Here is a 57,671-nt window from a genome sequence, read left to right as displayed (position 1 = left end):
TCTGAAGCAACACGTGACCGGGACCTTTGATCTGGTGCTTTGCCATGCGGTGCTGGAGTGGCTCGCCGAGCCGCGCCAGACCTTGCTGGGTCTGTTCCCTTTCGTCAATGCCGGGGGCATACTGTCGCTGCTTTTCTACAACCGTCATGGCCTGCTGTTCCAGAGCCTGGTGGTGGGCAATTTTGACTATGTGCGCCTTGGTCTTCGCAAGAAGCGTCAGACTGCGCTTACGCCCACCAATCCCCAGCTGCCGGAGCAGGTCTATGACTGGATTGGTCGCGGGGGGCTGCGCATCATCGGCAAGACCGGGGTGCGGGTCATCCACGACTATATGCGTCACAAGCAGGATCAGGTGGAGAAGTTCGACGATCTGCTGGCCATGGAGCAGCAATATTGCCGTCAGGAGCCTTTTGTCTCCCTCGGTCGCTATATCCATGTGATGGCCCAGAAGCCGGCCAGCTGATTGCTCGCGGTTCACGTCGATGTGAACCATGTTTTCGATGCTACCGGATGTAGCCGCGCGCACGATTTTGCGCCCAATACAACAACGAGATGACAACATCATGATGAGTACATCCCGTACCCTGCCAGAGCGTTCTTTGCCGGAGCTAGTAGGGTGGGTCAGGCAGGAGGGGTTGGCGTTGAGCCTGCCGACCGACCGGCTGGCCTTTCTGATTGCAATCAAGACCCTGTCCGAAGATGAGTCGGACCTGTCGGAAGCGGCGCTGCACGATGCCTTTGGCTATGTCAGCAGCGCCTTCGGCCAGATGGACGAGACCCTCACCGGTCGCGCCAACAACGCCATCAACGATCTCATTCGCCAGCAGCTGCTGTCGCGCTTCAACACCGACATGGTGGCGGGGGAGAGCCTCTACCGCCTGTCGCGCCTGGGCGTGAGCATCGTCGACTTCTTTATGGATCAGCGTCAGGTTGACTCCATCAAGCTCTCCATCCTGCTCGAACACCTTGCTGCCGAGCTCGACACCGCCCGCAAGGCGGCGCTCGAGACCAACACCCGTGAACAGTGGGATGCCGAGGTGCTGCCGCGCCTCACCTTCTCGCTGGAAGAGACGCTGGGGCGGATCGATCTCACCCAGCGCGCCATGGATGAGCAGCAGAATCAGGTCAAGAGCGAAATCGCGGCCCTGCTGACCCAGAACTGGGTCGATGCCATTCACAGCTGCGAAAAGCTGCTGCACGAGACCGGCCAGACCCTGCGCGAGCTGCAGGATACCCTGGACGCTGCCGGCCACCGCCTGCAAGCGGGGCTGCTCAACATTCAGGAAGCGGCGCAGGGGCGCGACGATCTGTTCCACGTCGAGGAGCTGACTCACGCCTTGCAAGGTCGTCTTGACGTCATCACCAGCTGGGGTCAGCAGTGCATCGAGCTCTGGTCCCGCTACGACAGACATGTCCACAAATTTATCCGCAACGCCATCGACATGGACAAGAACCGTGCCTTCAGCCAGCGGCTGCGCGAGTCCATCCGCAACTTCGAGCAGCACAACTGGCAGCTGCGGGTGGCCGAAGAACCCCGTCTGCTGGAGCTGCGCGACGAAACCATCGCCATCCACGACGAGGAGGTGACCGGTGAGGTGCCCCTCGAGATGGAGTACGTCGAGATGGTGGATATCAACCAGGAGCTGGCCGAGCGCATCGAGCGCTATCTGGCCCGCTACCCCGAGCAGGGCCAGCAGCTGGACTTGGCCGATGTGCTGCGGGAATACCTGCTGGACTACCCGGCTCATGCCCACTTTGATGTGGCGCGTCTTCTGATCGACCAGGCCGTGCGCCTGGGCCATGCCAGCGGCGAGCGCGAACTGCATCGCCAACCCGCATGGAAACCCATTAACCAAGCTGGATCCAAGGTTCAGGCCTATGTCATTGATCAATACTGAGTTTCCCTTGCCGCTGCGGCTCGCAGAGGCGATTGCCAACCCCTTGTTTCCGCGCATCGACACCGCCTTGCGCTCCGGTCGCCACATCAGTGCCGACGAGTTCGAGCAGCACTCGGCGCTGCTCGAATATCACAGCGAGCTGGAGATCTTCTACGGCCGCTATCAGGTGGAGCTGATCAAGGCGCCGGAAGGCTTCTTCTACCTGCGTCCGCGCCCGAGCTCCGACATCGGCACCACTGTGCTCTCCGAGCTCGATATGCTGGTGGGCAAGGTGCTCTGCTACCTCTACCTGAGCCCTGATCGTCTCGCCTCGGAAGGGGTGTTCGCCATGGCCGAGCTGCAAGAAGAGGTGCTGAGCCTCGCCGACGAGAAGCAGCTGCTGCGGATGGTCAACAGCCGCTCCGGCGGTACCGATCTCGACAAGAAGAAGTTGCTCGAAAAGATCCGTACCTCCATGCGCCGTCTGCGCCGCCTTGGCATGATCACCGCTCTTGGTAACGGGGATAAATTCCGGGTCAACGAATCGGTGTTCCGTTTCGCCGCCGACGTGCGCTCCGATGAAGATCCGCGCGCCGTTCAGCTGCGGATGATCCAGGAGGGTGAAGCCATCTTCCACGACGACGAAATGCCGAGCAGCGACTCGCTCTTTGATGACATCGAGGCGGATCTCGATGAAGAACAACTGGATCTGGAGGTATAACCGGTGCGAGGCAAGTTCAAATCCCTGACCATGGTCAACTGGAACGGCTTCTTTGCCCGGACCTTCGATCTCGACCAGCTGGTCACTACCCTTTCCGGCGGCAACGGCGCGGGCAAGTCCACCACCATGGCGGCCTTTATCGCAGCGCTCATCCCTGACCAGTCACTGCTTCACTTCCGCAATACCACGGAAGCAGGATCGAGCAGCGCCTCCCGTGACAAGGGGCTCTATGGCAAGCTGCAGCGCGGGCACTGCTACTCCCTGCTGGAAGTGATGAACAGCCGCGAACAGCGGATCTGGGTCGGCGTTCACCTCGAGCAGGTGGCCAACCGTGACAACAAGGTCAACATCACCCCGTTTGCGCTGGTGGATGTGCCGGAGAATCTGGCGCCGACCGATCTGCTGCTGGAGAAGCTTGATGGCGGCAAGGGGCGGGTACGTGCCTTTACCGACCTGAAAGGAGCGGCCGCCGAGCTGGGGGCGCTGAAAGTCGCCAAATTCAATACGGTGACCGACTATCACAACTTCATGTTCGAGTTCGGCATCACCCCGAAGAAGCTGCGTGATCAAAAAGATCGCGGCAAGTTCTATCGCCTGATCGAAGCCTCCCTCTACGGCGGCATTTCCTCGTCCATCAGCCGTTCCCTGCGCGAATACCTGCTGCCGGAGAACTCCGGGGTGCGCAAGGCGTTTGCAGACATGGAGGCGGCCATCTATGAAAACCGCCGCACGCTGGAGGCGATCAAGGAGACCCAGGGTCAGCGGGATCTGTTCAAGAACCTGATCACCGAGACCACCCACTATGTGGCCGCCGACTATGTGCGCAACGCCGCCGAGAAGAGCCGCCTCTCCGAGCTGGCCCTCAAGGCACGCCAGGAGCTGGCCGACAAGCGCCGCATTCTGGCCGAAGAGAAACAGCGCGCCATCTATCTGGCCGATGAGGTGGAGCAGCTCACCAACCGCGAAAAATTGCTGACCGACGAGCTGGAGTCTGCCTCCGAGCATCTGGCCAAGGTGATGGCGGCTGTCAGCTTGCAGAAGAAGATCGAGATGTATCGCGCCGATCTGGCGGATCTCTCTGACAAACTCGAGCAGCAGCAAGCGGTGGTGGAGGAGATCCACGGCCAGCTGCTGGAAGTGGAAGAGCGCAAGGAGCTGGCGCAGGCAGAAGTCGACAGCCTCAAGACCCAGCTAGCCGACTACCAGCAGGCGCTCGATATTCAGCAGACCCGCGCCATCCAATACCGTCAGGCGGTGCAGGCGCTGGAGGCTGCCCGCGAGCAGTGCGAGCTGCCGGGGCTGACCGCCGAACAGGCGAGCGACACCCTGCACCAGTTCCGCGCAGCCGAGCAGAGCCTTACCAGCCGGGTGCTGGGGGCCGAACAGCAATTGGCGCTGGCCAAGGCGGCGGTGGCCGAGCACGAAGCGGCGTTGGCGCTGCTTTTGAGCATCGCTCCGGAGACAGTGCGCGAGGCCGCCTGGCCCACAGCCCAGGCGCTGCTCAAGCGTCACATCGAAGACAAGGCCCGCATTGCCCAGGGGCAGGGGCTGCGCGCCGCGCTGGCTCGCCTCGAGAAAGAGAGCGAAAGCCAGAAGAGTCTCTTCAAGCTGCGCGACGAGCTGCAGCAGGCCTCTGGCCAGCTGATTGCCAGCAGCGATGAGCTGGAGATCTTCCTCGAAGCCCAGCGCACCCGTCAGGAGGAGCTCTCCGAACAGCAGGCGGAGGTGAACCAGCGCCGCGCCAGCCTCGAGCATCAGGGCACCCAGCTCGGCCGCGATATTGCGGAGCTCACCAAGCTGGCGCCGCGCTGGCTGAAATCCTTTGAAAAACTCGAGCAGCTGCGCGAGCAGAGCGGTCTGCCGCTCGCCACCGCCGAAGAGCTTTCGGCCGGTATGCAGACGGTGCTCGACAAGGAGCGCGAGTTCGAGCAGGAGAGCAACCGCATCGCGGCGCAGAAACAGGCGCTGGAGCTGCAAATTCGCAACCTGCAGTTGGGAGCAGGCGAGGCGGATCCCCGCCTTGCCCGCATCGCCGAGCAGGTGGGGGGCGTGCTGCTCTCCGATGTCTATGACGACATCTCCATCGACGATGCCCCTTACTACTCGGCGCTCTACGGCCCGGCTCGCAGCGCTCTGGTGGTGCTCGACCTTGAGGGCGCCATCGAGCGGCTGAAAAAGCTGGAAGATTGCCCGGAGGATATCTACCTGATTCAGGGCAACCCCGACTCCTTTGACGAGGATCTGGTGGAAGCGGACGAGCTGGGAGACGCCGTGCTGGTGCGCACCAGCAAGCGTCAGGTGCGCTTCTCCCGCTACCCCGAGCTGCCGCTGTTTGGCCGCGCTGCGCGGGAAAAACGGATCGAGCAGCTCGACCTTGAGCGCGAAGGGCTCATCGAGGGTTACGCCAAGGCGGCTTTCGAGCAGCAGAAGTACCACCGTCTCTACGGTCACTTCCGCGACTTTATCGGTCAGCATCTGGATATCGCCTTCCGCCCCGACCCCGAAGCCGAAGTGCAAGCCAAACAGGCCGAACTGCGCACGCTGCAAGCAGCCATCGGTGAGTGTGACAAGCAGCTGGCCGAGGCCAAAGCGGCCGCTGCCCAGCTGACCCGCCATATCCAGCTGGTGCAGGGCATGCTGCCCTTTGCCCACCTGTTTGCCGAGACAGACCTGGCGGCCCGCCTCGAGGCGGCTCATGCCGACGTTGAGGCCCTGAAACAGGCCGAAGCCTTTATCGCCAAGCACGGCAAGTCGCTGGAAAAACTGGAAACCATGGTGCAGGTGCTGCGTCAGGATCCGCAAGATCTGGCTGCGCTGCAGGCAGCTTACGATGAGGTGAGCGACCTGCTGGCCGAGCAGAAGCGCCGTTGCTACGCCCTCGATCAGCTGGTGGCCCGTCTGCCGCACTTTGCCTATCAGGATGCGCAAGACCTGCTGGGCAAGGCCTCCGAGATGAGCGAGCGACTCAAAGAGAAGCTCAAGGCGGCCGAGCTGTCCGCCCGCACCGCTGGCGAGCAGCACAAGCAGATTGCCCAGCGCCACACCGAGGCGCTGCAACTGCGCACCGCCCTCAACTCCAGCGTCGAAGCCAAGCGCCAGACCCTGACCGAGTTTGAGCAGGAGCTGGCGGCCATGGGCCTGACCCTCTCTGATGACATGGAAGAGAAGGCGCGCGCCCACAAGAAAGAGATTGAAGAGCTGCTGATCCGCACCCGTTCCCGTCGCACCAGCGCCGAGGCCCAGTTGCAGGTCACCAAGCGCGAGATTGAATCCCTTGGCGGCCGTCTCAAGCTGGAAGGCAAGGATTACTACAGTGCCCGTAAATCTCTGGTGGGCCACAAGGCGAGCTGGTCGCGGGTGGTGCGGCTGGCGCGGGAGACCGACGTCGAGAAGCGCCTCAACAAGCGTGAACTGGCGTACCTCGACAGCGACGAGCTGCGCTCCATGTCGGACAAGGCCCTCGGCGCCCTGCGGGTGGCTGTGGCGCACGACGAAGCCCTGCGCGATGCGCTGCGTCTTTCTGAGGGCAACCGCAGCACCGAGCAGAAAGTGGCCTTCTACGTGCAGGTCTACCGCTACCTCAAGGATCGCATCCGCAACGACATCATCCGCTCCGATGATCCGGTGGAAGCGATCGAGGAGATGGAGATCGAGCTGGCGCGTCTCGCTGACGAGCTCAAGCAGCGGGAAACCCACCTGTCGCTCTCCTCTCACGAGGTGGCGGCCAAGATCACCAACATCATCCGCCGCGAGCAGAACCGCATCCGGGTGCTCAACCAGGGCTTGCAGAACATCGCCTTTGGTCTGGTGCGCGGAGTGCGCCTCAACGTCAATATCCGCGAGGCCCATACCCGTCTGCTGACGGCGCTGGCCGATCAAACTGCCATGCACAACGATCTGTTCGCCGACAAGGAGCTCAGCTTCTCCGAGGCGATGGCCAAGCTGTTCCAGCGCCTGAACCCGCAGATCGAGCAGGGGGATCGCAGCTATCAGGTGATGGGTGACGTGCTGCTCGACTATCGCAACTATCTGGAGCTGGAGATCGAGGTGCAGCGTGGCGCCGATGGCTGGCTGCGTGCCGAGAGCGGCGCGCTCTCTACCGGCGAGGCGATCGGTACCGGCCAGGCCATCCTCTTGATGGTACTGATCAGCTGGGAGGAGGAGTCCCGCCGTCTGCGCGGCAAGGATATCGCCCCCTGCCGTCTGTTGTTCCTCGACGAAGCGGCCCGTCTGGATGGCAAATCCATCGCCACCCTGTTCGAGCTGTGCGAGCGGCAGGATATGCAGCTGCTTATCGCGGCGCCCGAGAACATCAGCCCCGAGAAGGGCACCACCTACAAGCTCATCCGTAAAGTGCAGGGCAAGCACGAGCATGTGCATGTGGTGGGTCTGCGCGGCTTCGGCTTTGCCGATGACAAGCTGATCGCCTGAGAAGTCTCTGGCTCATCTCGGCACGGGATGACCGGTAACTAGTTGAAAGGGAGGCATTTGCCTCCCTTTTTGTATGGAAGATATGGCAAAGTAGCCGCACGGTCGCTGCTGCCTGACAACAAGGCGAGTAACATGGTGAGTGCCTTGGATCTATGGCAAGGTGAGAGCTCCCGCCTGCAAGTGTGTCGCCAGCGTCACCGGTCGCATCGAAGAAGAAAAATTGCGCATAGCGAAAAGAAGAGAGGAGAGGGGAAAGGTGCAATATATCCAGAAAGGGCTGCAGTTATCTCTTTGCCTGCTGCTGGCGGCCTGTAGCAGCCGTTATGACGAGAACCACGGCGGCAGCTGGCGCGGCTATAGCGAAACCGGTTACGCCAGCTATTATGCCGACCGTTATCATGGCAAAAAGACCGCCAGCGGCGAGCTCTATCGCAACAACCTCAATAGCGCCGCCCATATGGAATTGCCCTTTGGCACCATGGTGCGGGTCACCAACCTCGCCAACGGCAAGAGCGTAGTGGTCAAGGTCAATGACCGCGGCGCCTTTAAAAACGGGCGTATTATCGATCTCTCCAAATCTGCCTTTAGCACCATCGGCAATATTAGCGACGGGATTATCAAAGTAAAAATAGAGGTGCTCTAGCAGTCCACTTGTTCAGTGGCGTGAACAGAGTGTCCGTTCTGTATGGCTATATCCTGCAAGTCTGCCCTCTTACACTGCTCCGTATCCAAGAGGTACACCCAATCGAAATACTTGAATGGTTGATCTGATAACGGAGCAGATGAAGATGAATGAAGAGAAACTGGTGTCCATCGCAGTGCTTAAAGCTAGAGCCGGTATGAGGGAGCAGCTGCGCCGGGAGTTGATCAAGCTTATTGAGCCTACTCGGCACGAACCGGGTAACTTGGACTATGTGCTGTTTGAATTGCGGGATGAGCCAGGCACCTTTTACATGCGTGAGGCATTCGTCAGCCAAGCCGCGTTGGATAGCCATTGTCAGACTGACTATTTTCAGGCCTTTGCCGCGCAGGCTGAGTCTCTGCTTGCAGAGCCACTGCAGCTTATTTTCCTGGATGAGGTCAGCTACTCTTAATCCATTCGGGCCAGGGGGTCCGATTTTTTATTCATATCTCAAGTGCGAGATAAGATGCGTTTCAAGCAAGTTATCACGCCAGTCTTTTGCCAGCCTGCATCTACTAATCCTCTGATTTTTAATTACTCTCTCCTCTTTATATCCAAGATGTTTTCATCTTCCTGTTAACGGATAAGATATCCAAATGAGAATTTAATTTGGGCTCAAGTTCAGTGGTAGTGGTATAACCTGCTATCGCAGGAAGGCATACCAAACGATGGTGCTGACCATCAGCGCGTCGATATGAGGTGGGCAGGGAGGACGAGAATGGGTATTGAGCTTGTAGATGTACCGCAGAGTGAATTTGAGCAGGTCTTTACTGCCGTGAAACAGGGGATTTTTCCCTATGTTGAGTCGCTCTTTGGCTGGGATGACCTATTTCAACGCGACCGACTAACCAGCTCATATCGGCCGCAATGGTTTTCGTGGATCCTGCATGGGGGAGAGCGCATTGGTCTGTTATGTAGCAAGCCATATGAGGATGCCCAGCATGTTCATCTGCTGATCATTTTCCCTCAGTATCAGGGGCGGCAGCTTGGCGCTGCCGTGATGGAACGGTTGCATCAGGAGGCTGAGCGTGAGGGGAAATGCCGGGTCACCTTGTCCAGCTTCACAGAGAACCATGGGGCGATACGGTTTTATGAGCGCCTTGGTTACAACGTGGTCGAAGAGGATCAAGCGTTTGTCTCCATGTCCCGGCCGTTGGGATGTGACCTCGGATCGAAACACAGTGGTTAATGGAGAGTTGTGATGGCGATTTTGAATATTTTGACGGCTCCCGATCCCAGGTTGAGGATAAAGGCCGAGCGAGTTGAGGATATCGCTGCCGTACAGGGGCTGATCGATGACATGTTGGAGACCCTGTATGCGACGGAAAACGGGATTGGTTTAGCCGCGACTCAAGTCGGGCGCAAAGAGGCAGTCGTTATTATCGATTTGTCCGAGAGCAGGGATCAGCCGCCGGTTTTGATTAATCCACAAGTGATAAGCGGTACTGAAAAGATGCTTGGGCAAGAGGGCTGTCTCTCCGTGCCGGATTATTATGCGGATGTCGAGCGTTACAGCTCGGTGGTGGTATCTGCACTGGATCGAAAAGGCAATCCGATCACCATCGAGAGCAGCGATTTTTTGGCCATTGTCATGCAGCATGAAATTGATCATCTGGATGGCAACCTGTTCATTGATTACCTGTCACCGCTCAAGCGGCAGATGGCACTCAAACGCGTTAAAAAATCTCTCAAGTCCGCCAGCTAATGTTTGCAGATAGTGGCTGGCCGTTTTAGTTATGTGAAGAGCAGGCAGAATGAAAGTAGCAAGATGGAATGTCAGGGCACTGTTTGGCCGCAATAGCAATGAGGTGCGGGGACGTTATGGGCTGAAGGCCCTGCTGTTGCTGGGAACATTGTGGGTCGCACTCCCCGTATCAGCCGATGAAGAGCAGCTGCCGGCCGAATATCGCCCCTTTGTACAGCAGTTGGTCGATGCGGCAGAAGCCCGGGATCATCAGGCCCTTGCCAACCAGATGAAGTACCCCTTCAAGCAGGAGTATCCCATTCCCGCCATCAAAACCCCGGCGGAGATGCTGACCCGTTTTGACGAGGTATTTGATGACGCCATTTTAAAAAGCATTGCTACCTCCCGGGTCGGGCAGGATTGGCAGACCATGGGCTGGCGCGGCATTATGCTGGGCAGTGGCGAGGTCTGGATGGATTTTGATGGCAAGGTGATCGGTATCAATCATCAGACTGCGCAGGCCGCCAAATTGAAAGCCGAGCTTATCGTCAGGCAGAAGAGCGGTCTGCATCCCAGTGTGCGGGAGTACAAGAGCCCCGAGCTGATGTGGCAGACCGAGAAATTTACCATCCGCATCGACGAGTTGGACGATGGCCACTATCGCTACGCCTCCTGGGCCAGGGGCAAGACGCTCGCTGACAAGCCGGATCTGGTGCTGAAAAATGGCACCGTCAGGGTGGAGGGGACGGGGGGCAATCATACATACCTCTTCACAAGCGGCCCCTATCGCTACGAGTGCGTCGTCACCGTATTGGGTGAGCGAGGCGTGCCACCGGGTGAGCTGGTGGTCTATAAAGATGACGTCGAGATAGTGCACCAACCGGTGATCAAGGTGCTGTGACAGCAAATCCACATAAAGAGAGATCAAAGAGCGGCCAGGTGCCGCTCTTTTGCTTTCGAAAATAGAAAGATGAGCTGCGCTAGCTTTGCGGCACCCTGACCCCTTTATCGAGATAGAGGCTGCTGTAGTGGGCGCGGTGGGTGACAAACATCACCTGATGGCGGCTGCCGTCGGAGAGGATAATAAAATCCCCCGCCTGAGCGGGGCTCTGCAAGGTGATCTCCTGCTCGGGGGCGGTCAGGCGATCGACATCTTCCTTGAAGGTGAGGGTGTAAGAGTACATATGGCGCTCCACTGCTGGCTCATATCAAACACTCCGTTGAAGGTAGTTGCTGGCAAGGGGGCGCGCGGCGCCCGATTGGCGCTGTTAGACCAAATAGCGGTGATGAGAACGTGCGTGGCTTCAGTCGGGTTGTTCTGCCGAGGTGCGCTTGAGGCGTTTACATCAAGGCCATTGGTATCAAAACGATGGTAAAGGGGCGAAAGGGGGATGAAAAAACCGCCTATTGGCGGTTTTTCTTATGCGATGGGCCCTACTTCAGGGCCTTCTTCAGCTTCTTGATCTTGCCTTCATGCTTGGCAATTTTCTCAAGACGAGCGGCGATCTTCTTCTTGATCTCTTTCTTGCTTGCTTTGGCCATCGGTGGCGCTCCTTTGCAGTGGGGACACATGAGGTGTCAGTGTGGGTCTTCCCTTTGATGTCCCAGAGTGCCACAGGGCTCCTTTGTGAACCAGCACTCTGTTGCTTTAATAGCCAGCTCGCTATAACTGCAAGGGGCTGAGCCAGCGCAGCAGTTGCTGGCCCACTTGCGGGCTGGCGAGCAGGGACATATGGCTGGTGCGATAGACAATCAGGGTATGGGCAGGAAGAAAAGCCAGCTGATGGCGCGCTTCGTTGTGCTGACCGAGGGCGCTGCGTAGCGGCACCAGTCCATCGCCAATCAGCCGGTCGGCCAGCAGGCTGCGCTTGGCGGCAGTGGTCGCGGCAATGGCATAGCAGTTGACACGGCAGGGCAAGGGGAGTGGGACGCGGGGATCGCGCAAGGGCGCGGCGGGATCGGGTGGGGCGAGCGTCTCGATCACCTTGCCGTGGCGCAGATCCTTGATGCCTGCACTGCGCAGCCGCGCCAGCCTGACGAAGGGTTCGCTGTAGGCGGTGGCGGGCAGCAACTGCTCCAGCCAGTGTCCGGCGTGTTCGAGCGGCGCGCCGTGGTGTGGCGTGCCAATAAAGATCATATTGGCAAGGTGCACAGGCCAGGTGAGCCCGGCCTGGCTGGCATGGTGGCAGGCACTGCGGGCAACCAGTCCCCCCATGCTGTAGCCCATTATCGTTATCTCTTTGAGCTCTCCCGGCCAGTGGGCGAACAGTTGCTCCAGCAACAGGGCAAGTTGCTGCCCGTTTTGTGCGATGGGCAGGCCCGAGTTGTAGCGCAGGTAAAGAGGCTGATAGCCAAGCGTGTTGGCAAGTTGCTCTCCGTGATTGACCGGCTTGCCTTGATGCTCGGTCTGCCACTGCAGATCGTTCATGCACAGGCCATGGACCATCAGCAGCACCCGTCCCTCGCGGGGTAGATCCTCCGGCATTGCTTGCCAATCGAGGGGCTTGCCCTGATAGCGCAGGGTCATGGGGGTGGCGAGGGCATTGTGGTGCTCGACCAGCTTGTCCCCCAACACGCCGTTGAGCGTGGCGATCAGGGCTGCACGTTTCGGGGTTTCGGGGATCTGGTGGGGCGGCGGTGTGGCTGGCAGGCGGCTGAGCAGTTGGTTGATGCCGCTGCTTAGGTTGTTGGCGGCGCCATGTACCCCCTTGTAGACCAGCCCGGTGATCCCGGCTGTTTTTCCCTCATCCCGTCCCTTGAGCCCCATACCGCTCAGTACCGCCTGATGTACCGCTTCGGTGATCTCTACCGCGGCGGGCAGCGCCAAAGTCAGCAGGTGCGCCAGCTCGCGGATATCCGAAAGATGCCAGGAAGAGGATGGCGATGGGTCTGTGGCGTCGGTCATGGCAAGCCCTTGTGAAAGCGGGTGTCGCGTTGTCGTGCCGCGAAGAGCGCAGCGTATCTCAATATCAAACCAGCTTGCGCCCTTTGTAGCGGGTTTACCAGTACGGGCCATGCATGGCGGGGCTGATAAGAACCGCTTGCGAAGCCGGTCACGGTAATGACAGGGAAAATCACCTCTACTTCGTCATATGAAGCCACATGGAGAGGTGAGGATGTCGCTGTTTGATGAGATGCGGGTACAGGATTTGTGTGCACGGTTGCTCGATAGCCAGAACGGAAAGGGCTGCTCCCTTGAGAGTCGGCATGGTAGGGAGCTGAAGGAGCTGTTGCAGGCAGTGGCCGGGATCAAGCCGGTTGGTCGGGGTGCTCATTATGCGTTGACCGACGCGGGACGGACTTATTTGCTCGGGCAGCTGGCGTTGGTGGCGCCCCCCGAACAGGACAAGGGTGAGCAGCTGCAACGAATGGGAGTGAGTTTGCCTGCACGGCTCAATCAGGCCTGCTTTTATGCCCTCTGGCATGGGGATAGCAAGCATCCGCGATCAGCATCCCTTGCAGCGCCACAGCTTGCGAACTTGTCGCTCACGCAAGATGAGGTGATCCGCATCCGTACCCTCGAACCGCTCTCACTGGTCGATCGGCAAGGTCAGCAGCACGCTATGACGGCAATGATGGCGCTGCTGGGGGAGTTGGCGTTGCCGGAGCGGACTCTGGGCACGCTGGCGGCCATCGGCTGGCAAGGGGATCGGGTCATTACGGTGGAGAACAAGGGGGCCTTTGTCGATTACCCGCTGCAACCCGGGCAACTGCTGCTCTTTGCCCCCGGTCGCAATACCACCCTGGCCAAACAGCTAATCCCGCTGCTGCCTGCGGGCGTGCAGTGGGCCCATTTTGGCGACCTCGATCAACGGGGTATCGATATCGCCGTCGAGTTGGCACGTGAGCTAACTCGACCGGTCATGCTCTGGCTTCCCTGTGAGCTGCAGCCTTATCTGGATCACTACGCCCGTTCGGTACGCACCTTTGCAACGGGCAGTGGCAAGGTGCCCTGGCGTGTGACGAAGCAGGCTGATCAGGTTGATGGTCATGGCGCGCCGGCAGGCGTTCCCTGGCTCGATAAACTGATCACAGACGGGACTTGGCTGGAACAGGAGGTATTAATTCTGGCCCCTCACTGGCGGAGCTGGTCATTGGAAGCGATGAGTAATCAGGAGTGAAACGGGGAGCCCGCGCTCCCCGTCATTTCGTGGTCAGCTGTTTACTTGGCCTTGATGGGCCCCTTGGTGCCGGCATCATTATCGATCCAGCCATCTTCACCCTTGATGCGGCGATCCCCCTGAATGGTGTAGATGACCATGCCATCCTTGAACACCAGCGCGCCATCAGATTTCTTGGCATTGACCTTCTTGTCGTTGACCCACACCTGATCCTTGCCATCGATGCGGATATTGGCCACGGTGGCGCCGGTTTGGGGGAAGGTGGCGATCCAGTTGCCCGCATAGGGGCTGGCGCTGGTTGCCGCGGCCGGAGCATTGCCAACACCGGTAGCCGCGTTCTCAGCCTTGGTTTTGTTGATATCGCAGCCATTAAGCTCGCTCACCTGAGTGCAGCCCGAGCGCTCCAGCTTCTGCTCATAGCTCAGATTCAGACCGCCCTCCGCGGCCGGGGCGGCCGTGCCAAATCCCGCCTTGGCATTTTCTGCTTTGGTTTTGTGAATGTCACAGCCCTGCGCCTCGGTGACCTGGGTGCAGCCGGATCGTTCCAGTTGCTCGGCATATTTGGCGCTGATGGCGTGGGCAGGGGCGATCCCGAGCAGGGTCAGGGTGATGAGCAGAGCAGCATTCCTGGACATAGATAATCCCTCAAAGATGTAAGTCATGCAGGTTCATCCGCGCAGTTGCGGCAGTGAACGTTGGCCTATCCTGAGCATCCGAGACAGATGCGCAGCTGGCGTATTCACGTTAGCACCTTGGGCCAACCGCGCCCAGCAATGTGGCCGGAAGATAAGGCGAGAGGTGATACGGGCGGGGAGCGAAGGGGAGACGAGATAGCAGCAGTGTCAACGCTGGAGAGATCCTTCCAAGAGAAAAGGTGTTGCGGGCATTATCATAATGATAACGACAGCCCCGCTGATATCATTTCAGCCCCTGAAACTGACCTTTGTTGATAATTCTCACCGACAAAGGGATATTGCCTCTGATTATTATCACCTTGCTATTTTATCGCTTGGTCACCCTATCCATCCTTTTATGGAATAAACCGCTGAAATAGCCGCTGATTTTGTGGGTGGCATCACACACTTTCGTCATTTATTAATATCTTCCTGCATTTTATTGGTTTGGCATGGTTATTGATTACCTCATATCGACGCTAACCGACGCGCTCACCCACAACCGGGATGCTGGTGACATCGTGAGTGAAAGGGGAGCTATCCATATCTCATCCAATGATTGGGGCGAACGATGAAAGCAGTTAACGAATTAATCAAAGAGATCAGAGCACTCAAGTCCAACCTGCATGAAAAAGATTTTCTGCTGACCTGGGAGCAAACACCTCAGGAGCTGGAGCTGGTATTGAAACTGGCCGAATCCCTCAAGACACTGCGTGCCGAAAATATTGCTACCAAACTGTTTAACAGCGGGCTCGGTATCTCGGTTTTCCGCGATAACTCCACCCGAACCCGCTTCTCTTATGCCTCTGCGCTGAACCTGCTCGGTCTGGCCCAACAGGATCTGGATGAGGGCAAATCCCAGATCGCCCACGGTGAAACCGTCCGTGAAACCGCCAACATGATCTCCTTCTGCGCCGATGCCATCGGTATCCGCGATGACATGTATCTGGGGGCCGGTAACGCCTATATGCGCGAGGTGGGCGCCGCGCTGGATGAAGGGTTCGAGAAGGGGGTGCTGCCCCAGCGTCCGGCGCTGGTCAACCTGCAGTGCGACATTGATCACCCGACTCAGTCCATGGCTGATCTGGCTTGGTTGCAGGAGCACTTCGGCAGCCTGGAAAACCTCAAGGGCAAGAAGATTGCGATGACCTGGGCTTACTCCCCGAGCTACGGCAAGCCGCTCTCCGTGCCGCAGGGCATCATCGGCCTGATGACCCGCTTTGGTATGGATGTGACCTTGGCCCACCCGGAAGGGTATGACCTGATCCCGGACGTGATCGAAGTGGCCAAGGAGAATGCCAAGGCATCCGGCGGCAGCTTCCGTCAGGTCACTTCCATGGAAGAGGCGTTCAAGGATGCGGATATCGTCTATCCCAAGTCTTGGGCCCCCTACAAGGTGATGGAGCAGCGTACCGAACTGTTGCGTGCCAATGACCACGCCGGCCTCAAAGAGCTGGAGAAACACTGCCTTGAGCAGAACGCCAAGCACAAGGATTGGCACTGCACCGAAGAGATGATGAAACTCACCAAGGGTGGCGAAGCGCTCTATATGCACTGCCTCCCGGCCGATATTTCCGGTGTCTCCTGTAAAGAGGGCGAAGTTACCGAAGGGGTATTCGAGAAATATCGTATCGCCACTTATAAAGAGGCGAGCTGGAAGCCCTATATTATCGCCGCCATGATCATGGCTCGTACATTCTCCGCCCCGGGAGAGACCCTCGAAACGCTGCTGAAAGAGGCCCAGAAGCGGGTTAAATAAGTAGCGTTGGCTGAAATAAATAAAAGAAATGGCAGGGGTAATCATTCCCCTGCCTGCTACAACAGCGGAATTGTCGTGAGTTTTCTCCCCGTGGTATCTGAATATCGGATTTCCCGGTGAGATGGCTCCCGACCCCATAATCTGGATGAGGTACGCATGTCCCAATTTTCTCTGAAGATGGATATTGCCGATAACCGTTTTTTTACCGGTGAACCATCTCCCCTGTTTTCTCGCGCCGAAGCACAAAAGGCCCGTGCCTTTCATAAAAAACTGGCCGGTTATGAACCGACTCCTTTGTGTGACCTGAAAGATCTGGCCGCCTATATCGGGGTAAAAAATATTCTGGTCAAGGATGAGTCAAAACGCTTTGGCCTTAATGCCTTCAAGATGCTCGGTGGCGTTTACGCCATTGCCAACCTGCTCTGTGAAAAATACGGGGTGGCCGTCGAAGATTTCTCCTTCGATCTCATCAAACGCACCATCAAGGAGCCGATGACCTTCGCCACCACCACAGATGGCAACCACGGTCGCGGCGTTGCCTGGGCCGCCAAGCAGGTGGGCCAGCATGCGGTGGTCTACATGCCCAAGGGCTCTGCCCAGGAGCGGGTTGACCACATTCTCAATCTCGGTGCCGAGTGCATCGTCACCGATATGAACTATGACGACACCGTGCGCCTGACCATGAAGATGGCCGAAGAGCGCGGCTGGCACATAGTGCAGGACACCGCCTGGGAGGGCTACACCAAGATCCCGACCTGGATCATGCAGGGTTACTCCACCCTGGCCGACGAAGCGGTCGAGCAGATGCAGGATATGGGCATCAAGCAGCCGACCCACGTGCTGCTGCAGGCCGGGGTAGGGGCGCTGGCGGGCGGCGTGCTTGGTTATCTGGTGGACTGCTTCGGCGCGAAAAACCTGCACAGTATCGTGGTCGAGCCGGATCAGGCCGACTGCATCTACCGCTCCGGCGTGGCGGGGGAGATGGTCAACGTGGGGGGCGACATGCGCACCATCATGGCCGGTCTCGCCTGCGGTGAACCCAACCCGCTTGGCTGGCCGCTGCTCAGGGGCTGCACCACCCAGTTCATCTCCTGCCACGACAAGGTGTCGGCACTGGGCATGAGAGTGCTCGGCAACCCTCTTGGCAATGACCCCCGCATCATCTCCGGTGAGTCCGGCTCGGTCGGTACCGGCGTACTGGCGGCAGTGCGTCACCACCCGGATCGCGCGGCGCTGATGGCTCGCCTCGGGCTGGATAGCAACTCGGTGGTACTCATCATCAACACCGAAGGGGACACCGATGTGAAGCACTACCGGGAAGTGGTGTGGGAAGGTAAACACCCTGCCAGCGATTAACCCCGGCTGTGAGTAATCCCTGCGAGAGCAGAGACACGAATTGAAGAACTGATCGCGCCTCGCCAACGGGGCGCGGTAACGGGCACAGGGCGCTGCCGACGAACAGGCCGCGCACTCTCAGTTGTTATGGAGAATCACAATGAGCAAGCAAATTCCGTTTGAAATGGTGTTGGAGAAGGCCTACCAGTACAAGGCCGAGATGAGTCAGTTCCTGCGCGACATGATCGCCATCCCGAGCGAGAGCTGCGATGAAGAGCGCGTCGTGCTGCGCATCAAGCAGGAGATGGAGAAGGTTGGCTTTGACAAGGTCGAGATCGACCCCATGGGTAACGTGCTGGGTTATATCGGCCACGGCCCGCACCTGATCGCCATGGATGCCCACATCGATACCGTGGGCGTCGGCAACATGGCCAACTGGAAGTTCGACCCCTATGAGGGGATGGAAGATCACGAGATCATCGGTGGCCGCGGCGCATCTGACCAAGAAGGGGGCATGGCCTCCATGGTCTACGCCGGCAAGATCATCAAGGATCTGGGGCTGGAAGATCAGTATACCCTGCTGGTGACCGGTACCGTACAGGAGGAGGATTGCGACGGCCTCTGCTGGCAGTACATCATCGAACAGAGCAAGATCCGCCCCGAGTTCGTGGTCAGTACCGAACCCACCGACTGCCAGATCTACCGTGGCCAGCGTGGCCGCATGGAGATCCGCATCGATGTGCAGGGGGTCAGCTGCCACGGCTCTGCGCCGGAGCGCGGTGACAACGCCATCTTCAAGATGGGCCCGATCCTGGGCGAGCTGCAGGAGCTGAGCCACAACCTTGGCAACGACGACTTCCTCGGCAAGGGCACCCTGACCGTCTCCGAGATCTTCTTCACCTCCCCAAGCCGCTGCGCCGTGGCAGACAGCTGCGCCGTCTCCATCGACCGCCGCCTCACTTGGGGTGAAACCTGGCAAGGGGCGCTCGACGAGATCCGCGCCCTGCCTGCGGTGCAAGCTGCCGGTGCCGAGGTCTCCATGTACCAGTACGATCGTCCGGCCTACACCGGTCTGGTCTACCCGACCGAGTGCTACTTCCCGACCTGGAAGGTGGAAGAGGATCACATCACCGTCAAAACCCTCTCCAAGGCTTATCGCGAGCTGTTCAACAAGGAGCCGGTGGTGGACAAGTGGACCTTCTCGACCAACGGGGTCTCCATCATGGGTCGCCACGGAATTCCGGTCATCGGTTTTGGCCCGGGTAAAGAGCCGGAGGCCCACGCCCCGAACGAGAAGACCTGGAAAGAGCATCTGGTCAAGTGCGCCGCCATGTACGCCGTGATCCCCATGCTCTATCTGGCCGAGCTGGACAAGTAAGGGGTCTGCTGGGCGGTGACCGCTATCGCCGCCCGGCTGTCGCAAGTGCGGCAAGTGCCCCGTCTCCATTGAGGCGGGGCTTTGCTGTTTGAAGTGATGTTCGAGGTGGTGGGGATGAAACGGCTGATCAAAAACGGTGTGCTGGTCGATGCACAGGGTGAATATCGTCAGGATCTGCTGATCGAGCACGGGGTGATCCGCGCGCGAGCCGCCGCTATCCAGCCCGATGGCGAGACCGAGGTGATCGATGCCAGCGGCTGCTACGTGATGCCTGGCGGTATCGATGTCCACACCCACTTCAACATCGATGTTGGCATTGCTCGCAGTTGCGATGACTTTTTCAGCGGTACCCGTGCTGCCGCCTGTGGTGGCACCACCACCATCGTCGATCACATGGGATTTGGCCCGGCTGGGTGCAATCTGCATCACCAGCTGGCCCGCTATCACGACTATGCCGCCGATCAGGCGGTGATCGACTACAGCTTTCACGGCGTTGTCCAGCATGTGGATGACGCCATCCTCCACGAGATGGCCGCGATGGTGCAGGAGGAGGGGATCAGCAGCTTCAAGCTCTATCTTACCTACCAGTACAAGCTCGGAGATCACGATGTGTTGCGCGCCCTGGCCCGCCTCAAGGAGGTGGGGTCGCTCGCCACCGTCCACCCCGAGAACGATGCCGCCATCGCGGCGCGCCGTGCGGCCCTATTGGCCGCCGGTCACCATGAACCCTGGTATCACCCGCAAAGCCGCCCGCTGGAGTGCGAGGCGGAGGCGATCGCCCGGATGATCAATCTGGCCGGACTTGCTGGCAATGCGCCGCTCTATATCGTCCACCTATCCAATGGCTTGGGGTTGGAGTATCTGAAACTGGCGCGTCGGCAGGGACAGCCGGTCTGGGTGGAGACCTGCCCGCAATATCTGCTGCTCGATGAGCAGTGTTATTACAAGGAGAACGGGGTCGACTATCTGCTCAGCCCCCCGCTGCGCTCACGCCGCGAGCAGGACAAGCTGTGGGTTGGCATCGCTGCGGGCGACATCGACACGGTGGCGACCGATCACTGCAACTTCTCCCATGCCCAGCGCATGACCCTGTCAGGCGGCGATTTCAGCCGCTGCCCCAACGGCTTGCCGGGCGTCGAGAACCGGATGCTGCTGCTGTTTGCCCACGGGGTGTTGGGCGGGCGCATCTCGCCGTCCCGCTTCGTGGCCCTCACCAGCGCCAACCCGGCGCGCCTGTTTGGCCTCTGGCCGCGCAAGGGCAACCTGCAAGCGGGGTCTGACGCTGATCTGGTGCTGATGGATCCCCGCGGTGACACCCTGATTTCTCACCCACTGCTGCATGACAACGGCGACTACAGCCCCTACGAGGGGATGTGCTGCCCCGGCCGGATCAGGATGACCCTGAGCCGTGGCGAGATAGTCGCTCGCGATGGCGGGTTTCTGGGGCGGCGTGGTCACGGCCGTTTTCTGGCCAGAGCGCCCTTTGATCCGGCCTTGGCGCCGGAGCTGCACTCGCCTTGCCCCACAGTGGCCGGCTGACAATCAGTTCGAAACACGCAGAGCAGCAAGGTTATGTGAACAACGAAAGGTGGGCCGGTATTGCGCCGGCTTGTCCCATCACTGGAGATAACAAGATGAAACAGAGAATCGTACTGGCCCTTGGTGGCAATGCGCTGGGCAACAACCTGCCCGAGCAGATGAAGGCGGTGCAGAGCACGGCGGGCACCATTGCCGACCTGATCGCTCAGGGGCATGAGGTGGTGGTGACCCACGGCAACGGCCCGCAGGTGGGGATGATCCAGCAGGCGTTCGAGGTAGCGGCACGCCATGACCCCAAGGCGCCCCATCTGCCCATGTCGGTCTGCGTGGCCCTGAGTCAGGGTTATATCGGTTATGACCTGCAAAACGCCCTGCGCGAGGCCTTGCTGGCGCGTGGTATTCACAAGCCGGTCGCTACACTGGTGACCCAGGTGGAGGTGGATAAAAACGATCCCGCCTTCCTTGACCCGAGCAAACCCATCGGCGGCTTCTTCAGCAAGGAGGAGGCCGAGGCATTGATGGCCAGGGGCGAGCGGCTCAAAGAGGATGCCGGCCGTGGCTATCGCCGGGTGGTCGCATCCCCCAAACCCGTCGATATCATCGAGAAAGAGACCGTCTCTGCCATGCTGGCCGCCGGTCAGGTGGTGATCACCGTCGGTGGCGGTGGCATTCCGGTGCTGCGGGAGGGCAATCACCTGCGCGGTGCCAGTGCGGTGATCGACAAGGATTGGGCCAGTGCCAAGCTGGCGGAGCTCATCGACGCCGATATGCTGATCATCCTTACCGCGGTAGAGAAGGTCGCCATCAACTTCGGCAAGCCCGATGTGCAGTGGCTCGATCAGCTGAGCGTGGCCGATGCCAACAGCTTTATTGCACAGGGGCAGTTTGCCAAGGGTTCCATGCTGCCCAAGGTGGAGGCAGCGCTCTCGTTCGCGACCTCCATGCCGGGGCGCAAATCCCTGATCACCTTGCTGGAGAAGGCCGCCGACGGCATTGCCGGCAAGACGGGAACCATTATCTGCCGCTAGGCGTTCCAGCTCGGGTTGAGTGTGATTGCGGGGGCCGACGGCCCCCTTGTTCATTTTGGGGCAGTCATGGTCAGCGGAGGATGAGCGGCGTAAGATGGCCGCCTTCAAGCGCGGGCAAGACGCCGAGAACAGACCCTGCGCAATGAGTGACAAGAGGTGAGTAACAAACAAATGAGTGGAAAGATCAATATGGCGGCGCTGGTGGGATTGATCCTGCTCACCGCCATCTGGAGTTACAGCTGGATCGTGATGAAGCAGGTGATGCTCTACGCGGGGGCTTTCGAATTCACTGCCCTGCGCTGCCTGTGCGGATCTCTGGTTCTGCTGTTGGTATTGGCCCTGCGCGGGCGCCGTTATCTCAAACCTACCCCGTTTCGCTATACCCTCGCCATCGCCCTGTTCCAGACCTGCGGCATGGTGGGGTTGGCTCAGTGGGCGCTGATCAGCGGCGGGGCGGGCAAGGTGGCTATTCTGAGCTACACCATGCCGTTCTGGGTGGTGATCTTCGCGGCGCTCTTTCTCGGCGAGCGGATGCGCAAGCTGCACTATCTGGCGGTCGGGGTGGCCGCCTGCGGCCTGCTGTTGGTGATCGAGCCCTGGCAGCTGCATCTGGATTCCATGAAGAGTGCGCTGCTGGGGATTGCCTCCGGCATCTGCTGGGGGATCAGCGCCATCATCGCCAAGCGGATGTATGCCCGCCACCCCGCGGTGGATCTGATGTCCCTCACCACCTGGCAGATGATCTACGCCACCATGGTGATGGCCGTGGTGGCGGCGCTGGTGCCGGAGCGACCCATCGACTGGCAGCCTTATGTGTTTGGCGCGCTCGCCTACAGCGCCATCTTCGCCACGGCACTGGCCTGGAGCCTCTGGCTGTTCGTGCTGAAAAAGCTGCCTGCCGGGATCGCCAGCCTCAGTACCCTGGCGGTGCCGGTGAGCGGCGTGCTGCTCTCCTGGTGGCTGCTTGGTGAAAATCCGGGGCCGGTGGAGGGGAGCGGCATCGTCCTTATCGTACTGGCGCTTCTCGTCATCAGTCGCAAGGGTAAGCGCTCCGTGGTGTCGGTGGCGGGGGAAACCCGTATCAAGCACGGTTGAGTGGTGACTGGGCTGCCAGTGGCACGATAAACAGCACTCAAAAGAGCCCGCGACAGGGGACCAGCCCCTCGTTACAATGGCGTGGTCTGACTGTGCTGGAGCACAGGTATCTGATTTATTGTGATTATTTCAACGAACCTAACGGCAAGGATGAGACCGTATGATGACGCTGGTGTGGTTGGCTGTAGGCCTGGTGTGTCTGGTGGGGGGGGCCGAATCTCTGGTGCGGGGCGCATCTCGCCTCGCCACCATGATGGGGATATCGCCACTGGTGGTGGGATTGACCATAGTGGCCTTTGGGACCAGTGCTCCCGAGCTGGCGGTGAGCATCCAGTCTGGCCTCGAGGGGCAGGCAGGGATAGCTGTGGGGAACGTGGTCGGCAGCAATATTTTCAACGTGCTGTTTATTTTAGGTATTTCGGCACTGATCGTACCGTTGACCGTCTCCCAGCAACTGGTACGTCTCGACGTTCCCTTGATGATAGTGGTCTCTTTTCTGGTGTTGTTGCTGGGCTACGATGGCCGTATTGCGCCACTGGAAGGGGCGCTGCTGTTTGCCGGCATCATCGCCTACACCGGGTTTCTCTTTGTCCAGAGTCGACGGGAAAACAAAGCGGTGCAGGCGGAGTACGAGCAGGAGTTTGGTACCCGTGAAGCGAGTACGGCGGGCAACTGGTTGCGCAATCTGCTCTTTATTGCCGCAGGTCTGGGTCTGCTGATCCTCGGCTCCCGCCTGCTGGTTGGCAGTGCAGTGGAGATTGCCCACTACTTCGGGGTGAGCGATCTGATCATCGGCTTGACCATAGTGGCGGCCGGTACCTCCTTGCCCGAAGTGGTGACCTCCATCGTCGCAGCCCTGCGCGGGGAGCGGGATATCGCTGTGGGGAACGTGGTGGGCAGCAATATCTTCAATATCCTCTGCGTGCTGGGGCTCACCTCCATCGTCACTCCCGGTGGGCTTGAAGTGTCGGCCACCGCCCTTCAGTTCGATATTCCGGTAATGATTGCGGTGGCGCTTGCCTGCCTGCCCATCTTCTTTACCGGTTACACCATCGCCCGCTGGGAAGGGGCGCTGTTTCTGACCTACTACATCGGCTACACCTGCTGGCTGATCCTCCACGCCACATCCAGTCCGCTGCAAGGTCAGTTCAGTGCAGCGCTAACCGGTTTTGTATTGCCGCTCACCGCCATCACTCTGGTTGTGCTGGCGGTGCGAGCCTGGCGATTGCAACGAACCCGGTCGTGATGCAGGTTCCCCTGATGTAAAGGAGCTGCATCAACCGACAGGCGGAAAAAAGCCCCACCATCATGGTGGGGCTTTTGCTTGGTGCTGAACTTGGTGCTGAAGAGGGACGCGAAGAGCCGTTATCTGCGCTGGGCCAGATGCATCATGGCTTCCAGCACGGCGCCGCCGATGGCGCGTGCCTTGTCCGATACCGTGGTGGCGTCGGCCCGCTCGCCTCTGGGGTCGATGTCACCGATCTTGAAGCCGACGGTCACCTCGATGCCATCGCTGAGCAGCCCCCGCACCATGCCAGAGAGGGGCGCTATGATGGGGGCATCCCCTACATGGGCAATCACATCCCCCTCCTGCACCAGATCGCCGAGCTTGATCAGGCTCTTCATCACGCCGGGGGCGGGGGCGCGTACCACCCGGCGGGCGGAGTGCCCCTCGATCACCCCGGGAATGCCGGTATTGGGCTGGGCAGGGCCCTGATAGATGACCCGGCCCAGATGATGACCGCGGTTGGTCTCAATGACCGCATCGCAGTCGCGCCCCGCCTCAAACCCCGGGCCAAGGGCCACCGTAATGGGGGCCATCTCCTTGTGGGTGCCGAGATTCTGCTTGGCGAGGATGGCATCCACCAGATAGCGGGGCTTGAGCTCGGCGAGGGTGGCGCAGTCGGGGTCAACCAGCAGCGGAATGACGCCCCGATCCAGCTGCTCGAACGCCTGCTCAACGCTCTCGACCCGCTTGGCGCGCACACCCTCGACACTGGTTTCACCGTCAAACATCCCCTGGGCGAAGGCGACGGTGCGGCGGATCACCGTGGGCTTGTCGAGATCCAGCATCACCACCTTGAAGCCGGCATTGTGCAGCCGCAGCGCGACGCCGGTGGCGATGTCGCCGGAGCCGCGCATCACCACCAGCTGATCCCGCTTGAGGCGAACATCGTCCTGCATCAGCCCACCCGATTTGCCGTTTTTCACCTGCAGCAGCTCGGCGAGGATGCTGATGGCGATCTCCTCGGGGGTTTCGGCACCTATGTTGTAGCCGATGGGGGCGTGCAGCCGCTGCAGTTGTTCCTGGCTCACCCCTTGCTGGCGCAGGGCCTGGGTGAAGGTCTGTACCTTGCGCTTGCTGGCGAGCAGCCCCAGATAAGCGAGGGGACGGCTTATCAGCCGCTCCAGCGCCTCCTTGTCCTGATGGTTGGTGGCGATGATGACGAAGTTGGCTGGCTCGATGGCCAGTTTATCGATCACCGCGCTGATGGTATCGGCCTGTTTGAGATGGGTGCCGGCGGGGAAGTGATCGGGGTTGAGGCTCCCTTCAAAACAGTCGCCCACATGGATATCAAAACCCAGCGTCGCCGCAGCATGTGCCAGCGCCCGGTTGACGTGACCAGCACCAATGAGCACCAGCCGGGGGCGCAGGCCATAGACATCGATATAGACCGACATGGCGCCGCCGCAATCCGACCCTACCGCATGTTCACCGTTACGGGCCATCCGGCCATGGAAGATGCGCGGCTTGCGCTCGGCAATGGCGGCCATCGCTTCCTCGATCACCAGCCGCTCGATCATGCCGCCGCCGATGGTGCCGAGGATCTGGCCATCGGCCATCACCAGCATCTGGGCCTGATGGCGCGGGGTGGAGCCCCGGCTCTCGATGATCTGGGCCATGGCAAACGGCGTGTTCTCCTGTTCCAGTCGGGCTGCGTGTGCAAACAGATTCATAAGGTACCTCTTCTTATCCTTAAACCATCATGGGCTAGGCGGCTGTGCCTCATCCTGAGCGAAGTAACCGAGTGCGAGGTGAATGGGCTGTGGCTCGCGAACCGCCCCCTGCCAGATGGCATGGAGCTCGGGGTGGCGGCTATGCAGCTTTATCAATTCAGCCAGCCACGATGCCTCATTTTGATAATCGCCATTGATAAACCAGATCCTGCGCGCCCTGGCCGGGGTGCCTTTGAACAGCCCCTCGGGGTGGGAGAGCAGCTGGTGAAACAGGGCCCAGTCGATGGGGTCACCGGCCTCTATCCCGCACAGGGCCTGAAGCTCTGCCCAGCGGTGGATCTGCTGCGGGTCGGCCTTGGCCCCCACCATGGCGCCGCCTGTCAGGGCGATCACCCAATCACTGTGCTGAGGAATGCAAGGTTCGTGCAAAGCGGGCACTTTCAATAACTTGTGATGGGCGCCATCCGCTTCGACCAAGATAAGATCGAAGCGCTGCTGCCCCTTGATGAGATCAATTTGCTGGGGCGTGGGGCCCGCCACCTTTCCGGTGCGCTCGTCGAGATGGCTGAACAGGGCAACCAGCGCCGAGCCATCCGGTAGCGCCTGACAGCGGGTAAGTTGACGAACGGGATCCGTCTCGATAATCAATTCCCGATAGTGTGACGGGGCAGGCAGAAACATCCGGGTGGTGGTGGTAATTAGCACCCTTTTACCCTGTTGATAAAAATATTCCGCCAGCCAGAACAGGGTGCTGGTTTTTCCGCCGGCACCACAAAGGCTAATTAGCGTGGTATGGTTGTCACTATTTTCAAGCAGTGGATTTAAAAGCGAACCAATATCCGGAAACGCGTGAATAACAGAGTGTGGCAAGGACATGGCAATGACCGAAATAAATAGCGAGGTGAATGAAAAGGTGCAGGCTCGGGGGCGTGAACAGTGTGACTGTATAATTACCGCAGCAGGTTTGTCATCCCGCATGGGGGCATGGAAAATGATGCTACCTTATGGCTCGGGGACAATTCTTGATGCAAGTCTCAAAAATGCCCTGGCCTTCTGCTCCCGGATTATTTTGGTCGTGGGTCATCGCGGGGCCGAACTCGCTGCCTGTTATGGAAATCGCCCCGACATCCTCATCGTCCACAACCCTGACTATGAGCAGGGGTTGGGTAGTTCCATCCGCTGCGCTCTGGCGGCCAGCAATGCTGACTACCTCTTTATCAGCCACGGGGACCTACCCTGTATCCCGTGCGAGGTCTATCAGCAGTTGTGGCAGGCGCGGGGAGAGCTCGCCCTGTTCCCGAGCTTTGAGGGGGAGGCGGGCCACCCGGTCTTGCTGCCAAAATCCCTCGCAAGGGAGCTGGCTGCCGCGCCGGCACAGGGTTCGGTGCGCCGCTGGTTGCTGCAACGTCCCCATCGCACCATACCAGTCGAGAGTCCTGCCATCCTCTTTGATATCGATACCCCCGAGCGCTATCAGGCGCTGATCCGTGGCGAACTGGAGCTGCGTTCTGCCGACGAGTTTACGACCGAGCAGGGCTGAGTCGCATCGTTGGGGCCCACTTCCCTCTGCGTGCAATGGCAGCCAGCGGGGCGGTAACACCGAGTCATCTCGCAGCCTTTGGATAAACCGAAATAGCGACGACCGCCTTTTATATAGCAGTGACTTTTAAGCAACCCCCGGCCATATTGGCCGGGGGTTGCTTGCGATAATGCTGGATGATTTTTACCCTATCAAAGTGATATTTATCGCTGCCGATTTGATACTTTTCATTTTTCTCTGGCATTGCCTTGAATAAAATTTCAAGTGAGTGAGAACCACTCTCATTAATCATAATGGCGACATGCCAAACCGCCTTCATTAATTCGAGCCATCTCACGCTTTTACCCTAAAAAATAGTTTTGCCGATGGAGTGGCCTGATAGTTGCTCCTCTCCTTGCCAAGGGGTAATGCCCGTGCGGGATACCCCATTTATTCATGCTGCCAATGCGCAGAACAGCTGCAAGGAGATAGCCATGGGCGATATTATGCGACCCGTTCCCTTCAAGAACCTTCTGACCCGTATTTTTGCGGAATATAAAGAGAGTCAGAGCATTTTCGGTATTCCCGCCGCACAATTTTATCGCAAGCAGGACGAGCGCAAGATCAAGGTGTTCGGTGAAACCTGCGAGACTCCCATTGGCCCGGCAGCCGGCCCCCATACCCAATTGGCTCAGAATATCGTCACTTCCTGGCTGACCGGCGGGCGCTTTATCGAGCTCAAGACGGTGCAGATCCTGGACCGTCTCGAACTGGAAAAGCCCTGCATCGATGCCGAAGATGAGTGTTTCAACACCGAGTGGTCTACCGAGTTCACCCTGCCCAAGGCGTTTGACGAGTATCTGAAAGCCTGGTTTGCCCTCTACCTGCTGGAAGAGGTGTTCGCTCCCCGTCTCGACGGAGAGGCCAAGTCCTTCATCTTCAACATGAGCGTGGGTTACAACCTCGATGGCATCAAACAGCCACCGATGCAGCAGTTCATCCACAGCCTGATGGATGCCAGCAGCAGTCCGAAATTTGCCGAGTACCAGCAGGTGGTACGTGACCTCGTGGCCGACGAGCAGTTTATCGCCGAGCTGGGACTGGGGGCGCGCCGCGCTCGCCTGCAACAGCTGGTGGATCGTATCCCGGCCAATCTGGTGCACGGCGTCACCCTCTCCACCATGCACGGCTGCCCGCCCAACGAGATTGAGGCCATCTGCCGCTACATGCTGGAAGAGAAGGGGCTCAACACCTTCGTCAAACTGAACCCGACCCTGCTGGGCTACCCGCGGGTGCGCGAGATCCTCGATACCTGCGGCTTTGATTACATTGGTCTGAGCGAAGAGTCATTCGATCACGACCTCAAGCTGGATCAGGCCAAGGCGATGCTGACCCGCTTGATGGCGCTGGGGGCCGAGAAGGGGCTCACCTTCGGGGTCAAGCTGACCAATACCCTTGGCACCATCAACCGCAAAGGGGCGCTGCCGGGGGATGAGATGTATATGTCCGGCCGGGCGCTGTTCCCCCTCTCCATCAACGTGGCCGCCGTGCTGTCTCGCGCCTTCGAGGGCAAACTGCCTATCTCCTACTCCGGTGGTGCCAGCAAGTTCAACATCGCCGAGATCTTCGAGACCGGTATCCGCCCCATCACCATGGCCACCGACTTGCTGAAACCAGGTGGCTATCTGCGCCAGATCGAGTGCCTCAAAGAGATAGATGCGTCGGACAGCTGGGGCATGAGTCAGGTGGACGTGGCCAAGCTGGAGGCGCTTGCTGCCAAGGCGCTCACCATGGATTACACCCAGAAGGAGTGGAAGTCCGAGGATCGCATCGAAGTGGGGGGCGGCCTGCCGCTAACCGACTGCTACGTGGCGCCCTGCGTCACTGCGTGCGCCGTGCATCAGGATATCCCCGAGTACATTCGCCTGATGGGCGAGGGGGAGTATGTGGCAGCCCTTGAGCTGATTTATCAGCGCAACGCCTTGCCTGCCATCACCAGCCACATCTGCGATCACCAGTGCCAGTACAACTGCACCCGTCTCGACTACGACAGCGCGCTCAATATCCGCGAGCTGAAAAAAGTGGCGCTGGAGCGCGGCTGGGAAGGGTACAAGGCCCGCTGGCACAAACCGGCCGGCAGTGGAGACAAGCATCCGGTGGCGGTGATTGGCGCCGGTCCGGCCGGTCTCTCCGCCGGCTACTTCCTGGCCCGTGCCGGTCACCCGGTCACCGTGTTCGAGCGCGAAGCGGATGCCGGTGGCGTGGTCAAGCACATCATCCCCGAGTTCCGCATTCCGGCCGAACTTATCCAGCACGACATCGACTTTGTTGCCGCCCACGGGGTCAAGTTCGAGTTTGGCTGCGATCCGGCACTCACCGTCGACAAGCTGCACGCCCAGGGCTTTAGCTATGTCTTCGTCGGCATTGGCGCCGACAAGAACGGTGGCATGCGCCTTGAGGGGGGACACGAGCGGATTTACAAATCCTTCCACTTCCTGCGCAGCTTCAATCAGGGCAAACCGCTGCCGCTGGGCCGCCATGTGGCTGTGATCGGTGCCGGCAACACCGCCATGGACTGTGCCCGCGCCGCCCTCAAGGTGCCGGGTGTCAGCGATGTGACCGTTATCTACCGCCGCAGCGAAAAAGAGATGCCCGCCTATCGCGAGGAGGTTCTGGAAGCAGTGGAGGATGGGGTGCGTTTCTGCTTCCTCACCAATCCGGAGCGCTTTGAGAAAGATGGCAAGCTTACCGTGCGGATGATGGCGCTGGGGGAACCTGACGAGCAGGGCCGCCGCCGTCCGGTGCCCACCGAGCAGACCGAAGTGATGCAGATGGATGCCCTGATCACCGCCATCGGCGAGCAGCCTGATTGCGAGGTATTGAAAGCGATGGGCATTCCCCTTGGCAGCGATGGCTGGCCCGAGGTGGATGGCCAGACTGGCGAAACCAGCCGTCGCAACGTCTTCCTCATCGGTGACGTGCAGAGCGGCCCATCCTCGATCGTCGGTGCCATCGGTGGTGCCCGCCGCGCCGCGGATCTGGTGCTCTCTCGCGAGCATATCGCCAGCCAGCAGAGTGACGTGACCATTCAGCCGTCGGGCAAGGATGAGATCTACCGTCGCAAGGGGAGCATCGCCGTCACCATGGTTGACAAGAGCGAGCGCGATGCCTTCGTGGCGCAAGAGGCGCACCGTTGCCTCGAGTGCAACTACCTCTGCAGCAAGTGCGTGGATGTCTGCCCCAACCGGGCCAACGTCGCCATCGCGGTGCCGGGCTTCAAGGATCAGTTCCAGACCCTGCACCTGGATGCCTACTGCAACGAATGTGGCAACTGCGCCCAGTTCTGCCCGTGGCAGGGCAAGCCCTATCAGGACAAGGTGACCATCTTCAGCCTGCCCGAGGACTTCGACAACAGCCGCAACCCTGGTTTCTATCTGGCGGATGGTGGCGAACTGCGGGTGCGTCAGGATGGCGAGACCTATCGCCTGACCATAGACGCCCAAAGCCGGATCAAGGATGCGCCAGCGGCCCTTGGCGACATGTGCCGGATCATCAGCCATGTCCATGCCCATCACCACTACCTGCTGGGGGCCGTCGAGGCCTGAGCGAATAACGAATAAGCGAAGGAGCAAACCATGTTTATTCTGAAGAACGTCACCGCCGTCCAGCTGGAGCCGACCCGGGTGCTGGAAGGGGTGGATATCGCCATCGAAGGATCGCTTATCAAAGCGGTGGGGCCCAATCTGCGGGCCCTCTACCCGGAGGCCAACTATCGGGAGATGGGGGGCAAGCTGGTGATGCCGGGCATCGTCTGTGCCCACAACCACTTCTACTCCGGCCTGTCGCGGGGGATCATGGCCAATATCGCCCCTTGCCCGGACTTTATCTCCACCCTGAAAAACCTCTGGTGGCGGCTCGATCGGGCGCTCGATGAAGAGTCCCTCTACTACAGCGGCCTCATCTGCTCGCTGGAAGCGATCAAGAGCGGTTGTAGTGCGGTGATCGACCACCACGCTTCGCCCAACTTCATCAAGGGCTCCCTGAATGTGCTGCGCAAAGGGTTTATGGAGGCGGGCCTGCGCGGCATGACCTGCTTCGAGACCACGGATCGCAACGGCGGCCTCGCCGAGCTGCAGGCCGGGGTGGAGGAGAACATCCTGTTCGCCCAACAGATCGATGCGGCCAAGGCCAAGGGGAATGAACCCTATCTGGTGGAGGCCCATATCGGTGCCCACGCCCCCTTCACCGTCCCCGACGAGGGGCTGGCCATGCTGCGCGAAGCGGTGCAGGTCACCGGTCGCGGCCTGCATATCCATGTGGCGGAAGACCGCTACGACATGGCTCAAGGCCACCACCACTATGGCAAGGAGCCCATCGCCCGGTTGGACGAGTTTGGCCTTATCGACAGCAAGTCGCTTGTCGCCCACGGCATCTACCTGAGCCCGGCCGACATTGAGCTGCTCAACAGCCGCGATGCCTTCCTGGTGCACAACGCCCGCTCCAACATGAACAACCACGTGGGCTACAACATGCATCTGCCGGAGTATCGCAATCTGGCGCTCGGTACCGATGGCATCGGCTCCGACATGCTCGAAGAGCTCAAGTTCGCCTACTTCAAGCACAAGGATGCCGGTGGCGCCCTGTGGCCTGACAGCTTTGCCCGCTTCCTGTGGAACGGCAACACCCTGCTGGAGCGCAACTTCGGCGCCAAATTTGGCCGCCTGGAGCCGGGATACAAGGCCGACCTCACCATTTGCGACTACGACGCACCGACCCCGCTGGCGCCGCGTAACCTCGGTGGCCATCTCGCCTTCGGCATGGGCTCTGCCAGCGTCAACAGCGTGATGGTGGAGGGTCGCATGGTCTATCAGGACCGCGAGTTCGCCTTTGACGTCGAGCCCATTTATCAGCAGGCGAGCAAGGTGGCGAGCCGCCTGTGGCAACGGATGGATCAGCTGGCCTAAGGCCACCTTCCACAGTTTTGGACCGGATTGCCCGCCCTGTGGATTTGTCCCGGCGGCGGGCAGCAAGAGTAAGGACGACACATGATTGAGCAATTCTTCCGACCCGAGCAACTGGGTCAGGCTTTGGAACTCAAGGCCAGCTTCGGCAACGACGCCGTCTACATGGGGGGCGGCAGCAAGCTTAACGCCGCTCCGACTCGCACCGACAAGAATGTCGCTATCTCGCTGGACAAGCTGGGACTGAACCAGATTGAGCAGCAGCACGGCCAGCTCCATATCGGCGCCACCGTCACCTTGCAGACCCTGAAAGATGATCCCCGTACCCCGGCCGCCCTGTGCGACGCGCTGGGGTTTGTCTACTCCCGCCATCTGCGCAATCAGGCCACCCTCGGCGGTGAAATTGCTTGCCAGCAGCAGGACTCTCCGCTGCTGCCGGTACTGCTGGTCCTCGAAGCCGTGGTAGTGCTGGAGAACAACCTGCTGCAACCCATCGATGCCTATCTGGCGGGCCAGCGCAAGGAGCTGGTGCTGGGTGTGGTGCTGCCGGAGCCCGCGCTGCGCTGCGCCACTCGCCGCATCAGCCGCAACGCCGATGGTCTGGCTGTGATGACTGCTGCCGTGGCCCTCGACGCCCTTGGTGAGATGCGGGTCGCCGTTGATGGCGTTACGCCGCAGCCGATGCGCCTGCGTGATGTGGAGCGCCGCGATCTGCACGATGCCGCGCTGGAGGCGGCCGTGAGCGAGCTGGTTGCACCGCGTGAGGATCTCGGCGGCAGCGTGACCTACAAGCGCTATATCAGCGGGGTAGTGGTGGCGGATCTGCTGGTCGAGTGCCAGCAGCAGGAGGTACAGGCATGATGGAACTCAACTTCACACTGAACGGTGCCCTGCGCACCGTCATCACCCCGGCTGGCGAGAATGCCCAGCGGGTGCTGTTCAACCAGTGCCGGATGCACTCGGTGCGCAACAGTGACGACGGCTTCGGTTTTGCTGGCTCCGACGCCATTCTCTTCAACGGCAAGGTGATCAACGCCTCCCTGCTGATCGCCGCTCAGCTGGATGGATCCGACGTGCGTACCGCCGAGTCGCTGGGCAGCTGGAACCAGCTCAGTCTGGTGCAGCAGGCGATGGTAGATGTGGGCGTGGTGCAGTCGGGTTACAACGATCCGGCTGCGGCGCTCATCGTCACCGACCTGCTTGATCGCCACCCCGAGCCTACCCGTGATCAAATCGACGATGCCCTCTCAGGCCTCTTTCACCGCGATGGCGGTTATCAGCAGTTTTATCAGGCCATCGAGCTTGCCTGTTCACGGATGAAGGATCCCGATCACCTGTGCCAGATCGCCCCCGAGTTTCGCGACGATTTGCGCCATATCGGCAAGAGCTGTCCGAAAGTGGACGCCGCCAAGATGGTGCAGGCCAAGCCCTGCTACGTGGAGGACAGGGTTACCGAGGATGCACTGATCATCAAGATGTTGCGCAGCCCCCATCCTCATGCGGTGATCACCAAACTCGACGTGAGCCGCGCCGAGGCGCTGCCGGGCGTCGTCCATGTTATCACCCACCTCAACTGCCCGGATGTGTTTTACACCCCGGGTGGCCAGAGTGCCCCCGAGCCGTCACCGCTTGATCGCCGTATGTTCAGCCGCAAGGTGCGCCATGTCGGTGATCGTGTTGCCGCTGTGGTAGCCGAGAGTGAAGCTGTCGCTCTGGCGGCGCTGAAACTCATCGAGGTCGAGTATCAGGTGCTGCCAGCGGTCATGAATATCGATGAGGCGATGGCACCCAATGCACCGCTGGTGCACGACGAACCCATCGTCTACATGGCCGGCGCTCCGGCGGATCTCGAGCAGCAGAACGCCTGCTCGGTGCGCCGCGGCGACGAGCACATGATCATCAACTTCCCCATCGGTTCCCGCCCCCACGAGAACCTGGCCGCCAGCGTCCATGGCCAGATCGGTGATGTGGCCAAAGGGTTTGCCGAGGCGGACGAGATCGTCGAGCGCACCTACGAATCGACCCAGGCCCAGCAGTGCCCGACCGAGCCGCACATCTGCTTCACCTACATGGATGGGGAGCGTCTGGTCATTCACGCATCCACCCAGGTGCCGTGGCACGTGCGCCGTCAGGTGGCGCGCATCGTCGGCATGAAGCAGCACCAGGTGCATGTGATTAAGGAGCGGGTAGGGGGCGGCTTTGGCTCCAAGCAGGATATCCTGCTGGAAGAGGTGTGCGCCTGGGCGACCAAGGTCACCGGCCGTCCGGTCACCTTCCGCTACACCCGTGAAGAGGAGTTCATCAGCAACACCTCCCGCCACGTGGCCAAGGTGAAGGTGAAAGTGGGGGCCAAGAAGGATGGCACCATCACCGCCATCGACATGGATTTTCGTGCCAACACCGGCCCTTACGGCAACCACTCTCTGACGGTGCCGAGCAACGGCCCGGCGCTCTCCCTGCCGCTCTATCCGTGCGACAACGTGCGCTTTACTGTCAACACCTACTACAGCAACATCTGCCCGACCGGGGCCTATCAGGGTTACGGCGCGCCCAAGGGCAACTTCGCCCTGACCATGGCGATTGCGGAACTTGCCGAGAAACTGGGCATCGATCAGCTCGACATGGTGGAGCACAACCGGGTGCACGAAGGGGACATCCTCAAGGTGTTGGGTGCCATCGGCGAGGGCAAGATGCCTACCTCGGTGCCCCATGCGGCCAGCTGTGCCCTTGAACCCATCCTCAAGCAGGGTCGCGAACTTATCGAGTGGGATAGCCCCAAAACCGCCGACGGGGATTGGCGCATCGGCCGTGGCGTCGCCATCATCATGCAAAAATCGGGGATCCCGGATATTGATCAGGCCAACTGCATGGTCAAGCTGGAATCGGACGGCACCTTTATCGTTCACTCCGGTGGCGCCGATATCGGCACCGGCCTCGATACCGTGGTGGCCAAGCTGACCGCCGAGGTGCTCGGTTGCCCGCTCAGCGATGTGCATGTGATCTCTGGCGACACCGACCACGCCCTGTTCGACAAGGGGGCCTACGCCTCGTCCGGTACCTGCTTCTCCGGCAACGCGGCCAAGATGGCGGCCGAGAACCTCAAGGCGAAGATCCTGTTCCACGGCGCCGCCATGCTGGGCGAGCCGGTGGAGGATGTGGAACTGGTTCACCCGGGTATCGTGCGCGGCAAGCAGGGGGAGGTGACCCTCGCCAAGCTGGCCCACAAGGCCGAGACCGGTACCGGCTTCGGCATTCTGGTGGGCACCGCCAGCTACATCACTTCGGAGCTCGCCTTCCCGTATGGCGCCAACTTCGCCGAGGTGGCGGTCAACGTCAGAACCGGCGAGATCCGCCTCGACAAGTTCTACGCTCTGCTCGACTGCGGTACTCCCATCAACCCGGAGCTGGCCCTCGGCCAGATCTACGGGGCGACCATGCGGGCCATCGGCCACACCATGAGCGAAGAGATCTGCTACGACAGCAAGGGCATCCCGCTCACCCGGGATCTGAAGAGCTATGGCGCGCCCAAGATTGGCGATATTCCGCGCGACTTCCGGGCCTTCCTGGTGCCGAGTGACGACAAGGTTGGCCCCTACGGCGCCAAGTCCATCTCGGAGATCGGGGTCAACGGCGCGGCGCCCGCCATCGCTACCGCCATCCACGACGCCTGCGGTGTCTGGCTGCGCAAGTGGCACTTCACGCCGGAGCAGATCCTGCGCGAACTGGGCAAGCTGGAGCAAAAAGTGTCGGCATAACAAAAGAAAAGGTGAGGGGCGGGCGTCAGCTCGCCCCCAGCGCCTGACGGCGGAATGAGTACTACGCCTACATTCTGTGTGATGGGACAAACACGATGTCTAAAACAACACGCAAGCACTCGGATCTCATTTACGAGCTGGAAGACAAACCCCCGTTTTATCAAACCCTGATGGGCGCAGTGACCCATCTGCTGGCGATTTTTGTCCCCATGGTGACTCCGGCGCTGATCGTCGGCGGCGCCCTGGGCCTCTCCACCGAGATCACCGCCTATCTGGTCTCCATGGCGATGATCGCCTCCGGTATCGGCACCTGGTTGCAGGTGAACCGTTATGGCCCCATCGGGTCTGGGCTGCTCTCCATCCAGTCGGTCAACTTCTCCTTCGTGACCGTGATGATCGCGCTCGGCGGCGCCATGAAAAAAGATGGCATCCATGAGGAGCTGATCGTCTCGACCCTGCTCGGGGTCTCTTTTGTCGGCGCCTTTCTGGTGATGGGCTCCTCCTTCGTGCTGCCCTATCTCAAGCGGGTGATCACTCCGACCGTGAGCGGTGTAGTGGTACTGATGATTGGTCTGAGCCTTATCAAGGTAGGGATCATCGACTTTGGCGGCGGCTTCTCCGCCATGAGCAGCGGCACCTTTGGCAAATACGAGCACATAGGGCTGGGGCTTTTGGTGCTCTGCGTCATCGTCGCCTTCAACTGCAGTCGAAGCCCGCTGCTGCGGATGAGCGGCATTGCCATCGGCCTGATGGTGGGTTATGCAGTGGCCCTGATGCTCGGTATGGTGGATTTCTCCGCCCTTGAGGACCTGCCGCTTATTACGGTGCCGATCCCGTTCAAGTACGGTTTCTCCTTCGATTTTCACGCCTTTATGTTGGCGGGCACCATCTATCTGTTGAGCGTGCTGGAGGCGGTGGGGGACATCACCGCCACCGCCATGGTCTCCCACCGGGATATTCAGGGCCCCGAGTTTCAAAAACGGCTCTCCGGCGGCGTGCTGGCGGATGGGTTGGTCTCGGTGATCGCCTCTGCCCTCGGCTCTTTGCCACTCACCACCTTTGCCCAGAACAACGGCGTCATCCAGATGACCGGGGTGGCCTCACGCCATGTGGGCAAGTTTATCGCCGTCATTCTGGTGCTGCTGGGGCTCTTCCCGGTAGTGGGGCGCTTCTTTACCACCATACCGTCACCTGTGATGGGGGGCGCCATGGTCATCATGTTCTCGATGATCGCCATCGCCGGTGGTCGCATCATCATCAGCCACGGCTTCGATCGGCGGGAGACTCTGATTGTCGCCACCTCGCTTGGCCTTGGGCTCGGTGTTTCCTATGACCCGAACGTCTTCAAGGTGCTGCCAGCGGGTATTTACATGCTGGTGGAGAACCCCATCTGCGCTGGCGGCATCACCGCCATCATCATGAATCTGGTGCTGCCGCAAAGCCGCAAACGCAAGGCGGCCGTCAGGGATGCCGAGGCGGTGGAGGTGATCCAGCTGAGCGACAAGCCGGATGTGATCTTTACCGCCCGCAGTGCGGGCCAGCCATCGGCCAGCAAGGGTGAGGGTTCACCAGAGCCAGTACCCGGGGAGGCGGTGGCGCCACAGGTGGAACGGATCTGACGGTTAAACCGGCAAAAAACGTCAACAGAACAAGAAAAACAGGGAAACGGTTATGAAAAACGACAACTCTGTCAAAGCGGTACGCGGCAGCTTCTTCGATATCACCCGGGTGGTGGATCAGCCCGAGGAGATTGAGTCCAACGCCCGCCTTATCGAGGATGGTCTGCTGATCATTCGCAACGGTTGCATCGACTGGTTCGGTGAGTGGGAGGAGGGGAAAGATCGCATCCCGGCCGAAGTGCGGGTGCGCGATTATCGCGGCAAGATGATAGTGCCCGGCTTTGTCGATACCCACATTCACTATCCCCAGAGCGAGATGGTGGGGGCCTATGGCGAGCAACTGCTGGAGTGGCTCAACCGCCACACCTTCCCGGCCGAGCGGCGTTACAACGATCTCGAATATGCCCGCGAGATGTCCACCTTCTTTATCAAGCAACTGCTGCGCAACGGCACTACCACGGCGCTGGTGTTCGGCACCGTTCACCCCGAGTCGGTGGATGCCCTGTTCGAGGCGGCCAGTCGCATTAACATGCGGATGATCGCGGGTAAGGTGATGATGGATCGCAATGCCCCCGATTATCTGCTCGATACCGCCGAGAGCAGCTATGTGCAGAGTAAGCAGCTCATTGAGCGCTGGCACGGCAATGGTCGACTTCTATATGCCATCACACCACGTTTTGCACCCACCTCGACACCCGAGCAGCTGACGATGGCGCGGCGGCTGCGCGAAGAGTTTCCCACCACCTATCTGCACACCCATCTGTGCGAGAACAAGGATGAGATCGCCTGGGTCAAATCTCTTTTCCCGGCGCACAAGGGTTATCTCGATGTCTATCACCAGCATGGGCTTACCGGCCACAACTGTGTGTTTGCCCACTGCGTCCATCTGGAAGAGCAGGAGTGGGATTGCCTGAAGGAGACCGGCTCCACCATCGCGTTTTGTCCCACCTCCAACCTCTATCTCGGCAGCGGCCTGTTCAAGCTGCACAAGGCGTGGCGCAAGCAGGTGAAGGTGGGGATGGGCACCGACATCGGCGCCGGTACCACCTTCAACATGCTGCAGACCCTCAACGAGGCCTACAAGGTGATGCAGTTGCAGGGTGAGCGGCTCTCGGCCTATCAGGCCTTCTATCTGGCCACCCTGGGCGGCGCCCATTCGCTGGGGCTGGACGAGAAGATCGGCAGCTTTGCGGTGGGCAAGGAGGCGGACTTCGTGGTGCTCGACCCGGTCGCCACCCCGCTGCAGCAGTTGCGTTATGACAACTCCACCACCTTGCGGGACAAGCTCTTTGTGCTGTTGACCCTGGGGGATGACAGATCCATCTACCGCACCTATGTGGATGGCCAACTGGTGCATGAACGGGGGTAGGGCTTGTAGTGGGCTGCCGCGGCGCAGCCCCAACGAATACGGCGGCTGGCGTACCCAAAAGGAGGCCAGTCTTGCCGCACCACAGGGGATCTCCCCGCATAGAACGTGAAATGGCCCGGTTTTTTTGATCAGCAAGGCAAACGTTTGAGTCAAGGCTGCCAGCCCTGGTCTGTCTGTCGCATCCTCTGCCACCATCGCCTGTTTCTCATCAGACTGGCACTCGGCAGACCCGCAGATCCTGTCGCCATTTCGTCATGGAACATTCAGGCGCGTGTGAAGGAGTTGGGTATGACCCAAGCAAACAGCAGGACAAACAGCGTGGAACAGCTGGCCAATGATGACGCCAGCCAGAGCGCAGCAAAGCAACAGCCGCTCACGGCTCTTGATCGCTACTTTATGATCAGCGAGCGGGGCAGCAATGTCAGACAGGAGGTGCTGGCGGGCCTCACCACCTTCCTTGCCATGGTCTATTCGGTGATCGTGGTGCCGAGCATGCTCGGCAAGGCGGGCTTTCCCCCCGGCGCCGTGTTTGTCGCCACCTGTCTGGTGGCGGGGTTCGGTTCGCTCTTGATGGGGCTCTGGGCCAAGTTGCCGATGGCCATCGGCTGCGCGATTTCCCTCACGGCGTTTACCGCCTTCAGTCTGGTGCTGGGGCAGCAGATCCTCATTCCGGTGGCGCTGGGGGCCGTCTTTCTGATGGGGGTACTCTTTACCGCCATCTCGGTGACCGGGGTGCGTAGCTGGATCCTCGACAACCTGCCGATGGGAATTGCCCACGGTACCGGCATCGGGATTGGTCTCTTCTTGCTGCTTATCGCCGCCAATGGGGTGGGGCTGGTGATCAAGAACCCGCTGGAGGGGCTGCCGGTGGCGCTGGGGGCTTTTACCTCCATGCCGGTCATTATGTCCCTGATCGGCCTTGCGGTGATCTTCGGGCTGGAGAAGCTGAGAGTACCGGGGGGGATCCTGCTGGTGATCATCGCCATCTCCATCTTCGGCCTGATTTTCGATCCGGCGGTGAAGTATCAGGGGCTGTTCGCCCTACCGAGCCTCTCGGACGATCAAGGCAAGTCCCTCATCTTCAGTCTGGATATCATGGGGGCCCTCTCGCCGCTGGTGTTGCCCAGCGTACTGGCGCTGGTAATGACGGCGGTATTCGATGCCACCGGCACCATCCGCGCCGTGGCGGGGCAGGCCAACCTGCTCGATAAGGATGGTCACATCATCAACAGCGGCAAGGCGCTCAGTGCCGACTCGGTCAGCAGCATCTTCTCCAGTCTGGTGGGGGCGGCCCCGGCTGCCGTCTATATCGAATCGGCGGCGGGCACGGCAGCGGGGGGTAAAACCGGCCTGACCGCGACTGTGGTGGGCGGCCTGTTCCTGCTGATGCTGTTCCTCTCGCCGCTCTCCTATCTGGTGCCCGCCTATGCCACCGCACCGGCCCTGATGTATGTGGGGCTCTTGATGCTGAGCAACGTCACCAAGCTCGATTTCGATGACTTTGTCGGGGCCATGTCCGGGCTGGTATGCGCCGTCTTTATCGTACTCACCTGCAACATCGTGACCGGCATCATGCTTGGCTTCAGCTCGCTGGTGATCGGCCGCATCTGCTCGAAGGAGTGGCACAAGCTCAACGTCGGCACCGTGGTCATCGCCCTGGCGCTGGTGCTCTTTTATGCTGGGGGGTGGGCTATTTAGGGATAACCCTCCCGTTTGGGGCCGCACTGGCGGCCCCATTTTTATGCCTGTTATTGTTAGCCCGCCCACGCAGGCATCACGCCTAGGCTGTCTCCGCAGTTGGGGGGGCATCGCGATACCATTTTGATAAATCCTCCTACCAGATTGATAGGCTCCCATCTTTGCTCTCCTCGCCATGCCGATTTTTTCACCGCCGACGGGCCACATTTGCTCAGGGGCTGCCCCTGGCTTGTCGCTGCGAGCCAACAAAAGCAGGCTAGATGGGATCCCCTTCACACTTCTCCCCATTCTTCTGACGATGGCGGGAAACAGGCGCATATCTTGCTGTTTTTTATGCCGGTTCCAGATTTTTCCATTCGAAAAAGGACTTGCATATGTCCATAGGATTACCGCTCAAGCGGGTGGATGCCGAGGCCAAGGTGACCGGCAGCGCCCGCTATACCGATGACAACATCATGCTCGGGATGCGCCACGCCAAGTATGTGCGCAGCAATATCGCCCACGGCAAGGTGCTTGCCATCGATGCGACCGAGGCGCTGGCCCTGCACGGGGTCGAAGCCGTATTTACCCATGAGGATGTGCCCACCACCTGTTTTCGCACCGCCGGTCACGCCTGGTCCCTCGATGAGGCCAAACGGGATGTGAAAGACCGCCGTCTGCTCACCGACCATGTACGCCACTTTGGTGATGGGGTCGCCATCGTGGTGGCCCGCGATCCGCTGGTGGCCGAGAAGGCTGCCGCCCTAGTCAAGGTGACCTACGAACCGCTGCCGGTGATGACGGATGCCCACAGTGCGCTGGCCGAGGATGCTTATCCCATCCATCCGAATGGCAACCTGCTGCGGCAAAGCCAGCTTCGCGCCAATGACCCGGAGCAGGCCATTGCGGCGGCCGATCTGCAGTTTCAGGGGCACTACCGGACCCCGGTGGTGCAGCACTGCCATCTGGAGACGGTGACCTGCTACGCCTATATGGATCAGCCGGACCACATCATCGTCGTCAGCAGTACCCAGATCCCCCAGATAGTGCGCAGCCGGGTGGCCAAGTCCCTCGGCCTGCCCTGGTCCAGCGTGCGGGTGATCAAACCCTATATGGGCGGCGGCTTTGGCAACAAGCAGGATGTGCTGGAAGAGCCGATGGCGGCGTTTTTGAGCTACAAACTCGGCGGCGTGCCGGTCAAGGTGACCTTGAGCCGGGAGGAGTGCTTTTTTGCCTCCCGCACCCGCCACGGCTTTGCCATCGACGGCACCCTCGGTATCAACCGGGATGGCACCCTTAAGGGGTATCAGCTCGATGTGCTCTCCAACACCGGCGGCTATGCCTCCCATGGCCACTCCATCGCCAGCGCCGGTGGCAACAAGATCAGCTACCTCTATCCGCGCAGCGCCTTCGGTTATGACGCCAAGACCTTCTACAGCAACCTGCCCACCGCCGGTGCAATGCGCGGTTACGGCGCGCCGCAGGCGATTTTTGCCCTCGAGTGCATGCTGGACGATTCCTGCGCCGAACTGGGGCTGGATCCGCTTGATGTGCGCATCGCCAACGTGGCGCGCGAGGGGGATGTCAATCAGGTCAACCAGAAGACCATCTACAGCGCCGGGTTGCCGGACTGCCTGCTGCGTGGTCGCGAGATGTTCGAGTGGGATCGGCTCAAGGCCGAGTGCTTGGGGCAGGATCCTGCCAGTCGGGTGCGCCGTGGCATCGGGGTGGCCTGTTTCAGCTACGGCTCCAACACCTATCCGGTGGGGGTCGAAATTGCCGGCGCCCGCATGCTGCTCAATCAGGATGGCACCGTCAATCTGCAGATCGGCGCCACCGAGATAGGGCAGGGGTCGGACACCGTCTTTGCCCAGATGGCGGCCCAGACGTTGGGCATTCCGTTTGAGCAGATCCGGGTCATCTCGACTCAGGATACCGACATTACTGCCTATGATCCTGGCTCGTTCGCCTCGCGTCAGAGCTATGTGGCGGCCCCCGCCATCCATCAGGCGGCGCTGCAGTTGCGGGCCCGCATTTTGTCGCTGGCGGCCCAACTCTGCCATCAGGATGTAGGATCGCTGACCCTGATCGACGGCTACGTGGTGCTGGCCGGTGCGCCGGACAAGGTGCTGATCAGCGTCGCCGAGGTGTCGGTCAACGCCTACTACCACCTCACCATCGGTGGCCAGATCACCTCCGAGGTCTCCCACAAGACCACCACCAACCCGCCCAGTTTCGGCTGTACCTTTGTCGATCTCAGCGTCGATATCGATCTCTGCAAGGTGACCATCAATCGCATCATCAACCTGCACGATGCGGGCAAGATCCTCAACCCGCAGCTGGCGGAGGGACAGGTGCATGGCGGCATGGGGATGGGGATCGGCTGGTCCCTGTTCGAGGAGATGATCATCGACGCCAAGAGCGGCGTGGTGCGCAACCCCAACCTGCTCGACTACAAGTTTCCCACCATGCTGGATTTGCCAGAGCTTGAATGCGACTTCGTGCAGACCTACGAGCCCCAGTCGGTCTATGGCCACAAATCCCTGGGGGAACCGCCCATCATCTCGCCGGGCCCCGCCATCCGTAACGCCATTCGCATGGCGACCGGGGTGGCCATCAACGAGCTGCCCATCACCCCCAAAACCCTGTTTCGGGAGTTTGTCGCGGCGGGTCTGATTGGCGAGGGAGCAGGGGAGGAGCAACACCATGTTTGATATTGCCCGTTACTACAAGGCGCACAGTGTGGCCGAGGCGGTCGCCCTGCGTCAGGCCGACTCTGAGGCGCGTCTCTTGGCCGGTGGCACCGATGTGATGATCCAGCTCCATCACCTCAACGCCGCCTATCGCCATATCGTCGATATTCACGACTTGCCCGAGCTCAAAGGGGTGAGCGAGCTGCCTGATGGGTCGATCCGTATCGGCTCCGGCACCACCTTTACCGAGCTGATTGAAAACGAGCTGGTGCAGCGCCGCCTGCCGATGCTGGCCGAGGCGGCCGCCACCATCGCCGGCCCGCAAATCCGCAACGTCGCCACCTATGGCGGCAATATTTGCAACGGCGCCACCAGTGCTGACTCGGCGGCGCCGACCGTCGCGCTGGAGGCCGAGCTTGAGATTGCTGGCCCTAACGGTACGCGCCGCATCCCCATCGCCGGTTTTCACACCGGCCCCGGCAAGGTGGCGCTGCAACCGGCGGAAATTCTGGTGGCGTTTCACTTTGCGCCGGACTCGCACCCCCATGTGGGCTCCCACTACTTCAAATACGCCATGCGCGATGCCATGGATATCGCCACCATCGGCTGCGCCGCCTACTGTCAGATTGAGGATGGTCACTTCAAGCGCCTGCGGCTGGCCTATGGCGTGGCGGCCCCGACGCCGGTGCGCACGCCTCACGCGGAAGCGGCGGCCGAAGGGCAACCCCTGACTCGCGCCACACTGGCCGCCATTGCCGAGGCGGTGGTGGCCGATGTGGCACCGCGCTCCTCCTGGCGGGCGGAAAAAGAGTTTCGCCTGCACCTCATCAAAACCCTGGCGCAGCGGGTGGTCGCCTGCGCAGTCGAACGTGCCGGAGGGAAGATCCTATGATGCAACCGCAAAGCTGTCCCGCAGTGGAGATCCAGTGCGAGATCAACGGCAAGCCTTACTCCTATGCGGTGTCGCCCACCATGTCGCTGCTCCACTTCCTGCGCGGGCAGGGGCTTATCAGTGTGAAAGAGGGGTGCAGTGTCGGTGAGTGCGGCGCCTGTACCGTGCGGGTGAATGGCACTGCTATCGACAGCTGCCTCTATCTGGCGGTGTGGGCCGATGGCAAATCCATTCGTACCGTGGAGGGGGAGCGCAAGGGGAATGAGCTATCCGATGTGCAGCAGGCCTTTATCGACGAGGGGGCGGTGCAGTGCGGTTTTTGCACCCCGGGCCTCGTGATGGCGAGCGCCGCCCTGCTCGACAAGACCGAACGCCGTCCGCTGACCGATGCGGAGATCCGCCACGGGCTGTCGGGCAACCTCTGCCGCTGTACCGGTTATCAGAACGTGGTACGGGCGGTGAAGAAGTGCTGCAAAGGGTGATAGTTCGGGTACCGTGAGTGGTGCGTGCCGTTGTTTGAAAAAGGAAAAAAGCCTTCCCAAAAACACAGGCCCGCCTCGAAAGAGGCGGGCCTGCTGCTGAGTGGGGTCAGGATACATCACACTTTTGGCTGGTCGATCACCAATTTGCCATCCTTGACCGGAATGGTGGCGCCCGGGGCTTGCTTCATGCGGATCACCCCCTCCTGACCTGCGAGGCGATAGGTCACGTCATAACCAATGGTGTTGACGCTCGTATCCTGCACGGTCTTGCAGCGCTGCTCGGTGGTGGTGTAGGTATCGCCCGCCTGCATATTGCCCTGCACCTGATTACCGGCATAGCCACCCGCGACTGCCCCGGCTGCGGTGGCCACCTTCTTGCCGCTGCCACCGCCAAACTGGTGGCCGACCACGCCACCCAGCGCTGCGCCCACCACGGTGCCGAGGATCTTGTGCTCATCCTGTACCGGCTTGCGGTGAGTCACGGTGACGTTGCGACACTCCTGTCGGGGAGTCTTGATACTCTCGGTGATCGGCTTGCTGGCGATCACCTCGGCAAAGGTGGGCTGGGGTGTAAAGAGGGAGCCGCTGGCCGCCGCCGAGAGTGCCAGGGCCGAGGCGATGCCAATACCGATACCTGCCATCATGGATCTGTTCATCTTGTTGTTCTCCTGCATACCCATACGGGCTGTTCCAATCTGGCGCCATCTTGTCATAATCGGTTGGCCGGACAAGGCGAGGGGGATGGGCCTGCGACAGGCGCTGGCAAGGTCAAAAAATAGCCGCCATGGAAAAGTGTCTGGCTTTGGCGACAACGGACTAAAAGTGACCGGTTTCCGACGTGTGGTGAACTTAGCAAGTGTGATAAGGAGCAATTCGAGTCGCAATTTGCAAGGCGGGCGGTGAGCAGAATGCCAGAGTGGCAAAGTGCTGACGGGGGCAGGTCAAGGGAGGTCTTGAACAAGGGCTCTGTTCGTTGAGATGGCCACGCAAGTAATTGATAAATGGCTCCAGCCCCATCGGATGTTGGCCGATAAGAGATCACGGCAAGCATTTTGCTTTGATTGGGTGAAGCAGAGGGTGAACGGGTCGGCCGACAACGGCGTAAGACCTGAAATGAAGAGGTTCACCCGAGATCATCGGATCAATGAGGGGGAGATATGTCAATGTTACCCAGCTGGATCACACCGGCCATCCAGGCCAACATCATCACGGTGCAGCAGGCCGAGCGTCTGCTCTCATCCCTCTACCAGCCCCTTGCCGAACAGGGGGAGGAGCTACCGGCCGATATCGCCGACATCAGCCTCAAGCTCTACTGCTTCCGCCAGCAGGGGCGGGTACGTCACTAACGATGATTGAGGTAAAGCCTTCGTCATTGGCGGAGGCTGTTCGCTTGCCCGCACTCGCACCGAATACCTTTTCTGCTCTTCCTCTAAGACGTTTTGCTAATACCTGCCGCCGCAGGCTCACTGTTAGGCTGTCATCCCCATAAGAGACCAGTGACGGGCAGGATGCCCATGTCGCTTGCTGATCTCTGAATCATCCCGAAACTGCCCGTTTTGTGCCACTTGTGAGGAAGGAATCCGATGACAGTGCAGAACATCTATGAGCGCGACCTCGCCAAAACCGCCGCCAATTTTGAGGCCCTGACCCCCATCAGCTTTTTGGGGAGGGCGGAGCGGGTCTATCCCGACTATCCGGCGCTGATCCACGGCCCGCTGCGCCAGAGCTGGGGCGAGACCGCCCGCCGTTGCCGCCAGCTGGCCTCGGCCCTGCGGCTTAGCGGTATCGGAGAGGGGGATACCGTCTCCATCGTTGCGCCCAATATCCCGGCGATGTTTGAAGCCCACTTCGGGGTGCCCATGAGCGGCGCCGTGCTCAACACCATCAATACCCGGCTCGATGCCGAGTCGATGGCCTTTATCTTCCAGCATGCCCAGAGCAAGGTGGTGCTGGTGGACAGGGAGTTTGGCGCCGTGGTGCGCAAGGCGCTGGGTCTGCTGGAGAGCCAACCGCTGGTCATCGCCATCGATGATCCCCTCTACCGGGAGGGGGCGCTTATCAGTGACCTCGACTATGAGATCTTTATTGCCACTGGTAGCGGCGATGAACCCGGCTGGCTGCCCCAAGATGAGTGGCAGGCCATCTCCCTTAACTACACCTCCGGCACTACCGGCAATCCCAAGGGGGTGGTCTATCACCATCGCGGCGCCCACCTCAACGCCATCAACAACGTGCTCTCCTGGGAGCTGCCCAAACACCCCGTCTATCTCTGGACCTTGCCGATGTTTCACTGCAACGGCTGGTGTTTCCCCTGGACGCTGGCGGCCACCGCCGGGGTGAGCGTCTGCCTGCGGCATGTGCAGGCGGCCGCCATTTATGAGGCGCTGCACGAGCACAAGGTGAGCCACTTCTGCGCAGCGCCCATCGTGCTCAATATGCTCAACAATGCCGATCCGGCGCTCAAGCAGGGGCTGGATCACCCCATCAAGGTGATGACCGCTGGCGCTGCGCCCCCCGCCACCGTGATCGCCGGTATGGAAGCGATGGGGATCGCCGTGACCCACGTCTATGGCCTCACCGAAACCTATGGCCCCTGCGTGTTGTGCGAACCGCAAAGAAGCTGGCAAGGTCAGGATGCCACGGCGCTCTCCCGCCTCAAGGCGCGCCAGGGTGTTGCGTCGCCTCTGCAGGGGGAGATGCGGGTCATCAATCCGGTCAGTGGCGAACCGGTGGCCAAAGATGGCAAAACCATGGGGGAGATAGTGCTGCGCGGTAATGTGGTGATGAAGGGATATCTGAAAAATCCGGCTGCCAGCGCCGAGGCGATGGCGGAGGGGTGGTTTCGCAGTGGCGATCTGGCGGTATGGCACCCGGATGGTTATGTGGAGATCAAGGACAGATCCAAGGACATCATCATCTCTGGCGGGGAGAATATCTCCAGTCTGGAGGTGGAGGACGTGCTCTATCGCCATCCCGATGTGGACGAAGCGGCAGTGATCGCCATGCCCGATGAGAAGTGGGGGGAGGTGCCCTGCGCCTTCGTGAAACTGAAAGAGGGGAGAGAGACTACTCAGGCGGATCTTATCGCCTTTTGCCGTGATCAGATGGCCCACTTCAAGGCGCCCAAGCGGATCATCTTTACCCCGCTGCCGAAGACCTCGACCGGCAAGGTGCAAAAATTTGTGCTGCGCAAACAGCTGGGGTAGCAGCCTGTTCGTAAGGAGCCAGCACAGCCATTCATCTGAGTAATAAACAAGGGAGTATGGAGGGCTGCTGGCCCTCCCGTTGTATGGCTAGGGTGCCTTGCACGCGACGCAGTTGCGGCCGCTCTGTTTGGCCTGATAGAGCATCTGATCTGCGCGGGCGTAGAGGCTCTCCATCAGCTCCCCCTCGCCATTTTCCACCAGTCCGGCGCTGATGGTGATGACCAGCTTATCTCCATCTGGCAGGGGCAGCGGGCTTTGCATCACCTGAAGGCGCAGCCGCTCGGCCAGGGATGCGGCGGCCGAGAGGGTGGTGTTGGGCAGCAAGATGGCAAACTCGTCACCGCCGATGCGGGCCAGCACATCTTCGCTGCGCAGCACCGATTGCATCACCCTGCCCAGATGCACCAGCGCGCTATCCCCAAGGGGATGACCGAAGCGATCGTTGATGCACTTGAACTGATCCACATCCAGCACCATCAGCACCGAGGTGAGGTGGTGGCGCATGTCCAGACTGAGGTTCTTCTCGCACATCTCGAAAAAGAAACGGCGGTTGTAGAGACCGGTGAGGCCATCGCGCACCGACTGCTGGTGTAGCTGCTCCTTGAGCTGGTGCAGTTCGGTAATGTCGGAGGAGATACCGATCAGGGTGGGGGTGCCATCCCCCAGCAGAAAGGGCACCTTGACCGACCAGTAGTAGTGCTGATTGCCTTCGGGATCGGTCAGCATCTCTTCCCCGGCTTGCAGCTCGCCGGTTTCGAATACCCGGTTGTCCAGTCGCCACAGCTGGCAGGCGCTGGCAGCCGGGATCACCTCATCATCGCGCCGATTGATGATCTGCTCGGCAGGAAGGCCCAGCAGATCGGCGACCTTTTGGTTGACGTAGAGAAAGCGGTGCAGGCTGTCCTTCATATAGATATGTGCATCCACGTTGGCGAGGATGATTTCCAGCAGCTGATGCTGCTCGGCCATGCGGGCCTCAATCAGCTTGTGTTCGGTGATATCGGTGGAGATGCCGCACAGGCCGATCAGGTTGCCATCCTTGTCATGGATGGGCTTTTTAACGGTCCAGTAGCAGCGCTTTTCCCCGGTGGATTTGAGGTAGTTGATCTCCTCCTGGGCGATGGCGAGTTGCTGCTCCAGTACCAACCGGTCGTTGCGTTGAATGGTGTCGGAGAATTCGAGATCAAAAAAGGCCCGATCATCCTGCCCCTGCAACTCGGCGAGGGTGCAGCCAAAGAGATCCAGCACCGCCTGATTGGCATAGGTGTAACGGCCCGCCAGATCCTTGGTAAACATGTAGGCGTCCGTCTCGTTGAAGATGGCTTTGAGGTGATCCAGCTCATGCTGTAACTGGATAGAGAAGGGTTCATCCTTCATGGGGCTAGCCATCCTTGGTTAAGGGCATCGTTGTATACAGCGCGAATATATGTACCAACGGTTTAAATTAAGCACTTCACAGGCCATGTTTCGCGTTTATTTCCGCAGGATCTGCGCCATGTCACACGATTGTCATCGTTGGTGTGGTCAAAGGAAATCAACTGAGTCCTAATGGAGCGGCGATAGCACCAGCATTGATAACTACAGTTGGTTACATGTCTTTTACAAATAACTTTCTCTCATAGCCGCATGTTCTAGGACTCTACATGCTGATCTCGAGGAGTCAGTATCAGATGGGGGAGCTATTGGCGCGCAGTGTACTGATGTTATGTTAACGCCCTCTTATGAGGGCGTTTTTATCTATGAGGCAAACGTGTTGTTGATGTACGAATGAAACTACATCTTGATTTTCCAAGGTTAGTTTCGGATACATGTTACCAATAAGGTGGCTGCATCAATGTTACTATCATCTGTTATTCCATTTCGGAGCAAAACTGAATAGTGTTTTCCATTGGCAGAATTAAGTGTTGATGACCAAGCCAAACTTGTATTCCATCCCAGAATAGTACCAAGCCAGCTATCAGTACCTTGTGAACCACCATAATTAATTAATGCAATTATTTCAGCGTTTGTTGGGAGGCGCCAGTTGCCAATAATACCGGGTGATGCACAATAATTAGATGCATCCTGCCAGTTTCTCAGGGTATTATCAGGTTTGCTGAATGTACCGACATTAGGAATGGTGACGGATTCGGTGACACTTAAAAGGGATGTGGCGTTAAACAGTCTGTTATTTATATTCCCGGACGCAGTGATTGTAGCCACACCTGCCTTTATGCCGGTGGCAATCCCATTGTCAATAACTTGGCTGCTTGATATAGTTGCTACGGATGTATTATCACTAGACCAATATAAATTCTTGTTGTTAGTGACATCTTCTGTTGTACCGTCAGAAAATCTTGCTGTTGCTGTATACTGCTTGGTAAGACGTTCCGTAATAGAACTTTCGGGTGGAGTTACTTGCAGATCCGTAATGACTGCATCGCTGATAGTAATGTTTGCAGATGATGTGTAGGAAAGTCCATTTACAGTGCCACTGGCTGAAATTGACGTATTACCTGTAGATACGCCATATACCAAGCCTTTGATATTTTCAGAGTTACCCACAGATGCAATCTTGGTATCAGCTGAACTCCAGTTAACTTTGCTGTTTTCTGTCACATCAAGCGTGGACCCATCAGATAAAAGTGCTGTTGCAGTGAATCTTTTGGCAAGGCCAGCAGGGACCTTTGTACCATCAGGAGATACGCTCAGTGCTGTGACAGTTAAGTTTGTTACTGTTAGGTTGGCTGTATCTGTAAAAGATACGCCATTTGCAATTCCACTGGCACTAATTGTGGTAGTTCCAACAGATATGGCTGTTGCCCGGCCACTGTCTGTACTTCCAGATTGAATGGTTGCGATTGAGTTAGCTGCACTGCTCCAAACAAGAGAGGGTTCGAGAGTCACATTACGTTTAGAGCCGTCTGATAGGGTGGCAATCGCAATAAACTGTTGTTCAAGACCGACAGGAATACTCTTATTGTCTGGAGTAATATCTAGACTGGAAACGGTTGCGTTAGTAATTTGCAATGCTGTTTCTGTATTATATTGAATGCCATCAACATTTCCTGATGCAGTAATGATGATATTTCCTATTTGTAGTCCCTTTGCTTGACCTGCACTATTAATTGTTGCAATAAATGGGTCACTACTAGTCCAAGTTATGCCATCAGTTATAACAGTGGTTGACTGGTCATCAAATATGGCTGTTGCAATGTAGTTTTGGGTTAGACCAATCGGCAGTTTCTCATTTACAGGTGTAACTTGTACTTCTACAAGTTTTGGTTTATCAACTGGTGCTTTACTAGTATTAGGTGCGGAATCACAACCAAATAATATAATAGAACACATAATTAAAAATGAATTTACAATGTAAGCCATCTTCATACATTCTCCTAAGCGCATTGGGTTATTGCATGATTAAGTGTAGATGAGCTTGTAAACGTGTCAATAATTTGGCTTTGAATTTTGACTTTTATTAATCGAAGAGGTGTGTGGGCTTAATGTTTTCTTTGTTGAAAATATATGTAAACATAGAGGTTAAAAGTTTATTTAATATATTTAAGATATAATAACGGGAAGAATATCCCGTTATTATATTTCATGCATTATATATTATGCCGCTCATAAAGCCGCTGCACCACATCCTGTAATCCCAGACCTTCATTTTGCAGCAGCACGGTCAGGTGGTAGAGCAGATCGGCGGATTCGTTGATGAGCTCCTCCCGATCCTTGGCCATGGCGGCCAGCGCCACTTCGACACCTTCCTCACCGACCTTCTGGGCGATGCGCTTGGTGCCTTTGCCATAGAGGCTGGCGGTGTAGCTGGTGGCCGGATCGGCCCCTTTGCGGGCGGCCAGCACCTGCTCCAGCTCTGCCAGAAAACCGAGGGGTGGCAGCGGGTGACCATTAAAGCAGGAGGTTGTCCCTTTGTGGCAGGTGGGGCCGACGGGGTTGGCGGCAATCAGCAGGGAATCCTGATCGCAGTCGGTGCTGATGGCCACAAGTTGGAGCACATTGCCCGAGCTTTCACCCTTGGTCCACAGTCGCTGTTTGCTGCGGCTAAAGAAGGTGACCTGGCAGGTAGCCAGGGTCTTTTCCAACGCCTCGCGGGTCATAAAGCCCTGCATCAGCACCTCGCCGCTGGCAGCGTGCTGGACGATGGCGGGGATCATGCCGTCACACTTTTCCCAGTCGAGTTGTTCGGCAAGGGGGCGCGCGCTGGCGGTGGTTTGTGCATTTTCAGAGAAGTTATTCACGGATGGCGACTCCTTCGGTTTTCAGCCAGCGTTTCAATTCGGGAATGGGGATAAGGCCCTTGTGGAACACAGAGGCGGCCAGCGCCCCATCCACATCAGCGAGGGTAAAGGCATCGCGAAAGTGTGCCATGGCCCCGGCGCCGCCGGAGGCAATCAGCGGCACCTTGCAGACGCTGCGTACCAGTTTGAGCTGGTCGAGATCATAACCCTGACGCATGCCGTCCTGATTCATCACGTTCAGCACGATTTCGCCCGCGCCGCGCTTTTGCACCTCCTGCACCCAGTCGAGGGTGTGCCAGGCGGTGGTGCGGGTGCGACTCTCGTCGCCGGTAAACTGTTTGACCTGATAGTGGCCCGTGTCGGCGTCGAAGTAGGAGTCAATGCCCACCACTACGCACTGCACGCCAAAGCGCTCGGCCAGTCGGCTGATCAGGGTCGGGTCGGCCAGCGCAGGAGAGTTGATGGAGACCTTGTCGGCGCCAAATTCGAGGATCTGGCGGGCATCTTCGACGCTTTTGATGCCACCGGCGACGCAGAAGGGGATGTCGATCACCTCCGCTACCCGGCTTACCCAGCTCTTGTCCACCACCCGCGCATCGCTGGAGGCGGTGATGTCATAGAACACCAGCTCGTCAGCGCCCTCTTCGGCGTAGCGGCGCGCCAGCTCGACAATGCCGCCCATCACCTCGTGGTTGCGAAATTGCACCCCCTTGACCACCACGCCATCTTTCACGTCGAGGCAGGGGATAATGCGTCTTGCCAGCATCAGTTTCCTCCTGTGGTATCGGCTGCGGGGGCTTGCCAGCAGGCGATGGCGTCACCTACCGAGAACTTGCCCTCCAGCAGGGCGCGGCCAAGGATGATCCCCTTGACGCCGGAGCCCTTGAGCGCCTCGATATCTGCGATGCCGCCAATGCCGCCGGAGGCTTGAAAGGCGACGCTCGGGTAGCGGGTGCAGAGATCCCGATAGAGCTCGACGTTGGTACCAGCCAGGGTGCCGTCACGGCTGATGTCGGTGCAGAGCACATGCTTGAGCCCGGCGGGGAGGAAGCGCTCGATCAGCGCTTCGATGGTCACCCCGCTGTTCTCCTGCCAGCCCGCCACCGCGATATGGCGATTGCCCTGCTCATCGATATTGACGTCCAGCGCCAGCACGATCTGCTCGGGGCCATATTTCTCCATCCAGCTCGCCACCAGATCCGGGGATTTGACGGCGGTGGAGCCAATCACCACCCGGCTGGCGCCGGCGGCCAGCAGATCCGCTACATCCTGTTCGGTGCGCACGCCGCCGCCGACCTGCACTGGCGCTTCAGTGGCCGACAGCAGTTGGGTCAGCAGGGGCAGCTGGCGCGCCTTGGCATCCTTGGCACCGTCCAGATCCACCAGATGGAGCTGCACCGCCCCCTGGGAGACATATTCATCGAAGCGGGCTTGCGGGCTGCTGCTGTATTCGGTCTTCTGTTCGTAGTCCCCCTGATAGAGGCGAACCACCTGACCGTTGATAAGGTCAATTGCGGGAATGATCATGCTAGTCACAGCTCCAGAAAATTTTGCAGCAAACGGGCACCGGCTGCGCCTGAGCGCTCCGGGTGGAATTGGGCGCCAAAGAAGTTGTCACGACTGACGATGGCGGTAAACGGCTGGCCGTAGTCACAGGTCGCCAGCGTTGCTTCTGTCACCTCCAGCGCATAGGAGTGAACGAAGTAGAAGTAGCTGCCGCTCGGGATCCCTTTGAGCAGAGGATGGCTCTCGTCATGCTCAATCTGGTTCCAGCCCATATGGGGCAGGCGCATGCTTGACTGGTGTAAGGTGCCCACCTCCATCAGCTTGATCTTGCCCGGCACTATGCCAAGGCAGTCGATAAGCCGCTCTGACGAGTCATCCGTACCCATGCTCTCTTCGGAGGCCTCCGCCAGCATCTGCATGCCGAGACAAAAGCCCAGCAGCGGCTGCTTGGCGGCGCGAATAAGGGGCACCAGCCCCCGTTCGTTGAGGTTGTTCATGGCGGCCACCGCGGTGCCGACACCGGGCAGGATCAGCTTGTCCGCCTGCTCGATATCGGCCGCTTGGCTGGAGACCAGCGGCCGCACGCCGAGGCGCTCGAACGCCATCCTGACCGAGGCCAGATTGGCGCAGCCAGTATCGATAATGACCAGCTTCTGCTTGCTTACATCCATCACAACACTCCCTTGCTGGAGGGAAGCTCGCTCCCTTCCACCCGAATGGCCTGACGCAGGGCACGGCCAAAGCCTTTGAACAGCGCCTCCACCTGATGGTGGGTGTTGCCGCTGCCCACCTTCATCTGCAATGTGATGGCCATGGCGTCCGAGAGGGAGCGGAAGAAGTGGGGCACCATTTCGGTGGCCATCTCGCCCACCTTGTCGCGGCCAAAGCCGCTCGGGCAGTCAAACACGAAGTAGGGGCGGCCGCTGAGATCCAGCGCTGTGCTCACCTCCTGCTCGGTCAGCGGGCGCGCATCGATCACCGCTTGCACTTCGTCCATTGCCAGCACGAAGCCGAAACGGCCGATGCCGCGCTTGTTGCCAAGGGCCTGACGCAATGCCTGACCGAGGGCCAGACCGACGTCTTCCACCGTGTGGTGATCGTCGATATGCAGGTCGCCGCTGACGTTCAGCTTGAGTTGGAAACCGGCGTGGGTGGCAATTTGATCCAGCATGTGATCAAAGAAGCCGATGCCGGTGGCGATCTGGTTGCCGCCGCTCTTGTCCAAATCTAGGGCCACCTTAATACGGGTCTCCTTGGTGTAGCGTTCCACCGAGGCTACGCGCCCCTTGGATAACAGCTGATCACGGATGGCGGGCCAGTTGTGATCCTGCGGGTGGTAGCGGATCCCGCCAATGCCCATGTTCTCGGCCAGCTGCAGATCGGTCTGGCGATCGCCAATCACGAAGGAGTTGGCAAAGTCGATGCGACCGGAGGCGAGATACTCCTTCACCAACCCGAGGTGGGGCTTGCGGCAGCTGCAGCCGTCGGTGGGGAAGTGCGGGCAGATCAGCACCTGTTCCCACTTCACCCCTTGCGATTCGAACAGGTGCATCATCAGGTCGTGGGGTGGCTGGAAGTTCTCCAGCGGCAGGCTGGCGGTGCCCAGCCCATCCTGATTGGTCACCATCACCAGCACGTAGCCGGCGGCCTGCAACTTGCGCAGTACCGGAATGACCATGGGCTCGAAGCGAAGCTTGGCGAGGCTATCCACCTGCTTGTCGGTCACCGGCTCTTCAATCAGGGTGCCGTCGCGGTCGATAAACAAAAACGGGGTCTTCATCGCTACATCCTTGTTTTACAAAGTGGGAGAGGGCATATCACGCAGTACCGCCAGCACGGCATCCATCTCGCCCTGATAGCCGATGGTGACGCGAATGCTGTTATCCAAGCCGGGTTTGGTCGAGAAATCCCGCAGAATGATGCCGGTGGCCTTCATGGCAGCAAAGACGGCGGCGCCATCCACAAAGCGCACCAGCACGAAGTTGCCCCTGTCTTCAAATACTTCCTTCACGCAGGCAAGCGTTGCCAGCTCTGCCTTGAAGGCGGCTTTTTGCTTGTTGAGCTCTATTACTCGCTCGCGCATCAGCTCCAGCCCCATGGGGGAGAGGGCCTGCGCCGCGATCTGGGCGATGGGCTCGGGGATGGGGTAGGGGGCGATCACCTTGGCCAGCATGGCGATCACCTCGGGGCTTGCCAGCGTAAAGCCGCAGCGGATCCCCGCCAGGGCAAAAGCCTTGGAGAGGGTGCGGGTCACCACCAGATTGGGGAAGCGGGCCAGCAGGTCCACCACGGACGCCTCGGGGCAGAACTCGATATAGGCCTCGTCCACCACCACGATGGCGCGATCCCGAGCTTTTTCCAGCAGGGCGATGAGGCCGTCGCGCCCCACCAGATCCCCGGTGGGGTTGTTGGGGGAGCAGAGAAACACCAGTTTCACATCAGACAGACGGTCCGCGATGGCGGGCCAGTCCGGCTGGCGGCTGGCGGTTAGCGGCTGCTCGACGATGCCGACGCCACAGGTCTCGGCGCTGATGGCGTACATGCCGTAGGTGGGCGGGCAGATGAGGATCTGATCTTCACCCGCTTCGCAGAAGGTGCGAATAAGCAGCTCGATGGCCTCGTCGGCGCCACGGCTCACCAGCACCTGATCGGGATTGACTCCAGCGTAGGCGGCATAGCCGTTCACCACCTCGGCCGGTTGACACTCGGGGTAGCGGTTGAGACGGCTTCCCTCGATCGTGAAGGGATAGGCCAGCGGTGCTTCGTTGGCATTGAGCCAGACGTGGCCATTGCCGCCGATACGGCGGGCGGATTGATAAGGGGTGAGGGCCCGCACCACGCGGCGCGCCAGATTGGCAATGCTCATGACAAATCCTTCTGCTGTGCTGTTGGTTGGGGCGCGGCGGCCAGGGCGTTCAACCTGAGGGTGACGGCATTTTTGTGGCCATCTAGCCCTTCGGCCTGGGCGATACGCTCGACGATAGGGCCAAGGCCGCGAATGCCTTCGGCGCTCAGCTCCTGCACCGTGTAGCGGCGCTGATAATCGGCGAGGCCAAGGCTGGAACAGGTGCGGGCATAGCCATAGGTGGGCAGGGTGTGATTGGTGCCGCTGGCGTAATCGCCGACCGATTCCGGTGTCCATGCTCCGAGGAAGATGGAACCGGCGTTCTCGAGTTTATCCAGCAGATCGCGCGGGGCTCGGGTCTGCACGATCAGGTGCTCCGGCGCGTAGGCGTTGGAGATGGCACACGCCTCGGCCAGATCGTCACAGAGGATCACCAGACTGCTGCCGAGCGCCTGCGCGGCGATGTCGCGCCGAGTCAGCTTGGCCAGCTGGCTCTTGATTTCTCCAGCGATGGCATCGGCCAGCAGTGGTGAGGTGGTCACCAGCACCACCTGACTGTCGGGGCCATGCTCGGCCTGGGAGAGCAAATCCGCCGCTACGAAGGCGGGGTTGGCGCTCTCGTCGGCGATCACCAACACCTCGGAGGGGCCGGCCGGCATGTCGATGGCGGCGCCGCGCCAGTCGCGGGATACCTGCCCCTTGGCTTCGGTCACATAGGCGTTACCCGGGCCGAAGATCTTGTCCACCTTGGGAATGCTCTCTGTGCCGTACGCCATTGCCGCGATGGCCTGGGCGCCGCCGATGGCGAACACCTTCTCGACGCCGCAGGCGCGGGCGGCAAACAGGATCTCGTCGCTGGCCGGGGACGGGGTGCAGAGCACCACTTCCCGGCAACCGGCGATCGCAGCCGGAATGGCCAGCATCATCACGGTGGAGGGGAGCGGTGCGCTGCCCCCCGGCACATAGAGACCGACCCGGCTGATGGGCTGGGTGCGCAGCTCGCACACCACCCCGGGTTGGGTTTCCACCCGCACTACCTGCTGCAGTTGCGCGGCGTGGAAGGTGCGAATATTGGCAATGGCCGCTTCGATGGCGCTTTTGATGCCGTCATCCAGCCGCGCGCAGGCGGCTTCAATCTCGGCCTCGCTAACACGCAACTGTTCACGGGGGGCGCGCTCGAAGCGCAGGCTCAGCTCGCGCAGGGCCTCATCGCCCCGGCTGCGCACCGCGGCGATGATTTCTTTGACCACGGCGCCAATATCGGCCTCGTCATTGAGGGCTGGTCGTGTCAGCACGTCGGCCTGCTGGGCGGGGGAGAGGGTCTTCCAGATCAGGGTCTGCATGATGTCCCTTCCTTATTCCATCATCTTTTCGATGGGCAGCACCAGAATGGAGCTGGCACCGAGGGCCTTGAGCTGCTCCATGGTCTCCCAGAACAGGGTCTCGCTGGAGACGACGTGCAGCGCCACCTGATTGGTGTCACCGGCCAGTTGCATGATGGTGGGGCGCTCGGCACCCGGCAGCAGATCTGTGATGGCATCGAGCTTGTCTTTGGGGGCGTGAAGCATGATGTACTTGCTCTCGCGGGCCTGCTGCATCCCCTGAATGCGGGGCAGCAATTTGTCGA

General features: G+C 59.7%; 47 protein-coding genes (2 of these 47 cut by a window edge). 30 read left to right on the top strand and 17 right to left on the bottom strand.

All coding sequences use genetic code 11. From position 1 onward, the window contains the following. The 9 genes from cmoM to I6L49_RS05980 all read left to right on the top strand — a co-directional run. Nucleotides 1–463: the 3' portion of a tRNA uridine 5-oxyacetic acid(34) methyltransferase CmoM gene (gene cmoM / locus I6L49_RS06020; RefSeq protein WP_033113262.1), read on the top strand. Its footprint begins 314 nt before the window's first position; the window shows 463 of its 777 coding nt (coding positions 315–777); its start codon lies beyond the left edge, outside the window; its stop codon occupies nucleotides 461–463. A 100-nt stretch (nucleotides 464–563) separates the two neighbouring features. After that, nucleotides 564–1,898 (top strand): chromosome partition protein MukF, encoded by a 1,335-nt coding sequence (gene mukF / locus I6L49_RS06015; RefSeq protein WP_005345760.1) that lies wholly within the window; start codon nucleotides 564–566, stop codon nucleotides 1,896–1,898. Continuing rightward, the gene (mukE, locus tag I6L49_RS06010) at nucleotides 1,879–2,598 is read left to right on the top strand and encodes a chromosome partition protein MukE (RefSeq protein ID WP_216950852.1); all 720 of its coding nucleotides are present in this window, start codon (nucleotides 1,879–1,881) and stop codon (nucleotides 2,596–2,598) included. Before mukF ends, mukE begins: the two co-directional genes overlap by 20 nt. A gap of 3 nt (nucleotides 2,599–2,601) precedes the next feature. Beyond that, nucleotides 2,602–7,029 carry a chromosome partition protein MukB gene (gene mukB / locus I6L49_RS06005; protein WP_216950851.1) on the top strand — a complete coding sequence of 1,476 codons (4,428 nt, stop codon included), beginning with the start codon at nucleotides 2,602–2,604 and terminating at the stop codon, nucleotides 7,027–7,029. 256 nt (nucleotides 7,030–7,285) lie between these two features. Then, the gene (locus I6L49_RS06000; RefSeq protein ID WP_216950850.1) at nucleotides 7,286–7,672 is read left to right on the top strand and encodes a septal ring lytic transglycosylase RlpA family protein; all 387 of its coding nucleotides are present in this window, start codon (nucleotides 7,286–7,288) and stop codon (nucleotides 7,670–7,672) included. Between the two features lie 139 nt (nucleotides 7,673–7,811). After that, a complete protein-coding gene (locus I6L49_RS05995; RefSeq protein WP_129503961.1) occupies nucleotides 7,812–8,123 on the top strand; it encodes a putative quinol monooxygenase in 312 nt (103 codons plus the stop codon). Between the two features lie 306 nt (nucleotides 8,124–8,429). Further along, a complete protein-coding gene (locus I6L49_RS05990) occupies nucleotides 8,430–8,900 on the top strand; it encodes an N-acetyltransferase (protein WP_216950849.1) in 471 nt (156 codons plus the stop codon). Between the two features lie 12 nt (nucleotides 8,901–8,912). Then, nucleotides 8,913–9,416, top strand: a complete 504-nt coding sequence (def, locus tag I6L49_RS05985) for a peptide deformylase (protein WP_216950848.1) — start codon at nucleotides 8,913–8,915, stop codon at nucleotides 9,414–9,416. A gap of 49 nt (nucleotides 9,417–9,465) precedes the next feature. Further along, nucleotides 9,466–10,296: a hypothetical protein gene (locus I6L49_RS05980; protein WP_201956445.1), complete on the top strand. Its 831-nt coding sequence runs from the start codon at nucleotides 9,466–9,468 to the stop codon at nucleotides 10,294–10,296. A 79-nt stretch (nucleotides 10,297–10,375) separates the two neighbouring features. Here I6L49_RS05980 and I6L49_RS05975 read toward each other — a convergent pair whose 3' ends face one another. Then, on the bottom strand, nucleotides 10,376–10,579 hold the full coding sequence (locus tag I6L49_RS05975; RefSeq protein WP_005352285.1) for a hypothetical protein: 204 nt from the start codon (nucleotides 10,577–10,579) through the stop codon (nucleotides 10,376–10,378). A gap of 479 nt (nucleotides 10,580–11,058) precedes the next feature. Next, a complete protein-coding gene (locus I6L49_RS05970; protein WP_201956447.1) occupies nucleotides 11,059–12,300 on the bottom strand; it encodes a triacylglycerol lipase in 1,242 nt (413 codons plus the stop codon). Nucleotides 12,301–12,511: 211 nt separating this feature from the next. Between I6L49_RS05970 and I6L49_RS05965 the strand changes: the two genes are divergently transcribed. Then, entirely contained in the window at nucleotides 12,512–13,516 is a 1,005-nt protein-coding gene (locus tag I6L49_RS05965) for a Wadjet anti-phage system protein JetD domain-containing protein (protein WP_201956449.1), read from the top strand. Nucleotides 13,517–13,557: 41 nt separating this feature from the next. On the opposite strand, the gene I6L49_RS05960 is transcribed toward I6L49_RS05965, so the two are convergent. Beyond that, entirely contained in the window at nucleotides 13,558–14,151 is a 594-nt protein-coding gene (locus I6L49_RS05960) for a hypothetical protein (RefSeq protein WP_201956451.1), read from the bottom strand. A 610-nt stretch (nucleotides 14,152–14,761) separates the two neighbouring features. Between I6L49_RS05960 and ygeW the strand changes: the two genes are divergently transcribed. From ygeW to I6L49_RS05925, 7 genes are all read left to right on the top strand, one after another. After that, on the top strand, nucleotides 14,762–15,949 hold the full coding sequence (gene ygeW, locus I6L49_RS05955; RefSeq protein ID WP_216950847.1) for a knotted carbamoyltransferase YgeW: 1,188 nt from the start codon (nucleotides 14,762–14,764) through the stop codon (nucleotides 15,947–15,949). A 156-nt stretch (nucleotides 15,950–16,105) separates the two neighbouring features. Next, the gene (gene dpaL / locus I6L49_RS05950; RefSeq protein ID WP_216950846.1) at nucleotides 16,106–17,305 is read left to right on the top strand and encodes a diaminopropionate ammonia-lyase; all 1,200 of its coding nucleotides are present in this window, start codon (nucleotides 16,106–16,108) and stop codon (nucleotides 17,303–17,305) included. Nucleotides 17,306–17,444: 139 nt separating this feature from the next. Next, nucleotides 17,445–18,662 (top strand): YgeY family selenium metabolism-linked hydrolase, encoded by a 1,218-nt coding sequence (locus tag I6L49_RS05945; protein ID WP_040070003.1) that lies wholly within the window; start codon nucleotides 17,445–17,447, stop codon nucleotides 18,660–18,662. A gap of 114 nt (nucleotides 18,663–18,776) precedes the next feature. Next, on the top strand, nucleotides 18,777–20,201 hold the full coding sequence (gene hydA, locus I6L49_RS05940) for a dihydropyrimidinase (RefSeq protein ID WP_216951600.1): 1,425 nt from the start codon (nucleotides 18,777–18,779) through the stop codon (nucleotides 20,199–20,201). 95 nt (nucleotides 20,202–20,296) lie between these two features. Then, the gene (arcC, locus tag I6L49_RS05935; RefSeq protein WP_042055961.1) at nucleotides 20,297–21,229 is read left to right on the top strand and encodes a carbamate kinase; all 933 of its coding nucleotides are present in this window, start codon (nucleotides 20,297–20,299) and stop codon (nucleotides 21,227–21,229) included. 171 nt (nucleotides 21,230–21,400) lie between these two features. Continuing rightward, nucleotides 21,401–22,324: a DMT family transporter gene (locus tag I6L49_RS05930; protein ID WP_042055964.1), complete on the top strand. Its 924-nt coding sequence runs from the start codon at nucleotides 21,401–21,403 to the stop codon at nucleotides 22,322–22,324. A 160-nt stretch (nucleotides 22,325–22,484) separates the two neighbouring features. Next, nucleotides 22,485–23,570 carry a calcium/sodium antiporter gene (locus I6L49_RS05925; RefSeq protein ID WP_042055966.1) on the top strand — a complete coding sequence of 362 codons (1,086 nt, stop codon included), beginning with the start codon at nucleotides 22,485–22,487 and terminating at the stop codon, nucleotides 23,568–23,570. Nucleotides 23,571–23,689: 119 nt separating this feature from the next. Here the strand turns inward: I6L49_RS05925 and yqeB are convergent, their stop codons facing one another. Both yqeB and yqeC read right to left on the bottom strand, forming a co-directional pair. Continuing rightward, the gene (gene yqeB / locus I6L49_RS05920; protein ID WP_216950845.1) at nucleotides 23,690–25,282 is read right to left on the bottom strand and encodes a selenium-dependent molybdenum cofactor biosynthesis protein YqeB; all 1,593 of its coding nucleotides are present in this window, start codon (nucleotides 25,280–25,282) and stop codon (nucleotides 23,690–23,692) included. Between the two features lie 27 nt (nucleotides 25,283–25,309). Further along, nucleotides 25,310–26,158, bottom strand: a complete 849-nt coding sequence (yqeC, locus tag I6L49_RS05915) for a selenium cofactor biosynthesis protein YqeC (RefSeq protein ID WP_216950844.1) — start codon at nucleotides 26,156–26,158, stop codon at nucleotides 25,310–25,312. A gap of 100 nt (nucleotides 26,159–26,258) precedes the next feature. Here yqeC and I6L49_RS05910 point away from each other — a divergent pair, with 100 nt between their 5' ends. Then, entirely contained in the window at nucleotides 26,259–26,822 is a 564-nt protein-coding gene (locus I6L49_RS05910; protein ID WP_367947732.1) for an NTP transferase domain-containing protein, read from the top strand. A gap of 109 nt (nucleotides 26,823–26,931) precedes the next feature. On the opposite strand, the gene I6L49_RS05905 is transcribed toward I6L49_RS05910, so the two are convergent. Continuing rightward, nucleotides 26,932–27,159: a hypothetical protein gene (locus I6L49_RS05905; protein ID WP_216950842.1), complete on the bottom strand. Its 228-nt coding sequence runs from the start codon at nucleotides 27,157–27,159 to the stop codon at nucleotides 26,932–26,934. A 136-nt stretch (nucleotides 27,160–27,295) separates the two neighbouring features. Here I6L49_RS05905 and ygfK point away from each other — a divergent pair, with 136 nt between their 5' ends. The 10 genes from ygfK (at nucleotide 27,296) to xdhC (ending at nucleotide 44,249) form a co-directional block, all read left to right on the top strand. Next, nucleotides 27,296–30,406 (top strand): putative selenate reductase subunit YgfK, encoded by a 3,111-nt coding sequence (gene ygfK, locus I6L49_RS05900; RefSeq protein WP_216950841.1) that lies wholly within the window; start codon nucleotides 27,296–27,298, stop codon nucleotides 30,404–30,406. 30 nt (nucleotides 30,407–30,436) lie between these two features. Then, on the top strand, nucleotides 30,437–31,765 hold the full coding sequence (ssnA, locus tag I6L49_RS05895; RefSeq protein WP_216950840.1) for a putative aminohydrolase SsnA: 1,329 nt from the start codon (nucleotides 30,437–30,439) through the stop codon (nucleotides 31,763–31,765). Between the two features lie 81 nt (nucleotides 31,766–31,846). Next, the gene (gene ygfM, locus I6L49_RS05890) at nucleotides 31,847–32,623 is read left to right on the top strand and encodes a molybdopterin-dependent oxidoreductase FAD-binding subunit (protein WP_216950839.1); all 777 of its coding nucleotides are present in this window, start codon (nucleotides 31,847–31,849) and stop codon (nucleotides 32,621–32,623) included. Further along, on the top strand, nucleotides 32,620–35,517 hold the full coding sequence (locus tag I6L49_RS05885) for a molybdopterin-dependent oxidoreductase Mo/Fe-S-binding subunit (protein ID WP_216950838.1): 2,898 nt from the start codon (nucleotides 32,620–32,622) through the stop codon (nucleotides 35,515–35,517). Before ygfM ends, I6L49_RS05885 begins: the two co-directional genes overlap by 4 nt. Nucleotides 35,518–35,612: 95 nt before the next feature. Next, entirely contained in the window at nucleotides 35,613–37,136 is a 1,524-nt protein-coding gene (locus tag I6L49_RS05880) for a nucleobase:cation symporter-2 family protein (protein WP_111901163.1), read from the top strand. A gap of 52 nt (nucleotides 37,137–37,188) precedes the next feature. Further along, nucleotides 37,189–38,505 carry a guanine deaminase gene (gene guaD / locus I6L49_RS05875; RefSeq protein WP_123173123.1) on the top strand — a complete coding sequence of 439 codons (1,317 nt, stop codon included), beginning with the start codon at nucleotides 37,189–37,191 and terminating at the stop codon, nucleotides 38,503–38,505. 396 nt (nucleotides 38,506–38,901) lie between these two features. Continuing rightward, nucleotides 38,902–40,203, top strand: a complete 1,302-nt coding sequence (locus tag I6L49_RS05870) for an NCS2 family permease (protein ID WP_254127591.1) — start codon at nucleotides 38,902–38,904, stop codon at nucleotides 40,201–40,203. 374 nt (nucleotides 40,204–40,577) lie between these two features. Next, complete coding sequence (gene xdhA / locus I6L49_RS05865; protein WP_216950837.1) at nucleotides 40,578–42,896, top strand: xanthine dehydrogenase molybdenum-binding subunit XdhA; 2,319 nt, start codon at nucleotides 40,578–40,580, stop codon at nucleotides 42,894–42,896. Continuing rightward, on the top strand, nucleotides 42,889–43,767 hold the full coding sequence (gene xdhB, locus I6L49_RS05860) for a xanthine dehydrogenase FAD-binding subunit XdhB (protein ID WP_216950836.1): 879 nt from the start codon (nucleotides 42,889–42,891) through the stop codon (nucleotides 43,765–43,767). The genes xdhA and xdhB overlap by 8 nt, the downstream gene beginning before the upstream one ends. Then, nucleotides 43,764–44,249 (top strand): xanthine dehydrogenase iron sulfur-binding subunit XdhC, encoded by a 486-nt coding sequence (gene xdhC, locus I6L49_RS05855; protein WP_216950835.1) that lies wholly within the window; start codon nucleotides 43,764–43,766, stop codon nucleotides 44,247–44,249. Before xdhB ends, xdhC begins: the two co-directional genes overlap by 4 nt. Nucleotides 44,250–44,365: 116 nt before the next feature. On the opposite strand, the gene I6L49_RS05850 is transcribed toward xdhC, so the two are convergent. Next, complete coding sequence (locus tag I6L49_RS05850; RefSeq protein ID WP_031227576.1) at nucleotides 44,366–44,905, bottom strand: glycine zipper 2TM domain-containing protein; 540 nt, start codon at nucleotides 44,903–44,905, stop codon at nucleotides 44,366–44,368. Between the two features lie 501 nt (nucleotides 44,906–45,406). Here I6L49_RS05850 and I6L49_RS05845 point away from each other — a divergent pair. After that, nucleotides 45,407–45,595, top strand: coding sequence for a hypothetical protein (locus I6L49_RS05845; protein WP_216950834.1), 189 nt, complete (start codon nucleotides 45,407–45,409; stop codon nucleotides 45,593–45,595). A gap of 237 nt (nucleotides 45,596–45,832) precedes the next feature. Next, nucleotides 45,833–47,455, top strand: coding sequence for an acyl-CoA synthetase (locus tag I6L49_RS05840; protein ID WP_216950833.1), 1,623 nt, complete (start codon nucleotides 45,833–45,835; stop codon nucleotides 47,453–47,455). Nucleotides 47,456–47,542: 87 nt separating this feature from the next. Here I6L49_RS05840 and I6L49_RS05835 read toward each other — a convergent pair whose 3' ends face one another. The 10 genes from I6L49_RS05835 to hisG all read right to left on the bottom strand — a co-directional run. Next, on the bottom strand, nucleotides 47,543–48,832 hold the full coding sequence (locus tag I6L49_RS05835) for a sensor domain-containing diguanylate cyclase (RefSeq protein WP_005352201.1): 1,290 nt from the start codon (nucleotides 48,830–48,832) through the stop codon (nucleotides 47,543–47,545). 417 nt (nucleotides 48,833–49,249) lie between these two features. Then, on the bottom strand, nucleotides 49,250–50,821 hold the full coding sequence (locus I6L49_RS05830; protein ID WP_216950832.1) for an Ig-like domain-containing protein: 1,572 nt from the start codon (nucleotides 50,819–50,821) through the stop codon (nucleotides 49,250–49,252). A gap of 221 nt (nucleotides 50,822–51,042) precedes the next feature. Beyond that, a complete protein-coding gene (gene hisIE / locus I6L49_RS05825; RefSeq protein ID WP_216950831.1) occupies nucleotides 51,043–51,693 on the bottom strand; it encodes a bifunctional phosphoribosyl-AMP cyclohydrolase/phosphoribosyl-ATP diphosphatase HisIE in 651 nt (216 codons plus the stop codon). Beyond that, nucleotides 51,686–52,459, bottom strand: coding sequence for an imidazole glycerol phosphate synthase subunit HisF (gene hisF, locus I6L49_RS05820; RefSeq protein WP_005345639.1), 774 nt, complete (start codon nucleotides 52,457–52,459; stop codon nucleotides 51,686–51,688). The genes hisIE and hisF overlap by 8 nt, the downstream gene beginning before the upstream one ends. Beyond that, on the bottom strand, nucleotides 52,459–53,220 hold the full coding sequence (hisA, locus tag I6L49_RS05815) for a 1-(5-phosphoribosyl)-5-[(5-phosphoribosylamino)methylideneamino]imidazole-4-carboxamide isomerase (protein ID WP_204383207.1): 762 nt from the start codon (nucleotides 53,218–53,220) through the stop codon (nucleotides 52,459–52,461). Before hisA ends, hisF begins: the two co-directional genes overlap by 1 nt. 5 nt (nucleotides 53,221–53,225) lie before the next feature. Next, complete coding sequence (hisH, locus tag I6L49_RS05810; protein ID WP_216950830.1) at nucleotides 53,226–53,870, bottom strand: imidazole glycerol phosphate synthase subunit HisH; 645 nt, start codon at nucleotides 53,868–53,870, stop codon at nucleotides 53,226–53,228. Next, complete coding sequence (gene hisB / locus I6L49_RS05805; RefSeq protein ID WP_204383205.1) at nucleotides 53,870–54,979, bottom strand: bifunctional histidinol-phosphatase/imidazoleglycerol-phosphate dehydratase HisB; 1,110 nt, start codon at nucleotides 54,977–54,979, stop codon at nucleotides 53,870–53,872. Before hisB ends, hisH begins: the two co-directional genes overlap by 1 nt. A gap of 15 nt (nucleotides 54,980–54,994) precedes the next feature. Continuing rightward, nucleotides 54,995–56,065 (bottom strand): histidinol-phosphate transaminase, encoded by a 1,071-nt coding sequence (gene hisC, locus I6L49_RS05800; protein ID WP_204383204.1) that lies wholly within the window; start codon nucleotides 56,063–56,065, stop codon nucleotides 54,995–54,997. After that, a complete protein-coding gene (hisD, locus tag I6L49_RS05795; protein WP_204383203.1) occupies nucleotides 56,062–57,387 on the bottom strand; it encodes a histidinol dehydrogenase in 1,326 nt (441 codons plus the stop codon). The genes hisC and hisD overlap by 4 nt, the downstream gene beginning before the upstream one ends. 12 nt (nucleotides 57,388–57,399) lie before the next feature. After that, nucleotides 57,400–57,671, bottom strand: partial view of an ATP phosphoribosyltransferase gene (gene hisG, locus I6L49_RS05790; protein ID WP_156852749.1) — the end only. It continues 625 nt past the right edge of the window; 272 of the gene's 897 nt are visible here — the last part of the coding sequence; its start codon lies beyond the right edge, outside the window — the gene reads right to left on this strand; its stop codon occupies nucleotides 57,400–57,402.

Origin of the sequence: Aeromonas sp. FDAARGOS 1419 (assembly GCF_019047045.1) — a bacterium.
Classification (GTDB): domain Bacteria; phylum Pseudomonadota; class Gammaproteobacteria; order Enterobacterales; family Aeromonadaceae; genus Aeromonas; species Aeromonas veronii.
This window is presented reverse-complemented; position numbering and strand designations above follow the sequence as displayed.

What these genes read in the sequence shown, in the direction of transcription:
- mukF (WP_005345760.1), top strand. Translation starts at nt 564, where the DNA reads ATGATGAGTACATCCCGTACCCTGCCAGAGCGTTCTTTGCCGGAGCTA.
- mukE (WP_216950852.1), top strand. Translation starts at nt 1,879, where the DNA reads ATGTCATTGATCAATACTGAGTTTCCCTTGCCGCTGCGGCTCGCAGAG.
- I6L49_RS05995 (WP_129503961.1), top strand. Translation starts at nt 7,812, where the DNA reads ATGAAGATGAATGAAGAGAAACTGGTGTCCATCGCAGTGCTTAAAGCT.
- I6L49_RS05990 (WP_216950849.1), top strand. Translation starts at nt 8,430, where the DNA reads ATGGGTATTGAGCTTGTAGATGTACCGCAGAGTGAATTTGAGCAGGTC.
- def (WP_216950848.1), top strand. Translation starts at nt 8,913, where the DNA reads ATGGCGATTTTGAATATTTTGACGGCTCCCGATCCCAGGTTGAGGATA.
- I6L49_RS05980 (WP_201956445.1), top strand. Translation starts at nt 9,466, where the DNA reads ATGAAAGTAGCAAGATGGAATGTCAGGGCACTGTTTGGCCGCAATAGC.
- I6L49_RS05975 (WP_005352285.1), bottom strand. Translation starts at nt 10,579, where the DNA reads ATGTACTCTTACACCCTCACCTTCAAGGAAGATGTCGATCGCCTGACC.
- I6L49_RS05970 (WP_201956447.1), bottom strand. Translation starts at nt 12,300, where the DNA reads ATGACCGACGCCACAGACCCATCGCCATCCTCTTCCTGGCATCTTTCG.
- I6L49_RS05965 (WP_201956449.1), top strand. Translation starts at nt 12,512, where the DNA reads ATGTCGCTGTTTGATGAGATGCGGGTACAGGATTTGTGTGCACGGTTG.
- I6L49_RS05960 (WP_201956451.1), bottom strand. Translation starts at nt 14,151, where the DNA reads ATGTCCAGGAATGCTGCTCTGCTCATCACCCTGACCCTGCTCGGGATC.
- ygeW (WP_216950847.1), top strand. Translation starts at nt 14,762, where the DNA reads ATGAAAGCAGTTAACGAATTAATCAAAGAGATCAGAGCACTCAAGTCC.
- dpaL (WP_216950846.1), top strand. Translation starts at nt 16,106, where the DNA reads ATGTCCCAATTTTCTCTGAAGATGGATATTGCCGATAACCGTTTTTTT.
- I6L49_RS05945 (WP_040070003.1), top strand. Translation starts at nt 17,445, where the DNA reads ATGAGCAAGCAAATTCCGTTTGAAATGGTGTTGGAGAAGGCCTACCAG.
- hydA (WP_216951600.1), top strand. Translation starts at nt 18,777, where the DNA reads ATGAAACGGCTGATCAAAAACGGTGTGCTGGTCGATGCACAGGGTGAA.
- arcC (WP_042055961.1), top strand. Translation starts at nt 20,297, where the DNA reads ATGAAACAGAGAATCGTACTGGCCCTTGGTGGCAATGCGCTGGGCAAC.
- I6L49_RS05930 (WP_042055964.1), top strand. Translation starts at nt 21,401, where the DNA reads ATGAGTGGAAAGATCAATATGGCGGCGCTGGTGGGATTGATCCTGCTC.
- I6L49_RS05925 (WP_042055966.1), top strand. Translation starts at nt 22,485, where the DNA reads ATGATGACGCTGGTGTGGTTGGCTGTAGGCCTGGTGTGTCTGGTGGGG.
- yqeB (WP_216950845.1), bottom strand. Translation starts at nt 25,282, where the DNA reads ATGAATCTGTTTGCACACGCAGCCCGACTGGAACAGGAGAACACGCCG.
- yqeC (WP_216950844.1), bottom strand. Translation starts at nt 26,158, where the DNA reads ATGTCCTTGCCACACTCTGTTATTCACGCGTTTCCGGATATTGGTTCG.
- I6L49_RS05910 (WP_367947732.1), top strand. Translation starts at nt 26,259, where the DNA reads ATGGGGGCATGGAAAATGATGCTACCTTATGGCTCGGGGACAATTCTT.
- ygfK (WP_216950841.1), top strand. Translation starts at nt 27,296, where the DNA reads ATGGGCGATATTATGCGACCCGTTCCCTTCAAGAACCTTCTGACCCGT.
- ssnA (WP_216950840.1), top strand. Translation starts at nt 30,437, where the DNA reads ATGTTTATTCTGAAGAACGTCACCGCCGTCCAGCTGGAGCCGACCCGG.
- ygfM (WP_216950839.1), top strand. Translation starts at nt 31,847, where the DNA reads ATGATTGAGCAATTCTTCCGACCCGAGCAACTGGGTCAGGCTTTGGAA.
- I6L49_RS05885 (WP_216950838.1), top strand. Translation starts at nt 32,620, where the DNA reads ATGATGGAACTCAACTTCACACTGAACGGTGCCCTGCGCACCGTCATC.
- I6L49_RS05880 (WP_111901163.1), top strand. Translation starts at nt 35,613, where the DNA reads ATGTCTAAAACAACACGCAAGCACTCGGATCTCATTTACGAGCTGGAA.
- guaD (WP_123173123.1), top strand. Translation starts at nt 37,189, where the DNA reads ATGAAAAACGACAACTCTGTCAAAGCGGTACGCGGCAGCTTCTTCGAT.
- I6L49_RS05870 (WP_254127591.1), top strand. Translation starts at nt 38,902, where the DNA reads ATGATCAGCGAGCGGGGCAGCAATGTCAGACAGGAGGTGCTGGCGGGC.
- xdhA (WP_216950837.1), top strand. Translation starts at nt 40,578, where the DNA reads ATGTCCATAGGATTACCGCTCAAGCGGGTGGATGCCGAGGCCAAGGTG.
- xdhB (WP_216950836.1), top strand. Translation starts at nt 42,889, where the DNA reads ATGTTTGATATTGCCCGTTACTACAAGGCGCACAGTGTGGCCGAGGCG.
- xdhC (WP_216950835.1), top strand. Translation starts at nt 43,764, where the DNA reads ATGATGCAACCGCAAAGCTGTCCCGCAGTGGAGATCCAGTGCGAGATC.
- I6L49_RS05850 (WP_031227576.1), bottom strand. Translation starts at nt 44,905, where the DNA reads ATGAACAGATCCATGATGGCAGGTATCGGTATTGGCATCGCCTCGGCC.
- I6L49_RS05845 (WP_216950834.1), top strand. Translation starts at nt 45,407, where the DNA reads ATGTCAATGTTACCCAGCTGGATCACACCGGCCATCCAGGCCAACATC.
- I6L49_RS05840 (WP_216950833.1), top strand. Translation starts at nt 45,833, where the DNA reads ATGACAGTGCAGAACATCTATGAGCGCGACCTCGCCAAAACCGCCGCC.
- I6L49_RS05835 (WP_005352201.1), bottom strand. Translation starts at nt 48,832, where the DNA reads ATGAAGGATGAACCCTTCTCTATCCAGTTACAGCATGAGCTGGATCAC.
- I6L49_RS05830 (WP_216950832.1), bottom strand. Translation starts at nt 50,821, where the DNA reads ATGAAGATGGCTTACATTGTAAATTCATTTTTAATTATGTGTTCTATT.
- hisF (WP_005345639.1), bottom strand. Translation starts at nt 52,459, where the DNA reads ATGCTGGCAAGACGCATTATCCCCTGCCTCGACGTGAAAGATGGCGTG.
- hisA (WP_204383207.1), bottom strand. Translation starts at nt 53,220, where the DNA reads ATGATCATTCCCGCAATTGACCTTATCAACGGTCAGGTGGTTCGCCTC.
- hisH (WP_216950830.1), bottom strand. Translation starts at nt 53,870, where the DNA reads ATGGATGTAAGCAAGCAGAAGCTGGTCATTATCGATACTGGCTGCGCC.
- hisB (WP_204383205.1), bottom strand. Translation starts at nt 54,979, where the DNA reads ATGAAGACCCCGTTTTTGTTTATCGACCGCGACGGCACCCTGATTGAA.
- hisC (WP_204383204.1), bottom strand. Translation starts at nt 56,065, where the DNA reads ATGAGCATTGCCAATCTGGCGCGCCGCGTGGTGCGGGCCCTCACCCCT.
- hisD (WP_204383203.1), bottom strand. Translation starts at nt 57,387, where the DNA reads ATGCAGACCCTGATCTGGAAGACCCTCTCCCCCGCCCAGCAGGCCGAC.